This is a genomic window from Pseudomonas sp. S60, assembly GCF_016647865.1.
GTDB classification, from domain to species: Bacteria; Pseudomonadota; Gammaproteobacteria; order Pseudomonadales; family Pseudomonadaceae; genus Aquipseudomonas; species Aquipseudomonas parafulva.
This window is the reverse complement of sequence record NZ_JACVVH010000019.1, coordinates 57672-104224: the sequence shown is the minus strand read 5'-3', so window position 1 is coordinate 104224 and position 46553 is coordinate 57672. Positions and strand designations below refer to the sequence as shown.

At 61.5% G+C, this 46553-nt stretch carries 42 protein-coding genes, 1 other RNA gene and 2 pseudogenes (1 of these 45 only partly in view); 27 read left to right on the top strand and 18 right to left on the bottom strand.

Features of this window, described 5'->3' with window-relative positions; translation table 11 throughout:
* The first annotated feature begins 257 nt into the window (after positions 1-257).
* Positions 258-755, top strand: a complete 498-nt coding sequence (locus IAE33_RS11975; RefSeq protein WP_236406429.1) for a hypothetical protein — start codon at positions 258-260, stop codon at positions 753-755.
* Positions 756-1599: 844 nt separating this feature from the next.
* On the opposite strand, the gene IAE33_RS11970 is transcribed toward IAE33_RS11975, so the two are convergent.
* Positions 1600-2643: a type II toxin-antitoxin system PemK/MazF family toxin gene (locus IAE33_RS11970; RefSeq protein WP_201163657.1), complete on the bottom strand. Its 1044-nt coding sequence runs from the start codon at positions 2641-2643 to the stop codon at positions 1600-1602.
* A gap of 67 nt (positions 2644-2710) precedes the next feature.
* Complete coding sequence (locus IAE33_RS11965; protein WP_236406427.1) at positions 2711-3526, bottom strand: hypothetical protein; 816 nt, start codon at positions 3524-3526, stop codon at positions 2711-2713.
* 329 nt (positions 3527-3855) lie between these two features.
* Between IAE33_RS11965 and IAE33_RS11960 the strand changes: the two genes are divergently transcribed.
* Together IAE33_RS11960 and IAE33_RS11955 are read left to right on the top strand one after the other, a co-directional pair.
* Positions 3856-4218 (top strand): hypothetical protein, encoded by a 363-nt coding sequence (locus tag IAE33_RS11960; protein WP_201163656.1) that lies wholly within the window; start codon positions 3856-3858, stop codon positions 4216-4218.
* Between the two features lie 268 nt (positions 4219-4486).
* The gene (locus IAE33_RS11955) at positions 4487-5341 is read left to right on the top strand and encodes a hypothetical protein (RefSeq protein WP_201163655.1); all 855 of its coding nucleotides are present in this window, start codon (positions 4487-4489) and stop codon (positions 5339-5341) included.
* A 169-nt stretch (positions 5342-5510) separates the two neighbouring features.
* On the opposite strand, the gene IAE33_RS11950 is transcribed toward IAE33_RS11955, so the two are convergent.
* The 3 genes and pseudogenes from IAE33_RS11950 to IAE33_RS11940 form a co-directional block, all read right to left on the bottom strand.
* Entirely contained in the window at positions 5511-6338 is an 828-nt protein-coding gene (locus tag IAE33_RS11950) for a hypothetical protein (RefSeq protein WP_201163654.1), read from the bottom strand.
* 276 nt (positions 6339-6614) lie between these two features.
* Positions 6615-7001, bottom strand: coding sequence for a hypothetical protein (locus tag IAE33_RS11945; RefSeq protein WP_201163653.1), 387 nt, complete (start codon positions 6999-7001; stop codon positions 6615-6617).
* A 56-nt stretch (positions 7002-7057) separates the two neighbouring features.
* Positions 7058-8208: pseudogene (locus IAE33_RS11940) on the bottom strand (IS3 family transposase).
* 342 nt (positions 8209-8550) lie between these two features.
* Here IAE33_RS11940 and hrpB point away from each other — a divergent pair.
* Positions 8551-10596: pseudogene (hrpB, locus tag IAE33_RS11935) on the top strand (ATP-dependent helicase HrpB); the annotation flags it as partial.
* A 79-nt stretch (positions 10597-10675) separates the two neighbouring features.
* On the opposite strand, the gene IAE33_RS11930 reads toward hrpB, so the two are convergent.
* Entirely contained in the window at positions 10676-11167 is a 492-nt protein-coding gene (locus IAE33_RS11930; RefSeq protein ID WP_201163652.1) for a hypothetical protein, read from the bottom strand.
* Between the two features lie 86 nt (positions 11168-11253).
* The gene (locus tag IAE33_RS11925; RefSeq protein WP_201163651.1) at positions 11254-11910 is read right to left on the bottom strand and encodes a YciC family protein; all 657 of its coding nucleotides are present in this window, start codon (positions 11908-11910) and stop codon (positions 11254-11256) included.
* A gap of 165 nt (positions 11911-12075) precedes the next feature.
* Between IAE33_RS11925 and IAE33_RS11920 the strand changes: the two genes are divergently transcribed.
* The 5 genes from IAE33_RS11920 to IAE33_RS11900 all read left to right on the top strand — a co-directional run bounded on the left by IAE33_RS11920 (position 12076) and on the right by IAE33_RS11900 (position 16408).
* A complete protein-coding gene (locus IAE33_RS11920) occupies positions 12076-12843 on the top strand; it encodes a DUF2076 domain-containing protein (RefSeq protein ID WP_201163650.1) in 768 nt (255 codons plus the stop codon).
* Between the two features lie 75 nt (positions 12844-12918).
* Positions 12919-13398, top strand: a complete 480-nt coding sequence (locus IAE33_RS11915) for a LabA-like NYN domain-containing protein (protein WP_028632720.1) — start codon at positions 12919-12921, stop codon at positions 13396-13398.
* A gap of 7 nt (positions 13399-13405) precedes the next feature.
* Complete coding sequence (locus tag IAE33_RS11910; RefSeq protein WP_028632719.1) at positions 13406-14011, top strand: 3'-5' exonuclease; 606 nt, start codon at positions 13406-13408, stop codon at positions 14009-14011.
* A 102-nt stretch (positions 14012-14113) separates the two neighbouring features.
* A complete protein-coding gene (gene yedA, locus IAE33_RS11905; protein WP_201163649.1) occupies positions 14114-15022 on the top strand; it encodes a drug/metabolite exporter YedA in 909 nt (302 codons plus the stop codon).
* A 54-nt stretch (positions 15023-15076) separates the two neighbouring features.
* Positions 15077-16408 (top strand): DEAD/DEAH box helicase, encoded by a 1332-nt coding sequence (locus tag IAE33_RS11900; protein WP_201163648.1) that lies wholly within the window; start codon positions 15077-15079, stop codon positions 16406-16408.
* Between the two features lie 48 nt (positions 16409-16456).
* On the opposite strand, the gene IAE33_RS11895 is transcribed toward IAE33_RS11900, so the two are convergent.
* Positions 16457-17701 (bottom strand): TIGR03862 family flavoprotein, encoded by a 1245-nt coding sequence (locus IAE33_RS11895; RefSeq protein WP_201163647.1) that lies wholly within the window; start codon positions 17699-17701, stop codon positions 16457-16459.
* A 148-nt stretch (positions 17702-17849) separates the two neighbouring features.
* Positions 17850-18764, bottom strand: coding sequence for a histone deacetylase family protein (locus IAE33_RS11890; protein WP_201163646.1), 915 nt, complete (start codon positions 18762-18764; stop codon positions 17850-17852).
* A 154-nt stretch (positions 18765-18918) separates the two neighbouring features.
* On the opposite strand from IAE33_RS11890, the gene IAE33_RS11885 reads away from it, so the two are divergent.
* From IAE33_RS11885 to IAE33_RS11845, 9 genes are all read left to right on the top strand, one after another.
* Positions 18919-19491, top strand: a complete 573-nt coding sequence (locus IAE33_RS11885; protein WP_028632714.1) for a GNAT family N-acetyltransferase — start codon at positions 18919-18921, stop codon at positions 19489-19491.
* Positions 19492-19635: 144 nt separating this feature from the next.
* Entirely contained in the window at positions 19636-20505 is an 870-nt protein-coding gene (gene tesB / locus IAE33_RS11880) for an acyl-CoA thioesterase II (RefSeq protein WP_028632713.1), read from the top strand.
* Positions 20502-21092: an HAD family hydrolase gene (locus IAE33_RS11875; RefSeq protein ID WP_028632712.1), complete on the top strand. Its 591-nt coding sequence runs from the start codon at positions 20502-20504 to the stop codon at positions 21090-21092. Before tesB ends, IAE33_RS11875 begins: the two co-directional genes overlap by 4 nt.
* Positions 21093-21144: 52 nt before the next feature.
* Positions 21145-22155 carry a zinc-dependent alcohol dehydrogenase family protein gene (locus IAE33_RS11870; protein ID WP_201163645.1) on the top strand — a complete coding sequence of 337 codons (1011 nt, stop codon included), beginning with the start codon at positions 21145-21147 and terminating at the stop codon, positions 22153-22155.
* A 129-nt stretch (positions 22156-22284) separates the two neighbouring features.
* A complete protein-coding gene (locus IAE33_RS11865; RefSeq protein WP_201163644.1) occupies positions 22285-23400 on the top strand; it encodes an ABC transporter substrate-binding protein in 1116 nt (371 codons plus the stop codon).
* Positions 23397-24458 carry a FecCD family ABC transporter permease gene (locus IAE33_RS11860; protein ID WP_060481663.1) on the top strand — a complete coding sequence of 354 codons (1062 nt, stop codon included), beginning with the start codon at positions 23397-23399 and terminating at the stop codon, positions 24456-24458. Before IAE33_RS11865 ends, IAE33_RS11860 begins: the two co-directional genes overlap by 4 nt.
* Positions 24455-25216 carry an ABC transporter ATP-binding protein gene (locus IAE33_RS11855; RefSeq protein ID WP_201163643.1) on the top strand — a complete coding sequence of 254 codons (762 nt, stop codon included), beginning with the start codon at positions 24455-24457 and terminating at the stop codon, positions 25214-25216. The genes IAE33_RS11860 and IAE33_RS11855 overlap by 4 nt, the downstream gene beginning before the upstream one ends.
* Positions 25217-25533: 317 nt before the next feature.
* On the top strand, positions 25534-26925 hold the full coding sequence (locus tag IAE33_RS11850; RefSeq protein WP_201163642.1) for an amino acid permease: 1392 nt from the start codon (positions 25534-25536) through the stop codon (positions 26923-26925).
* A 216-nt stretch (positions 26926-27141) separates the two neighbouring features.
* On the top strand, positions 27142-27591 hold the full coding sequence (locus IAE33_RS11845) for a hypothetical protein (protein ID WP_201163641.1): 450 nt from the start codon (positions 27142-27144) through the stop codon (positions 27589-27591).
* Between the two features lie 14 nt (positions 27592-27605).
* Here IAE33_RS11845 and IAE33_RS11840 read toward each other — a convergent pair whose 3' ends face one another.
* Positions 27606-28073, bottom strand: a complete 468-nt coding sequence (locus IAE33_RS11840) for a hypothetical protein (RefSeq protein WP_201163640.1) — start codon at positions 28071-28073, stop codon at positions 27606-27608.
* 292 nt (positions 28074-28365) lie between these two features.
* On the opposite strand from IAE33_RS11840, the gene IAE33_RS11835 reads away from it, so the two are divergent.
* The 8 genes from IAE33_RS11835 (at position 28366) to IAE33_RS11800 (ending at position 38007) form a co-directional block, all read left to right on the top strand.
* Positions 28366-29217: an STAS domain-containing protein gene (locus IAE33_RS11835; protein ID WP_201163639.1), complete on the top strand. Its 852-nt coding sequence runs from the start codon at positions 28366-28368 to the stop codon at positions 29215-29217.
* A gap of 4 nt (positions 29218-29221) precedes the next feature.
* The gene (locus tag IAE33_RS11830; protein ID WP_028632663.1) at positions 29222-29584 is read left to right on the top strand and encodes an STAS domain-containing protein; all 363 of its coding nucleotides are present in this window, start codon (positions 29222-29224) and stop codon (positions 29582-29584) included.
* Positions 29581-29985: an anti-sigma regulatory factor gene (locus IAE33_RS11825; RefSeq protein ID WP_028632662.1), complete on the top strand. Its 405-nt coding sequence runs from the start codon at positions 29581-29583 to the stop codon at positions 29983-29985. The genes IAE33_RS11830 and IAE33_RS11825 overlap by 4 nt, the downstream gene beginning before the upstream one ends.
* The gene (locus IAE33_RS11820) at positions 29976-30995 is read left to right on the top strand and encodes an ATP-binding protein (RefSeq protein WP_201163638.1); all 1020 of its coding nucleotides are present in this window, start codon (positions 29976-29978) and stop codon (positions 30993-30995) included. Before IAE33_RS11825 ends, IAE33_RS11820 begins: the two co-directional genes overlap by 10 nt.
* On the top strand, positions 30988-31836 hold the full coding sequence (locus tag IAE33_RS11815; RefSeq protein WP_201163637.1) for a sensor histidine kinase: 849 nt from the start codon (positions 30988-30990) through the stop codon (positions 31834-31836). The genes IAE33_RS11820 and IAE33_RS11815 overlap by 8 nt, the downstream gene beginning before the upstream one ends.
* Positions 31826-33769, top strand: coding sequence for a response regulator (locus IAE33_RS11810; RefSeq protein WP_201163636.1), 1944 nt, complete (start codon positions 31826-31828; stop codon positions 33767-33769). Before IAE33_RS11815 ends, IAE33_RS11810 begins: the two co-directional genes overlap by 11 nt.
* A gap of 114 nt (positions 33770-33883) precedes the next feature.
* The gene (locus tag IAE33_RS11805; RefSeq protein WP_201163635.1) at positions 33884-36277 is read left to right on the top strand and encodes a TonB-dependent siderophore receptor; all 2394 of its coding nucleotides are present in this window, start codon (positions 33884-33886) and stop codon (positions 36275-36277) included.
* A gap of 128 nt (positions 36278-36405) precedes the next feature.
* Complete coding sequence (locus IAE33_RS11800; RefSeq protein WP_201163634.1) at positions 36406-38007, top strand: argininosuccinate lyase; 1602 nt, start codon at positions 36406-36408, stop codon at positions 38005-38007.
* Between the two features lie 927 nt (positions 38008-38934).
* On the opposite strand, the gene IAE33_RS11795 is transcribed toward IAE33_RS11800, so the two are convergent.
* The 8 genes from IAE33_RS11795 to IAE33_RS11760 all read right to left on the bottom strand — a co-directional run bounded on the left by IAE33_RS11795 (position 38935) and on the right by IAE33_RS11760 (position 45070).
* Positions 38935-39252, bottom strand: a complete 318-nt coding sequence (locus IAE33_RS11795) for a DUF3077 domain-containing protein (protein WP_442967369.1) — start codon at positions 39250-39252, stop codon at positions 38935-38937.
* 367 nt (positions 39253-39619) lie between these two features.
* Positions 39620-40011: a transfer-messenger RNA gene (ssrA, locus tag IAE33_RS11790) on the bottom strand.
* A gap of 98 nt (positions 40012-40109) precedes the next feature.
* Positions 40110-40397, bottom strand: coding sequence for a hypothetical protein (locus tag IAE33_RS11785; RefSeq protein ID WP_201163633.1), 288 nt, complete (start codon positions 40395-40397; stop codon positions 40110-40112).
* A 144-nt stretch (positions 40398-40541) separates the two neighbouring features.
* Positions 40542-40910, bottom strand: coding sequence for an antibiotic biosynthesis monooxygenase family protein (locus IAE33_RS11780; RefSeq protein WP_201163632.1), 369 nt, complete (start codon positions 40908-40910; stop codon positions 40542-40544).
* A gap of 39 nt (positions 40911-40949) precedes the next feature.
* Positions 40950-41651, bottom strand: coding sequence for a glutamine amidotransferase (locus IAE33_RS11775; RefSeq protein ID WP_201163631.1), 702 nt, complete (start codon positions 41649-41651; stop codon positions 40950-40952).
* 36 nt (positions 41652-41687) lie between these two features.
* On the bottom strand, positions 41688-42740 hold the full coding sequence (locus tag IAE33_RS11770) for an iron-sulfur cluster-binding domain-containing protein (protein ID WP_201163630.1): 1053 nt from the start codon (positions 42738-42740) through the stop codon (positions 41688-41690).
* Positions 42737-43699, bottom strand: a complete 963-nt coding sequence (locus tag IAE33_RS11765) for an AurF N-oxygenase family protein (protein ID WP_201163629.1) — start codon at positions 43697-43699, stop codon at positions 42737-42739. The genes IAE33_RS11770 and IAE33_RS11765 overlap by 4 nt, the downstream gene beginning before the upstream one ends.
* Positions 43700-43855: 156 nt before the next feature.
* Entirely contained in the window at positions 43856-45070 is a 1215-nt protein-coding gene (locus IAE33_RS11760) for an MFS transporter (protein ID WP_201163628.1), read from the bottom strand.
* Positions 45071-45330: 260 nt separating this feature from the next.
* On the opposite strand from IAE33_RS11760, the gene IAE33_RS11755 reads away from it, so the two are divergent.
* Positions 45331-46553, top strand: the 5' portion of a protein-coding gene (locus IAE33_RS11755) for a serine hydroxymethyltransferase (protein WP_201163627.1). 76 nt of this gene lie beyond the right edge of the window; the window shows 1223 of its 1299 coding nt (coding positions 1-1223); it begins with the start codon at positions 45331-45333; its stop codon lies beyond the right edge, outside the window.

Sequence of the window (46553 nt, the reverse complement as noted above, 5' to 3'; positions counted from 1 at the left end):
TGTTTTTGTGGTGTTGGTGTTTGGCCCTCGGGGGGCGGGGGCGGCCCGCCCCCTCCTGTAGGACAGTAAAAAAAGTACCCGATCGTATTTTCTAGTTAGCCATCTGTCAAGACTAAAGTCAATTGGGTGCCTTGTATTTTCAAGTTTAACCATCTACTTGGTCGAGGCAGTGGCGAAAGGGGGCAATCAGAACAGTTTGAGAAACTGTGGCAAAATAAAGGCACGCCCGCAGGGGACTGCCACTGGATGAAGATCACTTGACTGCATTGATGCCCCTTGCGCCGCTGTTTGACTACGCGACCCTGGACATAGAGCTCTGCGTTCCGCACCCGGTTACCGGCTTGCTCACCTATGGCTACATCGAATCCTACGCGAGCCGAAACCTTACGGTGCCTGGCGGCGAGATCTACCTGCGGGTAGGTAAGCACCATGGCTTCGGTAAGGGCTTTGGTGTTCGCCATATTTGGGAGGGGCATGGTCACGAGCTGGCCAAGGTTGGCTGCTCTGCGATCGAGGATGTTCCAACCTTTGTGGCCGGTATCTTGTCGCAAGGCGCGCAGATTCTATGTGAGGGATACCAGACCCGTGATGGCTACCGCTTGACGATCGTCCGGGGTGCGAAGGGGGTGGTTATCCTGTCACCGCAGCTGGATGCGGCTGGCGAGAATTTCTACTCTGTGGTGACAGCGTACAGAGTCTTGAAGAAGCAGAGTGCGATGAAAGTGGGCACCCTGAAAGCAAAAAAGACGCCGTAGGCGCCTTTTTAGAGAAGTCATTGAGGGCTGGTAGTCGCAGCGCTTGCTTAGCACGTCCAGGCAAAGCTGCCTGAAAGGGGTCGGAAGCTAACCATTGTGGCCGGTTACCGCTACCGCACAGGTGGCGACCTGCGCAATCCACACTGATCTGTCGATATCGCCATGAGCCAGATCAGCCCTGCTCTTATTGAGCCCTCGGTAATCATTTTTGAGCAACGGGCGACACTATGTCAACCACTTAAAGTGGAAAAACCTCGGCAGCTGCCGGCGTTTTGAGGGGCGGAAGCGTCGTAAAGTGGCTTGACGCCGAGTACGTTTCAGGCCGCTGTAGGCCACGGTTGATAAGGTCTTAAGCCTACTTGGAATGAGCGCCCGCAGCGAAATATGGCACCGTGTAAAACTCCACATATTGTGAAGTCAGCAGTGGTAGATGGCCATCATCTTAGGCGTCGTTCCAGCTCTCCTTGATGATGGAGTGCTCGACCGCCTTGTAGCCAATGCTATGCATGGGTCGCTGCTTCGGACTGGGAGAGGCCGCCTGGGCCGGCAAACAGATCAAGCGAAAGGGCTCCTGTCCTCATGCCGCGATAGGTTTTCGATCCTGGGCGAGGAGGCGCTTGAGGGGAGAAGGGTAGGCAGGGCTGCCCAGGGGGCGGGTCGTGGTGTTAGCCCAGAAAGCAAAAAACCGCCCAAAAGGCGGTTTTCTGTGAAGCGATTTTCTTCTGCAGTATATGCCCGAAGGCCGTCGCGGGGGTCTGGTACTGCTCCAGCATTCCTCGCCAGTGATCAAAATGTTATCGCCCGGGAATCACTATGTCAAACAGATTGGCTGTTCGACTTCCGATTAGGCGGTCATCTTCTGTGGTGAATCCTCTTCAGCCATGGCTTTGTAGAGCTCTCTCAGATCACCGACAGCTGCTTCCAGTTGGCCTTCGCCAAAGCCTTTCCCCCAATCTCTGGCGACCTCTTGGTACAGCAACAGCTCACTGCGTTCGGCCTCGAGGGCAGCGATGCGAGCGATCGCCGTTTCCAAATCGGTTGCTACGGTAGTGAGTGCTTGGAGCTGATCGCGGGTCTCCACCAGCCTCGTTTTGGTCTGCTGGTAGTCCGTGACCCCGATAGTATGAAGCAGTGAATTCTTCAGCAGGGCCTTTTCCGCCTCAGCAAGGCGCAACGTGTAGTGAGTATTACGGCCTCGGCGTGTCTGGCCCCGTACCCGGTACTCAGTCACTGGCGGCAGGATACGGTTGACGGATACCGATTCCACCATTTGGCAGACTGCCCAGCTGTCCTTGCCGCTATTCCCCCATGCCGGCAACTGATCCAGGGTCGCACGCGAAAGCTGGAAGGACGTTTTGTCGCCGATGCCTGGGTCGTTAGAGGTAACCGGGACAACTTGGCAAGCACCCCTGCCAGCCTTTACCACGATCGCAAGGCGGCGCTTGTGCATCTCACCCTTCTGCAGGGTGTCGCAGTAGCGCTTGTTCGTACGGAGCACGCCGTCTTCACGGCCGATGGTCTGGATGAACCCGTAGTCGACCTCAACCACCGTGCCAGGCTGAACCATCCTCGTCAGTGAGCTACCGGTCTTCGTCAGCGTCTGCTGAAGGTACTCCTCGGGCACTGTATTGAAGATCTTGCTGAGGGTCACTGTGAATTGGGCTGGAACAACGCCAGGAGCCGTGAGCTGCTCGACGCTTTCCACAAACCAGCGGTAGTTGGCAACGCCGGTGAATTTCTTGATGCAGAAGACTTTGAAGTCACCGCTCCCAGGCATGAGCGCCTCGGAGATCGAGCTATAGGTCTCTTTGCCCAAGAGAGACACACTGATTGCATCCGTCGCCTGGTCTTTGACCTGCTCTAGATACCTGATGACGATCGTGTCCATGCATTTCCTTGGTGCAAGCGGTGGGGTCGAGGGGGGCAAATATGCCATAACTCAGCGGCCTCCGTAGCTACTGGCCAGACTGCTCAGGCTGAGCAGGGGCGCGAGGTGTAGGCACGTGGGTGGAGGTAGCAACGGACAGCCCTTGGTAACGCACATTGAGGCCCTTGATCAGATAGCGGTTAGTCCGGTTAAAGTCCATGGCATCGTTGCCGCCTGGGTCGCCAGAGCGGAAAGTAATCAGGTTCATTTCCATCAACAGCGTGATCGCCGGGCTTACAGCATGACGGCCTACATCGGTGTACTCGGCGATCTTGTCGTAGCTGATCACGGTCAAGCCATCGTCGTCCGGGTAATCACGGTGACGCATCGCGAGCAACAAGACGTAGATCTTGAGTGCCTGCAGCGAGAGGCGCTTGTTGAGTCCAAAAGCCTTCAGCTTTACCAGCGTCGTCTCTGGGTTCTCAGTCGACTGGTCTTTTTTGGGCCCACGGCCATGGTAGAGCCAGCTTTTAGGGATCTTGGAGAAGCTCTTTTCCTCGAGCCAATTTTCGACGTAGATCAGCGATCCGCCCCTGGGCTTACCAGTATCACGGCGGATGTACCCGCCGTCCTCGAGCACCTGGAGTGAGCGCCCAACCACATTCCGTGCATGGCCTACCAGGTTGCCTAGCTCCTCGTAGGTCGTCTTGGCTATGCCGGTGTGGTAGTTCGCCCGAGTACAGATAGCTAGGTACACCTTCAAAGCTGCCAGTGAGGTGTTCATCGCCACCAGATCTACGTGCTTCTCAGCATTCAGCTCACTGAATTTTTTAAGGCCACCAGAGGTAACCCAGCCTTTGGGCATCTTAGCCCAGCGAAGCTCAGGAATCTCGGATTTACTCATTTACCGTTCCTCAACAAAGCCAAGCTAAGTACCAAAGAAATGCAAAGCGCGAGAACTAGTGGATCGGTCGAGAAAGCTTTCTCGGCAAAAGTAATCAGGTCAGTCATGGGAATAGGCTCCGTTCCTCGATGAAGCCAAAATTACTCGAACCTCGCTGAGGGTATCTAGATATAGGCGTTTTACGCTGAATACCTCAATGCCACAAGCTACGTGGCTTCCAGAGGGATCGCATCGCAGATCATTAGTATTTTGAAGAATCTTGTTTTTCATCAAAATATGAATTTTGATTAGTGTTTTTAGCATTTTGCAATCAAAAGTGAGGGTTTGATATGGCTGATGCCGAATTGCCGATTGTCGATGGGCAGCTGGACTTCCACCTCAAGGTTGCCAAGCGCAAAGTCCGAGCCGTGGCCCGTGAGGGCGGCTTCACTTTGCAGATTGAGCACTCCGACCTAGCGCACACCCTGACCACCCAGCGCGGAAGCCCCAGGGTGTTCAAGAATCTCAGTACCGTGGCCACCTTTCTTAAGGATAGGGGAGTGAAGAGGTTCACCGTGATACTCGAACAGCGGAGCTCTGATGAGAAGGCAGCAAAGAGCAGTGTGAAGGCCACTGCCAAGCCCAATACCGGCACGAAGGCGAAGCGCACATCTAGTCGGCACGGCAGGACGTTGAGCTTCGACCAGGAGTGACTGCCAAGCCCTTGGTTGTCGAGGGAGGTGTCGCCTATTGAATGAACATGTCGCCGCTTCGGGCACGGAGTGGCCGCCTAGCTTTTAACAGCCCAGGTGGACGCGCCTCTTGGTGGTGGCGGGGAAGGCCGCCGCAGTCAAGCAGGGTGATGTCGGAACAGATTGTCTGCGCTGATGGCATTGAGCTATGATCGTGAAATAACTTATCAAATACGCTAGAGCGTCCCTTTGAGGATGTTTAGTACTTTCATTGTCTGAGTTAGTGTAAATGAGTAAGCCGGTGAAATTTCTAAGATTACGTTGGTCGCCCCCGCAGTCTGTCGAGATGCTTATCTGGATGGTTGTGCCATTCCTTTTGTTCTTCCGTCAGACATACGTGTACGGGTACAAAGCTATTGATTATTCTCTTCAAGAAAATTTTGGGTTAATGATTGTAGCTGCGCTATTTATCCTGTTTCCAATATTCTTCAGGCAAATATTCTCTAGCTTTCCTTTGGAGTTTTTGCTGAAAGGTAAGGCTTTCCATCAGGCTTCTGTTAGTCTAGAACATACAGCCCCGCCAAGGGCTGGAGATGGTTCAGACGGTAGCCATGCAAAGCGTTCTCGCTTGGCAAGCGGAACGGATCTCTTGTTTGATCAGGCTGAAAATTCCCGCAATTTGGCCAGAAGCATTTATGGGCGTGCTGGCGTATATCTACTTCTCGGTATATTGGTGGCATTTTCCGGCCTTGCTTTTTTCTATATCCAGACGCCCGTTCTAAATGAGCCGGGTCAGCTGATCGATAAGCTGCTGCTTTTGGCGCCAAAGTTCGGGATACTGTTCTTTATTGAGTTTGTTGCTTTCTTCTTCTTGAGGCAGTATCGATCGGCTATGGATGAGTTTAGGTATTACGAGTCGATTGCAAGAAGGCGCGAGGAAGTCAGTGCGCTGCTCATACTCTCGGCTGAATCCGAACCGAAGATCAATTTGATGGAGCTTCTGAAAAGCGACTGCTATTTCTCGAAGGTTTCCGCACTTGAGAAAGATCAATCTACAGAAATCCTTGAAGCCAGAAAGCTGGAAAAGGGTGAGCTTGAGCTACTAGGGAAAGTCGTTGAATCGGTTGTCAAAGCTAAGGGCTAGGCAAGAGGCTCGGGGGAGAAGTAGGGTTGTCTCGCCAGGCGAATGGGACGCTCTATCTCTACATGGCCGTTTGCGGGGATAGCACCTGCCCCGGCAGATCAGGTGCGTATCCTGTTGCGGAGTCTTCGTAGCAAGCCGACGACCTTCGCAGAAAGGCTCGAGGACGAGCTTAAGCCGCTGCCCTACTGGTCAACCTCGCATCATAGATTGGCAGGGTGGCTCGTTTTAACAGGGCTTGGACACAGAAGTTCAACGAGTTCTTCGAGCACTTTCCCTTGCGACGCTCGAGGTAAAAGTCCCGCGAGGCTCTCCAGGCCAAGGCAGCCATTCCGAAGACTACGGCGCAGTAGATTGCAAGGATGATGCTGGTAACGGTGTAAGCTGTGAGATTGTGAAGGTATGGAGCTGCTTGCGCCTTCAGGCTTTCATTGTTGTCCAATATCCTGAACGTTGCGGTCATCGCGAGCCCGACGAAACCAAGGGTGAAGAAACCGCGAAACAGCTTTATGCTGAAAATGTGGTTAAGGATGCTTTCACCAAGTGTCAGTGAATTTTCTTTAAAGCTTTTGCTTAGATTAATGACTTTTTCGAGGTTCTCTACAATTTCTAAGTAGGAAGCCTCGGAAGCATTAAGGTGCCGCTTCAGCCAAGCACTCTTATAGTCCTCTAGCCTGCTGCGGGAGTAGGTTGTCTCGTTACCCAGGATGCCATGCTTCTTGAGCATAAACTGCCGGTATTCCGGCTCGTATCGGCGTGCCAGTAGGTATAGAGCAACTAGCTCGAACATAGCAGCAATGAGACAAAGGGGTAGGGTGAGCTTTGAGTCTGCGACCTGAGCAGCAAAAGACCCGACCATGAAGACAACGGTTAACAGGATGAAGCCTATGGCAAGCTTATAGGTCTTTGTCTTGGGGCCGGAAGCAATCGTGGATGGGCCGAAGGCAAGGTTGTACTTCATTGCAACTGTTTCGATTTTTTCTAAAGTTAGAATTTCCATTGTTCTCTTGTATTACATCCATTGTTACTGTTGTAATTCTAAATCAAAGCACATAGTAAACAGCCCTGATGAGTGACTGTCCACGCTACCTTACCGCACCTCGGCAGGGCTGTCAGCGCTGTATCCCATGCCTGGTGTAGGTCGCTGCCTCGGGCCCTGGGTGGCCGCCTGGCTCTCAACTGGATGTGATCTGGGGCGATAGGGCGTAGAGTAGGCGAGTGGCCCCTTTCAGCACCTTAAGTGACCTTGAACCCGTGCCCAATTGCCACTTCAATTTTAATGAAGCGCTGAGCGCGCTCGGTCTTCGACAGCTAAATCTTCACTAAAGCTCTCGTCGAGTTCTTCGTCGAGAGCAACAAATTCCTCAGTCGGCATTCCTTCCAGCAGGGCGTCTCTCAGTTCTTTGCGCTTGCGAAGGTAGACCTCCCTAATTTGGTGGTGCCTTACTGACTTTATGGTTTCGTCATACCTTGCTAGGTCGCGGAATGCCCAATTAATGTAGTGCTCAACGGAGCTTGCGTCTATTTGCCCGGTTTCTTGTTTTATCTCTTCGATGAAAGTGTTTATGTCGATCAGGCTTTTGCGGAATTCGTCGTTGTTGCGGATTTGATTTTCATTAAGAAGCTTTAATATTCTTTTGGTAATGAAAGCATGGCGATACATGTGTGGGCAGACTTGATGAGTTATTCCTGCAAGTTCCCTGAATCGCCCCTGGTTTCCTAGACACTCTCCAAGCTCAGGAAATAGCGTTTCTCATACTCTACTGGAGACAGCTGCATAGCACTGCTGTGTCGGCGTTTAGGGTTATAGAACATTTCGATGTAATCGAAAGTATCACTTCGGGCTTCTTCACGGGTTGTGTAGATCTTTCGTCGGATTCGCTCCCGCTTCAAAAGCTGGAAAAAGCTCTCGGCTACGGCATTGTCGTGGCAGTTTCCCCGCCGGCTCATGCTGCTGATTACATTGTTAGCCTTCAAGAAGCTTTGCCAATCTGAGCTACTGAACTGACTACCTTGATCTGAGTGAATCATCACTTGCTGCTGTGGCTTGCGTCGCCACACAGCCATCAACATTGCGTCGATAGCCAGGTCGCTGCACATCCTTGGCTTCATTGACCAACCAATTACTTGGCGTGAGAACAGATCGAGCACTACCGCCAGGTAGAGCCATCCTTCATAGGTGCGGATGTAAGTGATATCTGTCACCCAGACCTTGTTCGGCTCACTGACCTTGAACTGCCGCGCGAGGTGGTTGGGCGAGGCCACTGTTGGTTTTCCACCGTAAAACCCTGGACGCCGCCGATAGCCCGTTTGCGAACGCAGCCCCTCCGCCTGCATCAAGCGCCCGACTCGATTTCGTCCGCATGCCTCTCCCAGCTCACGTAGGTCATCGTGAATTTTGCGTTAGCCGTATACACCTCCACTTTCTAGCCAGGCGTGTTTGATCAAGCCAAGCAGACGTTGATCTTCTTTTGCTCGGGCAGATTGAGGCTCGGCCAGCCAGGCGTAGTAGCCGCTGGGGTGCACCTTGAGGGTTTGGCAACGGCGCCGCACCGGGTAATCGGTCGAGTGCTTCTTGATGAAGGCGTACTTCAGCCGCACTCCTTGGCAAAGTACGCGGCGGCTTTTTTTAAGATGTCTCGCTCTTCCGTCACGCGCTTGAGTTCAGCGCGCAGCTTGCGCAGTTCGGCCTGCTGATCGTCGTCTTGCTGGCGCTGCTCTTGGGGCTTGCTGTAGACCTTGATCCAGGCGTAAAGGCTGTGCACGGACATGCCCAGGCGCTGGGCGACATCGGCGACGGGTTTGCCTTTCTCGGTCACTTGCTTGACCGCTTCGATCTTGAATTCTTCGGGGTAACGCTGACGACTCATGGCACCTCCTATTTGGGCCTCATTATGAGGCTTGGAGGTGTCTAGGAAACCAGGGGCGATTCAGTTATTTTTGACTTCTCGGCCTTCATCGTTCTCGATAACCTTGGTGCGCGATCCGCATTTTGATATGACAGAGACTCTACTAAGCTCGGCACTAAAGGGCTTGGCCCAAACTCCTGTGTCCAAAAAGCTTTCGGTAATCGAGTTAATAAATTTTGAATAGACTTTCGATTTTGACTCGTTTTCGATGCCGTCGTTGGTAGTTCGTACCCAACTTGTGGTGAGGTAGTTGTTAAAAAGCTTGTTAATGCCCATGGGGCAGCCAAAGATCTCTGGCGGATACTTGAGGGGGAGCGCCTGTCTCGGCTGTTGGGCGATGCGCCGGTGGTCAGCAGCCAGGGGCGCATGTACCCCGTGGACATCCGCTAGGGGCGGCCGTTTCAGCCGGGTGAGTTCATCGAGCCTCGGGTCGTCGACAGTGTGCTCAATGCCCTGGCCGACCAGGCCGGCAGCCTGCTGGTCTTTCTGCCGGGGCAGGCGGAGATCCGCCGCGTCCATCAGCGCCTGGAGGAGGCCTTGGCGGATCGCCCCGAGGTTTTGCTGTGCCCGTTGCACGGTGAACTGGACCTCAGTGCCCAGCGGGCAGCGATCAACCCAGCCCCGGACGGGCGACGCAAAGTGGTGCTGGCAACCAATATCGCCGAAACCAGCCTGACCATCGAAGGCGTACGTGTGGTCATTGATGCCGGGCTGTCGCGGGTGCCGCGCTTCGACCCTGGCAGCGGCATGACCCGCCTGGATACCCAGCGCATTTCCCGCGCCAGTGCCACCCAGCGTGCGGGCCGCGCGGGCCGCCTGGAGCCGGGAGTGTGCTACCGCCTGTGGTCCGAGGCCCAGCACGACCAACTGGCCGCCCATGGCAGTGCGGAGAGTCTGCAGGCCGACCTGGCTGGCCTGGCCTTGCAACTGGCCCGTTGGGGGGTGACACCTGGCCAACTGTGCTGGCTCGACCAGCCGCCCACCGCCGCGTTCGCCCAGGCTCAGGACCTGCTGCAACGGCTAGGGGCGTTCAAACCGGGCAGCCAGGGCCACCTGGGTGAGCACGGCCAGGCGATGGCCGAGTTGCCCGCACACCCACGCATCGCTCACCTGCTGCTGCGCGGGCAAGCCCTGGGGTTGTCGCGCATGGCCTGTGACGTGGCCGCGCTGCTGGGGGAGCGGGATATCCAGCGCGGCGGCGGTGCAGACCTGCACAGCCGGCTGGCGCTGGTCGGCGGTGAGCACAACGCCGGCCGTAGTGGCCAGGGCGGCGTTCAACGTGCCCGGCAGCTGTCGCGCCAGTACCGCAACCTCTTGCAAGGTAATCCCCGTCACGCTGTGGCTGACCCCGATCATCCGCGCTGGTTGGGCGCGCTGCTGGCATGCGCCTACCCCGACCGCATTGCCCAACAGCGCCGCGAAGGCAGTGCGGAGTACCGGCTGGCCAGTGGCCGTGCCGCCTTGTTTGCCGAAAGTGACGCGCTGATGAAATGCCCGTGGCTGGTGGTCGCGGACTTGGGCAGCCGCCAAGGCCAGCGGGAGGAACGGATCTACCTGGCTGCCGAGTTCGACCCTGCCCTGCTGGACGATGTGCTGGCCGACCAGGTGCAGCGGGTGGACGTTCTCGATTGGGATGAGCGGGAGCAGGTGTTGCGTGCCGAGCGGCAGGTAAAAGTTGGGGAGCTGATACTCAGCCGCGAACCGCTGCCTGGCCTGGACGACGACGCACGCACTCGGGCATTGCTTGGGCTGGTGCGGCGCAAGGGCTTGAACCTGTTGCCCTGGACCCCTGACCTGCGCCAGTGGCAAGCCCGGGTGGCGTTGTTGCGCCAGCTGGACATGGCCCAGGGCGCGAGCAGCGAATGGCCGGACCTCACCGACCAGGCCTTGCTCGACTGCCTTGAAGACTGGTTACAGCCCTACCTGGGTAAAGTCTCGCGCTTGAGCCATTTTGCTGCCCTGGACTTGCCAGCGCTGCTGCGCAACCTGTTGCCATGGCCGCTGCCGCAACGGCTGGAAGAGCAGGCCCCGGCCCATATGCGTGTACCGTCAGGTTCCAGTATTCGCCTGGACTACAGCGAAAACCCGCCGATTCTGGCCGTACGGCTGCAGGAGCTGTTTGGCCTGGCGGATACCCCACGCATTGCCAATGGCCGCCAGCAGGTGAAGCTGCACCTGCTTTCGCCTGCGCGGCGGCCCGTGCAGGTGACGCAGGACCTGGCCAACTTCTGGCGGACAACCTATGCCGAGGTGAAAAAGGACCTGAAGGGGCGGTACCCCAAGCATTATTGGCCGGACGACCCTTTGGTGGCCGAGGCCACTGCGCGGGCCAAGCCGCGAGGAACGTGAACCGGGAGGGGCCCCCGGGGCGCGCCCCCCCCGCCTCGCCCCGCCCCGGGGGGGCGCCCCCCCCCCCCCCCCCGACCCCTCAACCCTCCTGCCTGAGCAAGAAGTTGTACACATCCCCTTCCTCCACATTCAGCAACGCCACCCAGTCACCGCTGTGATGCGGGTTGTCCTTGATAGCCCCTACGCGATACCCGCGGTGGTCGCGCAAGTGGCAGACAAGCCCTTCGTCAGTCTGGCGCAGCGGTTCGATCTTCCAGGGATCCGTTACTTCGGCATGCCAGTAGAAGCCCAGGTATCCATTACGGCTCACCCCCAGCGTCTTGGTTTGTGGGCGCCCTGGAACAGTGATGTGATAGTGCAGGCGGTCATCGGTAGCTGAAAGGTAATGGAAGTCCATCAGTGGTGAGTCCTGCCGCCCACCGGCTTGCAGCCAGTCATCCTCAGGGGTCACGCCCCAGCTGAACTTGTCTGAACTGCGGCTGAGGCGCAGTGGCACAGTGCTGTTGGCTACACGCATGTACAGCCGGGCGCGAAACGAACGGGCGAAATGTGCCTGAATGGCGCTATCCATAGGGGGTTCCTCGAAAGCCTGTTGGGGATAGGCACGCTAATGCAGCATGCCAAACCCCAGCAGGCCGAAGGCTTTCCCTCGTTGCCTCACGCTGCCTGCTGGCCCTCCAGCAGCATGAACAGCCGGTACAGCACCACGGTGCTGTACAACTGCAGGAAGCCGCTGAGGCTGTCCATGACCAGCTCTGTGCCAGGGGAGGGGTCGGGCAGGGCTAGCAGCATCAGCCCATCAATCAGCCAGATCGGTGCCAGTGCACCGACCATGCACACCAGAATGCGCATGAAATGGCCCGTGGTCATGCGGGCGCTCTCGCGCATGGCCTGCACTGTCGGCAGGCCGCGCAGTACCAGCAGGTATTCGACGAACACCAGGTTCACCATGATCCACACACCCGGAATGACGAACAGGGCCAGGCCCGCCATGATCAACAGCGAGCTGATCAGAATCAGCAGCGCCAGCGGCGGCCACAGTTGCACGGCGCGGGCGAGCAGGTCGCGGTTGGCCACCACTTGGCCGTTGCTGCGGGTGTCGAGAAACAGGATCAGTGCGGCGCTGTACAGCGGGTAGCACAGCAAGCTGATCAGCATGCCGTAGGCCGGTGAAGCCTGGTCGCCCAGCTGGCGATACAGCAGTTGGGTGATCAGGGCTTCCAGCACCACCAGTGGCAAACACAGCGGCAGGATGGCGCCGAGGTGGCGGTAAAAGAAACTCAGGGAGTCGCGCAGGACGCTCAGCGGATTCATCGGTCAACATCGCATGGCAATTGAAACAGGGCGGTAACTTTAGCCCAAAGCACGCCTGGAGCTGTCACTTGCTGAAAAAAGTTTCACGGCGCAGGTGATTGAATCAGGCGCCGTCACGCCCCATCTTTGATGCTGTCCGTTGCCCTGCTACCCACGAGGTCGCCCATGAATACCGAAGAACAAACCCTGATCGATGGCCTGTTTGGCCGCATCAAGCAAGCCGAGGACCCGAACCAGCCTCGCGATGCCCAGGCCATGGCCTGCATCGAAGCGCACCTGCGTCAGCAGCCGGCGGCGCCGTACTACATGGCCCAGGCGATTCTGGTACAAGAGGCTGCCATCAAGCAGCTGGACGAGCAGAACAAGCAGCTGCAGGCCGAGCTCAAGCAAGCGCGCGCCCAGGCCGAGGCTGCGCAGGCAGGCAATGCCGCGCCCAGCTCGGGTGGCGGCGGTTTTCTGTCGAGCATCTTTGGCACGGGCGGGCGCAGTGCAGCCCCGGCTGCGCAGCCGCAACGGCCTGCTGCGGCCCCCGTAGCGCCGTCCGCTGGGGGCTGGCGCGAGCCGTCGGCCCCAGGCTTTTCTCAGCCGCAGGCCCAGCAACCTGGTGTTGGCGCGGCCCCTGCCCCTGCCCGCAGTGGTGCCAGCAGCTTCCTGGGCGGCGCCATGCAGACCGCCGCGGGTGTAGCGGGGGGCGTGTTGCTGGCGCAAGGCATCAGCAGCCTGTTCAACCACAACTCGCAGCCTGAAGAGGTGGTCGAGGTGATCAAGGAAGAGCCGTCACCGGCCAGCGACAATGGTGGCTGGAACGACCAGGGTGGTCAGCAGCAGGTGGCCGACAACGGCGGCTGGGGCAGTGACCAGGGCGGTTACTCCGATGCCGACTACGGCGGCGACGAGGGCGGGTTCTTCGACGACGACGACTCCTACGTCTGACAGGTCTGGCATACTGCTGGCTTTAGGGGGGCGCATGGCGCCCTCCTGTCATTGAGCCAGACCAGAGGTGCCGAGGTGAAGAAGATCGCGCTGTTCGCCGATGTGCAGAACCTCTACTACACCGTGCGCCAGGCCCACGGTTGCCATTTCAACTACACCGCCTTGTGGAACCAGGTCAGCCGTGAAGGCCAGATCGTCGAGGCGTTCGCCTACGCCATCGACCGTGGCGACAGCAAGCAGCAACAGTTCCAGCAGATCTTGCGCAACCTCGGTTTCGAGGTACGTCTGAAGCCCTACATTCAGCGCAGCGACGGCTCGGCCAAGGGTGACTGGGATGTGGGGATCACCCTGGATGTGATCGATGCGGCCAGCCGTGTGGACCAAGTGGTGCTGGCGTCGGGCGATGGGGATTTCGACCTGCTGCTGGAGCGTGTCATCCAGCGCCACGGCGCCGACGCTGTGGTGTATGGTGTGCCCGGGCTGACAGCCTTGTCACTGATCCGCGCCGCCACCCGCTATGTGCCCATCGAGGGCGCGCTGTTGCTCAAACACTAGGTTTTCCATGGAACGTATTGCTGTCATCGACTTTGAAACCACCGGGATATCCCCGGGTACTGGCTGCCGCGCGACCGAAGTGGCGGTGGTAATGCTGGAGCGCGGCCGTATCGTGGCGCGTTATCAAAGCCTGATGAACGCCGGCGTGCCGGTGCCGGCCTTCGTCGCCGGCCTCACGGGCATCACCACGGCCATGGTGCGCCAGGCGCCGCCGGTGGACCTGGTGATGAACGAAGTCGCCGAATTTGTCGGGGCTACGCCGTTGCTGGCCCACAATGCGTCCTTCGACCAGAAATTCTGGGACTACGAGCTGGGCCGCATTGGCCGTAGCCGCAGCCAGTCGTTCGCCTGCTCCCTGTTACTGTCGCGGCGCTTGTTGCCAGCGGCGCCCAACCACAAACTGGGCACCCTGACCCGCTGGGCCGGGCTGCCACAAACCGGCACTGCTCACCGGGCGATGGCCGATGCCGAAATGGCCGCCAACCTGCTGCAACACCTGGCGGGTGTGCTGCGCCAGAGCCATGGTGTGCAACAGCTGTCCCACGACCTGCTGTGCCGCCTGCAGAAAACGCCCGCTGCCAAGGTTCGCGAGGCGTTGGCCAGGTACTGCTGAAAACAGCCAAGTGTGCTGCTGATTTCACCCCGCTCTGTAACGTAGCGCGCCCAGCGGGCGCCGTTACACTGCACCACCCGTAAACGGATTTCGAGTGTGCCCATGCCTGCCCCCCGTCGCTTTCCTCTGGTGCTGATCGGCGCCTTCCTGGCCTTGTACCTGGTGTGGGGATCCACTTACCTGTTCATCCGCATTGGTGTGGAAAGCTGGCCGCCGATGCTCATGGCGGGTGTGCGCTTTGTGATCGCCGGTAGCCTGTTGTATGGCTTCATGCGCTGGCGCGGAGCCCCCGCGCCAACGTGGGTACAGTGGCGGGCAGCGGGCGCCGTCGGCTTTCTGCTGCTCAGCTGTGGCAACGGTGCGGTGACTGTGGCCGAGCATGCCGGGGTGGCGTCCGGGGTGGCCGCGCTGGCGGTGGCAACCGTACCGCTGTTCACCTTGCTGTTCGGCCTGATGTTCGGCTATCGCAACTCCAGGCTGGAATGGGCAGGCATCGCGCTGGGGCTGCTGGGTATCGCACTGTTGAACCTGGGGTCCAACCTGCAGGCCAGCCCGATGGGCGCGGCTTTGCTGATTTTTGCGGCAGCGTCCTGGGCGTTTGGCTCGGTGTGGAGCAAGCGCCTGCCGATGCCCCAGGGGCCTATGGCCAGTGCTGCGCAGATGTTGGTTGGCGGCGCTGTGCTGCTGGTGGTCAGCCTGCTGTCGGGCGAGCGCATGACGCACATGCCTACCGCTGCTGGCTGGGGGGCGCTGGCGTATCTGGTGTTCTTCGGCTCCATTCTGGCGTTCAGCGCCTACCTGTACCTGCTCAAGCATGTACGCCCGGCGGCCGCCACCAGCTATGCCTACGTCAACCCGGCGGTCGCCGTGCTGTTGGGCATCGCCTTTGCCGGGGAGCACATCGGCGCCGAGGAGTGCGTGGCGATGGCCGTGATCATCGGAGCGGTGGTGCTGATCGGCCTGCCGCAGTGGCGCAAGGCGCCTCCGGCTACCGGTGAAACCTGCAAGTAGGCCGGGGTGATGCGGTAGACTTGCCGCCTTCGCTGAACCCCTGATGGTATTGCCATGAATTTCGCCAAACTCGGCCTGATCGAACCGCTGCTGCGCACCCTGCAGCAACTGGACTACACCACCCCCACCCCGGTGCAGGCCAAGGCCATCCCCGCCGTGCTGGCCGGTCGCGACCTGATGGCCGCGGCCCAGACCGGCACCGGCAAGACCGCAGGCTTTGCCCTGCCTCTGCTGCAGCGCCTGGCGCTGGAAGGCGAGAAGGTCGCGCCCAACTCGATTCGTGCCCTGGTACTGGTGCCCACCCGCGAACTGGCTGAGCAGGTGCACAACAACGTGCGCGAATATGCCGAAAACCTGCCCCTGAGTACCTATGCCGTGTACGGCGGGGTCAGTATCAACCCGCAGATGATGCGCCTGCGCCGTGGTGTCGACGTGCTGGTGGCCACCCCTGGCCGGCTGCTCGACCTGTTCCGCCAGAACGCAGTGAAGTTCAACCAGGTACAGACGCTGGTGCTGGACGAAGCGGACCGCATGCTTGACCTGGGGTTTGCCGAAGAACTGCAATCGGTCTACGCCGCACTGCCGCGCAAGCGCCAGACCCTGCTGTTTTCGGCCACGTTCTCGGACCAGATCCGCATGCTGGCGGGCCTCGCCCTTAATGACCCGCTGAGCATCGAGGTAAGCCCGCGCAACGCTACAGCTTCCAGCGTCAAGCAGTGGGTGGTGCCGGTGGACAAGAAGCGCAAGCCGGACCTGTTCTGCCACCTGCTGCGTAAGCAGCGCTGGAAGCAGGTGCTGGTCTTCGCCAAGACCCGTAACGGCGTCGATCAGCTGGTTGAGCGGCTGCTGGCCGAGGGCGTGAATGCCGATGGTATCCACGGTGACCGGCCACAGGCGACGCGCCAGCGTGCGCTGGACAGTTTCAAGGCACGTGAGGTGCAGGTGCTGGTGGCCACTGATGTAGCCGCCCGTGGCCTGGACATCGATGACCTGCCGCTGGTGGTCAACCTGGACTTGCCCATCGTTGCGGAGGATTACGTCCACCGCATTGGCCGTACCGGACGCGCCGGCAACACCGGTGAGGCGATTTCGCTGGTGTGTGCAGACGAGGTGCAACTGCTGGGCGCCATTGAAGTGCTGACCCGGCAAAGCCTGCCGCGTCACGAGGAGCCGGATTTTATCCCCGAGCACCGGGTACCGTTGACCGATGCCAGTGGCCAGGTGATCAAGAAGCCGAAAAAACCCAAAAAGCCCAAGGAAACCAGCGCCAAGCGCGGTTTGGGCCGCTGGATGGACAGTGCCGAGGCGGGCAGTGCGCAACCGGCAGTGAAGGCCGTGCGCAAGGTGCCCAGCTTCAACGGCGGCCCCCGCAAGCGCAAACCCTGACCCTGTAGGCGCGAGCGTAGCTCGCGATGCGCCGCTGCGCGGCGCCCATTACCCTCGCAGGGCGGCCAACCAGTGCGCGGCTGCGCGCCCTGCGCGCAGCCCGCTGGCAAAGCACGCGGTCAGCAGGTAGCCGCCGGTCGGTGCCTCCCAGTCGAGCATCTCGCCGGCACAGAACACCCCCGGCATGCCCTTGACCATCAACCCATCGTCCAGCCCTTCGAACCGCACGCCGCCCGCGCTGCTGATGGCTTCATCCAGGGGGCGGGTGCGCACCAGGGTGATTGGCAAGGCCTTGATCGCCCGGGCCAATGCATCGGGGTTGGCAAACGTAGCCTGATCGGTCAGCTCGCGCAGCAAGGCTGCCTTGACCCCATCGATACCCAGCTGACCTTGCAGATGCCTGGCCATGGAGCGCGAGCCGCGGGGCCTGGCCAGGGCCTGGGCAATTTTGTCCACAGGCTTGTCCGGCAGCAGGTCCAGCAACAACTGCCCCTGGCCGGTACGGTTGATGGCTTCGCGTACGGCTGCCGACCAGGCATACACCAGGCTGCCTTCCACGCCTTGGGCCGTGAGAATGAACTCGCCCTTGCGTGGGGGGCTGCCCGGCACGCTCAGGGCAATGTTCTTCAGCGGTGCACCGGCAAACTTCTGCTGCAGCAGTGCGCTCCAGCCCTCAACCTCGAAGCCGCAGTTGCTTGGCTGCAACGGGGCGATATCCACAGCCCGCTGCGCCAGCAATGCCTGCCAACTGCCATCAGAGCCCAGGCGCGCCCAGCTGCCACCGCCCAGCGCCAGCACCACCACAGCCGCTTCGACCCGCCGTTCGCCCTGTGGATAAGCAAGCCGCAGCGCGCCCTCGGGGCTCCAGCCCAGCCAGCGATGTCGGGTGTGGATATCTACCCCGGTGTCGCGCAGGCGCTTGAGCCAGGCACGCAGCAAAGGGGCGGCTTTCATGTCGCTGGGGAAAACCCGGCCTGAGGTGCCCACAAACGTTTCGATGCCCAAGCCGTGTATCCACTGGCGCAGTGCGTCGGCATCGAAGCCACGCAGCAGAGCGTCGATCTCAGGCTGGCGCTCGGCATAACGGCTCACGAACGCCGGGTAAGCCTCGGAATGGGTGATGTTCATGCCCCCCACGCCCGCCAGCAGGAACTTGCGCCCTACCGAGGGCATGGCGTCGAACACCTCCACAGCCAAGCCCGCCTGGGCCAGGGCTTCGGCTGCCATCAGGCCGGCAGGGCCTGCGCCGATGACGACGGCGGGAGGGGATGGGGGGCAGGTACGGTCAGGCATGGTAGGCAACAGGCTGTGGAAAAGTGGCGCATTCTAGCGCAACCACACCCCTGAGCGTACTGCTCAAAAAATGATCATGTCTCTGCAGGCTTTGATTGGCAAGGCCTGCAGCGTCTTTCGCGCAGGTTATCCACAAGCGGTTCCACAGTCATTGTGAACAACTCAAAACCTGCGCGGCACTGCGGTGCAGAATACCGTGGCGCCGGGCCAGGGCCTCCCGGTCCTTGCTGTAGCCACCCCCTATAACGGCTGCCACCGGAATGTCCCTGCCCAGGCAATGCCGCAGTACCGCTTTATCACGTGCAGCAACGCCTGCGTCTGTCAGTTGCAGGTAGCCCAGTGCATCGTCCTTGTGCACATCCACACCGGCGTCATACAGCACCAGGTCGGGTTGATAGAGCGGCAGCAGGTAGTTCAAGGCATCGTCCACCACCTTCAGGTAGGCTTCATCGCCCATGCCCCGAGGCAGGGGGATATCCCAGTCACTGTGGGCCTTGCGTGCCGGGAAGTTCTGCTCGCAGTGCAGCGACACGGTGATGGCTTCCGGGGTGTCCTGCAGGATACGTGCGGTGCCGTCGCCCTGGTGCACATCGCAGTCGAAGATCAGCACCCGATGCACACGGCCTGCTTCCAGCAAGTAGCGGCTGATCACGGCCAGGTCGTTGAAGATGCAGAAGCCCGCCGGGTGGTCGTAATGGGCGTGGTGGGTGCCGCCCGCCAGGTGGCAGGCAACGCCGTGCTGCAAAGCCATTTCTGCGGTGAGCAGCGAGCCGCCGACTGCCCGCACGGTACGCCTGGCCAGCGCCTCGCTCCAGGGCAGGCCAAGGCGCCGCTGGTCTTCGCGGGGCAGTTCACCTTGCATGTAGCGCTGGATGTACTGGCGGTCGTGGGCCAGGGCCAGAATGTCGACCGGGCAGATCTCTGGCCGTAACAGCGCCTGGTCGGTCGTCAGGCCGGTGTCGACCAGGTGATCGTGCAGCAGGCGGAATTTTTCCATCGGGAAGCGATGGTCTGCCGGAAACTCCGGGCTGTAGTCTTCGTGATAGATCAGCGGCAACGGCATGGGGCGCTCACATTCCGGGGGCAGTGGTGATCTTGCCATTATCGAGGGTGCACTTTCTCGGGCAATCGGGCATCTCATACCAGGCGTGTGGCACCCCCTGATCGCTGCCAGCGCTAAACTTGCCTCAAGCATGCCGTGACCGGAGCAACCCGCAATGACCCCCATCCTGCAACTGGAAAGCGCCCGCCTGGTATTGCGCCAATGGCATGACGATGACCTGCGCGAGTTTGCTGCGTTGTGCGCAGACCCGCAGGTGATGCGTTACTTTCCGGCGCCGCTGACCCGGCTGGAGGCCGCCGGGCTGATTGGCCGCCTGCGGGGCCACTTCAATGAATACGGCTTCGGCCTGTGGGCGCTGGAGCGCAAGGACAGCGGGGCATTCATTGGCATGGCCGGCCTGCTCAAGGTCAACTTCGACGCGCCCTTTGCCCCGGCGGTGGAAATAGGCTGGCGGCTTGCCCGCCGCCACTGGGGCCTGGGGTTTGCCAGTGAGGCGGCCTGGACGTGCCTGCGTTGCGCCTTCGCCCAGTTGCGGTTGAACGAGGTGGTGTCGTTCACCAGCCAGCTGAACCTGCCCTCGCAAAAGGTCATGCAGGCCATCGGCATGCAGCAGGACGAGGCAGGCAGTTTCGAGCACCCTCGCATTGCTGCCGGCCACCCCTTGCGGCCGCACGTGCTTTACCGTATCGACCGCGCCCGCTGGGAGCAGACCCTGCGCACCGACTGAACCGCCAGGGGTGGCAGTGCTGTCAAACCCTGTATTATTTCCCGCATTGGAAGGGGCTGGCCGTTGCCGGTACAGCGCCGTTGAATCATGTGTCGCCTGCTGGCGCACCGCGAGCCAGGCTCGCCAAGAAGGAGAACCCCACCGATGAGCCATGTGTTGGACGACCTGGTCGACCTGTTGAGCCTCGAACCCATCGAAGAAAACCTGTTCCGCGGGCGCAGCCAGGACCTGGGCTTCCGCCAGCTCTACGGTGGCCAGGTGCTGGGGCAGTCGCTGTCGGCCGCCAGCCAGACTGTGGAAGACGCCCGCCACGTGCATTCGTTGCATGGCTACTTCCTGCGCCCGGGCGACGCCAGCTTGCCAGTGGTGTATTCAGTGGACCGCGTGCGCGATGGCGGCAGTTTCAGCACCCGGCGCGTGACGGCGATCCAGAAGGGCCAGACTATTTTCACCTGCAGCGCCTCGTTCCAGTATGACGAGGAGAGCTTCACCCACCAGGCACCAATGCCCGATGTGGTCGGCCCGGAAAACCTGCCTACCGAGGTGGAGCTGGCCAGTGCCATGGCCGAGCAGCTGCCTGAGCGCATCCGTGACAAGGTGCTGTGCGCCAAGCCCATCGAGATCCGCCCGGTGACCGAGCGTGACCCGTTCAACCCCAAGCCCGGCGACCCGGTGAAGTACGCCTGGTTCCGCGCCGACGGCAAACTGCCAGACATCCCCGCCCTGCACAAATACCTGCTGGCCTACGCCTCGGACTTCGGCCTGCTGACCACTTCGCTGCTGCCCCATGGCAAGTCGGTGTGGCAGCGTGACATGCAAATCGCCAGCCTGGACCATTCGCTGTGGTTCCACGGCAACCTGCGTGCGGACGAGTGGCTGCTGTATGCCACTGACAGCCCGTGGGCGGGCAACGCCCGTGGCTTCTGCCGCGGCAGCATCTTCAACCAGGCCGGGCAACTGGTGGCTTCTTCCAGCCAGGAAGGGTTAATCCGCCACCGCAAGGACTGGGCATGAACCTGGGCGGGGTTCGCCACTGGGTGTTCGACATGGACGGCACCCTGACGGTGGCGGTGCATGACTTTGCAGCCATCCGCGTGGCGCTCGATATCCCGCCTGCAGCCGACATTCTCACCCACTTGGCCGCCCTGCCCGAAGACGAAGCAGCCGCCAAGCATGCCTGGCTGCTGGCGCACGAACGTGAGCTGGCCCATGCCTCGACGGCTGCCGATGGCGCAGTGGACCTGGTGCGTGAGCTTGCGGGCCGCGGCTGCCGCCTGGGTATTCTTACCCGTAATGCCCGTGAGCTGGCGCACGTGACCCTCGAGGCCATCGGCCTGGCAGACTATTTTGCGGTATCACAGATTCTTGGGCGTGACGAAGCCGCGCCCAAGCCGAGCCCCGACGGGTTGCTGAAAATTGCCAGCGCCTGGGGCGTTGCCCCCAGCGAACTGGTGATGGTAGGCGATCACCGCTTCGACCTGGCGTGTGGGCGAGCAGCCGGCGCCGGGACGGTGCTGGTGAACCTGCCGGAAAACCCCTGGCCCGGGCTTGCCGACCGCCACGCTGCCGATTGCCACGCCTTGAGGGCGATGCTGGGTTGACCAGCCCGTCTATGCTCACCCGCACCCTTTCCCCTGAATGGAGCAACCATCCATGATCAGCAAGGCCATCTACGTTCAGCCGGGCGGCGGCTACGACAAGGTCGAAGTCGGCACCAGCGAGGCAGCGGCACCAGGCGCAGACGAGATTACCGTGCGCCTGCACGCCAGCTCGCTCAACTACCATGATTTTGCCGTGGTCAGCGGCATGTGGGGCCCCAGTGAGCGGCGCATCCCCATGGCCGATGGTGCCGGTGAAGTGGTGGCAGTGGGCAGTGGGGTGACCGAGTTTCAGGCAGGCGACAGCGTGGTCAGCACCTTCTTCCCTGACTGGCTGGATGGCCAGGCCAACGTCGAAGGCTTTGCCAGGGTGCCTGGCGATGGCCTGGACGGCTATGCCCGCGGGCAGGTAACGGCGCCTGCCACGGCGTTCACCCGGGCCCCGAAGGGCTTTAGCCATGCCGAGGCCGCCACTCTCACCACCGCAGGCCTGACGGCGTGGCGGGCGTTGATGAGCGACGACCGCCTCAAGCCAGGCGACACGGTACTGGTGCAAGGCACGGGCGGCGTGTCTGTCTTCGCCCTGCAGTTCGCCAAACTGGCTGGTGCCACGGTTATCGCCACCTCGTCCAGCGATGCCAAGCTCGAGCGCCTGAAGGCGCTGGGCGCCGACCATCTCATTAATTACACCTCGACCCCGGCCTGGGGCGATAAGGTGCGGGCATTGACCGACAACCGCGGTGTTGACCATGTAATAGAGGTGGGCGGGCCGGCCACCTTGGAACAGTCCATGATTGCCGCGCGCATCGGCGGGCACGTATCGCTGATCGGCATTCTGACCGGCGTGGCCGGGCAACTGCCGCTGGTGCAGGCACTGGTGAGGCAGATTCGCCTGCAGGGGGTGCTGGTAGGCAGCCGCGCGCAGCAACAGGCGATGGTGCGGGCGATCGATGCCAATGGCTTGCGCCCAGTGGTGGACAAGCATTTTGAGCTGGAGCAGATCGTCGAGGCGTTCCGCTATCAGGAGAGCAACCGCCATTTCGGCAAGATCTGCCTGACGTGGTAGCAGGCGATTGGGGTAATGGAATGTAATGGCGCGGCTGCGCGCCAATACATTCGCGCACATCGGCAGCGCAGGTGGCTGGCTAGAATGGCCGGCTCCGTTGCGACTGATTCTCTTCCAGAGGATGCCCCGATGTGCCTGTTCCTCCGTTTTTGGCAGCGTGTGCTGCCTGCCTTGCTGCTGTTGGCAGCCTGCCTCGGCTTCACTCAACCGGCCAGTGCCCTGCAAGTCACCGACGTGCTTGGGCGCAGTGTAAAGCTGGACCACACACCGCAACGCATCGTGTTGGGCGAGGGGCGGTTGTTTTTCGCCCTGGCGCTGCTGGACCGTGACGACCCGTTCCAGCGGGTGGTCGGTTGGCAGAACGACATGCGCCTGCTGGACCCGCATACCTACCAGGTGTATGCGCAGAAATACCCGCAAATCGCCAAGCTGCCGCTGATTGGCCAGGCCTCCGAGCAAAGCGTCAGCGCCGAGCAGATATTGGGCCTGAAGCCGGACCTGGCGATCTTCAGCATCGCCGGTGAAGGGCCCACCCAGCACAGCCCCGTGGCTGACCTGCTGGAGCAGGCTGGCGTGCCGGTGCTGTTCATCGATTTCCGCGTGCACCCTATCAAGAACACGCGGGTCAGCATGGAGGCGCTCGGCACTGTGCTGGGCCGCGAGCAGGAAGCTGCCGAGTACCTGAGCCTGTACGATCGCCACCTGAAGCGGGTGACCGATGCGGTGGCCGGGCTCAAGGAGAGTGAACGGCCCAAGGTGTTTCTGGAACTGCTGGCAGGGGTATGGCAGGCGCCTGGCCACACCACCGGCAAAAGCGGCCTGGGCAGCGTGGTCCAGGCCGTGGGCGGGCATAACATTGGCGCTGACGTGGTACCCGGTGCGCTGGGTGATGTGAGCGTGGAGTACGTGCTGCAGGCCGACCCGGATGTGTACATCGCCACCGGTAACCGCGCGCCCGGCGTGCTGCTGGGCGCTGGCGTATCTACCGAGACCGCGCGCCAGAGCCTGGCCAAGATCACCGCTCGCCCCGAATTCGCGCCGCTGCGGCCGATCAAGGCGGGCCAGGCCCATGGCCTGTGGCATGACTTCTATAATTCGCCGTTCAATATTCTGGCTATCGAAGCCATGGCACGCTGGGTGCACCCCGAGCGCTTCAAGGACCTCGACCCGCAGGCGACCATGGCTGAAATCAACCGCATGCTCAAGGTAGGCCTGGACGGCCAGTACTGGGTCGACGCCAAGTGACCGCGCAGGCTCTGCCCGGCGCCCAGCAGGCTGCCTGGCACTACCGCCGGGTGCTGTGGCGGCGCACCTGGCTGGTGGGCGCCCTGGCATTGCTGCTGTTGGTTTCGGTGCTGTGCGACCTGGCCAGCGGTGCGTCGGGCATGAGCCTGGGGCGCCTGGTGCAGGGGGTGTTCGACCCGGCCACCCTCAGTGCCACCGAGCGGGTGATCATCTGGAACGTGCGGCTGCCGTACGCGCTGATGGCGGTGCTGGTGGGGGCAGCGTTGTCGCTGGCGGGCGCAGAAATGCAGGCGATCCTCGACAACCCGCTGGCCAGCCCCTTTACCTTGGGGGTGTCATCGTCTGCCGCGCTGGGCGCGTCGCTGGCCATCGCCTACCCGCTGGGCATCGCCTGGATGGCGCCGGGGGTACAGGTCACGGTGATGGCGTTCGTGTTCGCCTGCCTGTCAGTGGTGCTGCTGCAGGCCATGTCGCGCTTGCGTGGCGCTGGCGTGGAAAGCCTGGTGCTGTTTGGCATTGCCCTGGTGTTCAGCTGCAACGCATTGGTGTCACTGCTGCAACTGCTGGCTACCGAGGATGTACTGCAGCAACTGGTGTTCTGGACCTTGGGCAGCCTGGCCCGGGCCAACTGGGACAAGCTCGCCATTCTGGCGCTGGTGCTGGCGGTACTGCTGCCGTTCTCGTTGCGCGCCGCGCCGGCCATGACCCTGCTGCGCATGGGCGAGGACCGCGCCCGTAGCTTTGGTGTGGACACCCGCCGCCTGCGTTTCGCCTCCCTGCTGCGCATCAGCCTGCTGTCGGCAACTGCGGTGGCTTTCGTTGGCACCATCGGCTTCGTCGGCCTGGTGGGCCCGCATATCGCCCGTTTGCTGGTGGGCGAGGATCAGCGTTTCCTGTTGCCCGCCAGTGCGCTGGTGGGGGCGCTGATGCTGTCGCTGTCATCCATTGCCAGCAAGGCGATCATGCCCGGCGTAATTGTGCCGGTGGGTATCGTCACTGCTTTGGTCGGGGTGCCGATCTTCGTGGTGCTGGTGTTCCGCCGGGGGAGAAAACTGTGAGCCTGTTGATCGAAGGTGTATCGGTGGCCTACGGGGCACGGCAGATTCTGCACGAGGTGAGCATGCCGGCGTTCCCGGCCGGCAGCCTGGTGGCCCTTGTGGGGCCCAACGGCGCAGGCAAGTCCACCCTGCTGCGTGCGTTGGCGGGGTTGGAGCGCATGCGCGGGGGCCTTAGCCTGGACGGCCAGGACGTCACCCGGCTGGGCTTTGCCGAGCGCTCGCGGCGCCTGGCCTACATGCCCCAGCAACTGCCCCCCGGCATTGCCCTGGGCGTGCTCGAAAGCATCGTTGCCGCCCTGCGCGTGGGCAGTAGCGACAACCTGTTGGGCCATGCTTTCGAAGCCTTGCGCCAGTTGGGTATCGAAGGGCTGGCCGAGCGCTCGCTGGACAGCCTGTCGGGCGGCCAGCGCCAGCTGGTGGCCCTGGCCCAGTTGCTGGCGCGCAACCCTCAGGTACTGCTGCTGGACGAGCCCACCAGTGCACTGGACCTGCATTACCAGTTGCGGGTGATGGACGCCGTGCGTGAGCGCGTGCAGGCGCACCGGTTGCTGGCCGTGGCAGTACTGCATGACATCAACCTGGCGGCGAGCCACGCCGACTGGCTGGTGGTGCTGCGCGAGGGCAGGGTAATCGCCTGCGGCGCCCCGGCTGACGTACTCAAGCCGGACCTGCTGGCAGACGTCTATGGCGTGCAGGCACGCGTGGAACGCTGCTCCCAGGGGCGGTTGCAGGTACTGGTGGACCGGGCGCTGGCCTGAGGCGCCCTGCTGCACATTCAAATGAAAAACAAAAGCTTCGCCTGGCCCGGTGGCGCGATCGGATATGCCAATCGCGACATTTGGCGTTGCTGGAAAAGCGCTGTCGTGATCGAACAGTTCCGAGGCGTTCTCGTGTAATTTCCCACATGCTTGCGGGGCTTAAATGAAGCCCGAACCGCACCGGCACGTTGCATTTGATGCGCTGCACACATCAACAACAGAGCGCTAGCAACCTGCCTTCACCCCGAATCCCAAGGAGCTTTTTTCGCCTACGCCTGCCCGTCCATCCTTGTGTCAGCAAAAAGAGAACAACATCAATGAACACCGTGGGATCTGATGGCAACCTTGCACAAGGTTTCAAGCCACGTCATGTAACGATGCTGTCCATCGCGGGCATTATCGGCGCCGGACTCTTCGTCGGCTCGGGTCACGCCATCGCGGCGGCCGGGCCAGCAACCATAGTTTCCTATTTTGTGGCCGGAACCCTGGTGGTACTGGTCATGCGCATGCTCGGCGAAATGGCCGTAGCGCACCCCGACACCGGTTCTTTCTCCACCTATGCCGAACAGGCCATTGGCCGTTGGGCCGGCTATACCATCGGTTGGCTGTACTGGTGGTTCTGGGTACTGGTGATTCCCATCGAAGCCCTGGCCGCTGGGCACGTGCTCAATGCCTGGTTCCCTCAGGTAGACAGCTGGATCTTTGCCCTGGCCTCGGTCCTGTTGCTGGCCGGCACCAACCTGTTCAGCGTGGCCAAGTACGGCGAGTTCGAATTCTGGTTCGCCATCCTCAAGGTCACGGCCATCCTGGGCTTTATCGGCCTGGGTTTCGCAGCGCTGATGGGCTGGTTGCCCAACCGTGAAGTCAGTGGCCTCAGCGGGCTGATCAATGAGCACGGCGGCTTTGCCCCCAAAGGCTGGGCGGCTGTGGTCGGTGCCTTCATCACCGTGATGTTCAGCTTCATTGGTACCGAGGCGGTGACCATCGCGGCGTCCGAGTCCAGCGACCCTTCGCGCAACATCGCCAAGGCCACCCGCTCGGTGATCTGGCGTATCAGCACCTTCTACATCCTGTCGATCTTCGTGATCATCTCGGTAGTGCCCTGGAATGACCCGCAACTGGCAGTAGTGGGTTCGTACCAGCGTGCGCTGGAAATCATGAATATCCCCAACGCTGCATTCATGGTCGACCTGGTGGTGCTGGTGGCAGTCACCAGTTGCATGAACTCCTCCATCTACATCGCCTCGCGCATGATGTACTCGCTGGCCAAGCGCGGTGATGCACCAGCCATGCTGAAAAATACCTCCAGGGTCGGTGTACCACGGGCTGCGGTGTTCGGCAGCACGCTGATCGGTGCCGCCATTGCGGTGCTCAACTACTTCGCACCCAAGGGCGTGTTCGAGTTTCTGCTGGCCAGTTCCGGCGCCATCGCGCTGCTGGTTTACATGGTGATCGCCATCTCCCAGCTACGGATGCGCCGCCGGCTGGAGCGCGAGAACACCGAGCTGAAATTCCGCATGTGGCTGTTCCCGTGGCTGACCTGGGCAGTGATCATCTTCATCGCTGCAGCGCTGGCGGTGATGATGTACACGCCTGAACACCGGGTTGAAGTGAGTTCGACCTTGGGGTTGGCGATCGTGATTTCCTTCCTGGGTATTGTGACCACACGGGGTCAGGCGCAACCTGTTGGCGCGCGTACCGTGGGGTGAGCGCCTCTACTTGGCGGGATAATCGGGATTGACTGGGGCCGCTTTGCGGCCCTGCTTTTTTATAAGGGCTGAGTTTGTCGGCGGGGCTATTGGTTGGAAGCTATGCAACGTCGCCTGCCATACAGCGTGAGCGTGCAGAGCAACCCATTCAAGTGCAAGATGCGCGCTGCAGGCAGTTGTCCTGCCCGTAGTCCATACCCGTCCAAGGAGGCCCCCATGCAAGACAGCTTTAGCCCTACTGAATCGCCCGCCAGTGCCGAGGAGTTGCCAAAGGGCGTGTTTGCGCCGATGCCAGGCTACACGCACGCCGATTTCCTGGCACTGGCCGACACCCATGCGCTTGCGTTGCTGGAAGCGCAGGAAGTAGACCCAGGGCTGATTCGTGAAACCTTGATCGCGCTGGCTACTCACCTGTATCAAGCACTCGAAGAGGCAGCGATGGAGTACCTGATCTCCACGTGCCACCAGCAGCCCTGTGATGAGTCCCTGCATGCCAGTAACATGCTGAATCTGGCTGAAGAAACCGGTGCTATTGGCGTCAATGCCGCGGCAGATTCACTCAGTGGCTCGCCCATCTTGATGCTGGGCAAAACATTCTATGCAAGTTTTATCGGTCAGGTGGGCGATGCCCTGTGTGAACATGTTCTCGGACTGCGCAGGGACTGAGTCGCCCTCGGTGCTTAGCGTTTGTTATTAGCGCAACTGATAACAGCGCTGCCACCCTCCGCCCGCAAGCTCAGGTCGTGCTTACCGACTTCTTTCGTGTAGTGGCCTAGATCGTCCTGAGCGATATTCCCCAGCTTGGCGACGGTCTGCAGGCTTTCGCCACTGAACTGGCCCGTGTATTCATTGAAGTCACCCTCGCCGTCACCTGCGTCGTGCACCGACAGCCGTGTGATCGGGCGGCCAAAAACCTCGACAGGCTTGGGGACGGTGTATTCGGCGTCCGACAATTCGGAGGCCTGCACCACAGCCTTACCCTTGGCTGCCGTGACCAGCTCGGCGAACTGGCCGGGTGACACAGCGCGTTTGCAGGTCAGCACCTGGCCTATTTGCGCAATGGCTGCGTCCTGATCAAGGTTCTCAGCGAGTACGGTATTGCTTGCCAGGCTAATGAGCAGTGGCAAGAGCATACGTGCGGTTTTCATGTGTCAGTTCCTTCTGACCGTATTCTCATCGAATAGCAGTTATTAAAAAAACATTTTTAATAGGCGTTGGATGAAATGTACACCCCATAACTGGCTTTTGTACTGCCCCCCTGAGCTGAGCGTTAAAGCGTTGCAGGCTTTTTTTTTCAGCTCGCTGCCCTGGGGGCTACCCACGGCTGGCGTAATGCAATTAAATGCGCCGCAAATACAACTATTTCGGCCGGTAAATGTCATTCACAAAACACCGGTCATCACGTGAAGGCGACGGCTTTCGCTACAGGAGCTCAGGTACATGGCAGCACTGCAAGGCAGTACGTTGGACGCGATCAACAGCAACCAGGAGCAGTTGCTTGAGCAATGGATTGCGAGCCTGGAAGCCAACGGTGCTACGCGCAACCTCAAGGAGCAGGCGCTGAAGCAGGAGACCCGCGAGTTCCTGCAACTGCTCAGCGAAGGCCTGCAGAGCGGTAGCGGCAACAACCTGGCTGGTGCGGGTTGGGAGGGTGTACGCCGCTTCCTGGAAAAGCTCTCGTCCACCCGCGCGCAACTGGGCCATGACTCACACCAGACGGTGTATTTCATCTTTGCGCTGAAGGGGCCGCTGTTTGCCCTGTTGCAGGCTCATTACCGGGACGACCCGGCGACCCTGGCCGAGCAGCTGTGGCTGATCTCCGAGCTGCTCGACAGCATGGGCATGCACACCATCCGTACCTATCAGGCTTCCCGTGAAACCGTGATCCGTCGCCAGCAGGAAGAACTGCTTGAGTTGTCTACCCCGGTGGTAAAGCTGTGGGATGGCGTACTGGCGCTGCCCCTGATCGGCACGCTGGATTCACAACGCAGCCAGACGGTGATGGAGTCGCTGCTGCAGCGTATCGTCGACACCGGTTCGGAAATTGCCATCATCGACATCACCGGTGTGCCGACCGTCGACACGCTGGTGGCGCAACACCTGCTCAAGACCGTGACCGCCATCCGCCTGATGGGCGCTGACTGCATCATCAGTGGCATCCGCCCACAAATCGCCCAGACCATCGTGCACCTGGGCCTGGACCTTGGCACCCTGACCACCAAAGCCAACCTGTCCGATGCCCTTAAACTGGCCTTGACCCGCGTGGGCGGCGATCTCGGCCCGCGGGTATAGGCCCATGGAACGTATACCGATCCTGCAGATGGGCGAGTTTCTGCTGGTCACCATCCAGGTGGACATGCACGACCAGTTGGCACTGACGCTGCAAGAAGACCTTACCGAGCGGATCAGCCGTATCTCGGCGCGGGGTGTATTGATCGACATCTCGGCGCTGGACATGGTCGACTCTTTCATCGGGCGCATGATTGCCAGCATCTCCGGGCTCTCGCGCATTCTGGATGCCGAAACCATGGTGGTGGGCATGCAGCCGGCGGTTGCCATCACGCTGGTGGAACTGGGGCTGACCCTACCGGGCGTCAGCACGGCGTTGAACGTGGAGCGCGGCATGCAGGTGCTGCGTCAACGTCTGGAGCGCACATGAACGTGCGCGACAGCGGCAGCCTGCCGGTGCGTATCGAACAGGATGTGGTGCTCGCACGCCAGCTGGCGCGCAAGCTGGCCGGGGAGTGCGGCATGCGCCTTGTCGACCTGACCAAGCTGGTGACTGCTGTCAGCGAACTGGCGCGCAACACCGTGGTGTATGGCGGCGGTGGCGACATGGACTGGCAGATTCTGGACAACTATGGGCGTACCGGCCTGCGTTTGCTGTTCCGCGATGAAGGCCCGGGGATCCCCGACATCAACCTGGCGTTGACCGATGGCTGGACATCCGGGGGCGGCCTGGGCCTTGGCCTGACCGGCGCCAGGCGTCTGGTCGACGAGTTCGAGCTGGACACAGCCCCTGGCCAGGGCACGCGCGTGACGATCACTCGATGGGCTTGAGCATCGCTGCCACTATGACGCGGGTGGTGCCATTGGCCGACCCGAGTGATGTCGGCCATGCCCGTCGCATAGCGCAGAAACTGGGCGAGGACCACGGCTTCGATGAACAGGACGCCGGGCGTGTTGCACTGGTAACCACCGAGCTGTGCAGCAACGTGCTCAAACATGCAGGCCACGGCGAGCTGCACCTGCGGGTATTGCCGCGTGAAGGTGGCCGCTACGGTATTGAAGTGCTCACCGTGGACCGCGCCCAGGGCTTCGACGCCCAGGCGTGCCTGGCCGACGGCTACTCGTCTGCAGGCACCCAAGGCATCGGCATGGGCGCTGTTGCGCGCCTGGCTCAAGTGTTCGATGTGCATGCCGATACACGCGGTGCGGTGGTGCTTGCCCGTCTGTATGGCAAGCACGACGCGGCTGCCGACCAACGCTGGGGGGCAACCCAGCATGCGCTGCATGACGACCCGGCCTGTGGCGACACCTGGTACCTGGCCGCCGATGGCCAGCAGGTCAGCGCGCTGGTGATCGACGGCCTGGGCCACGGCCGTGAAGCCGAGGCAGCGGCCCTGACCGGCGCTACGGTGTTTGCCAGCGCGCCTTTTGCCGAGCCGTTGCAACAGCTGCAGGCCCTGCACCAGGCCATGTCCGGGACACGGGGTGGCGCCGTGGCGGTGGCTCAATACAACGGCGCCTCCAACCGCCTTGCGTTCACGGGTATCGGCAATATCGGTGCATGCCTGGTAGCCGGTACGCAGCAACGCGGCCTGGCGTCGCTGCCCGGGATCGTGGGCGGGCAATTCAGAAAAACCCAAGTATTCGACTACGCTGATCTGAACGGAAATGTGTTGATCATGTACAGCGACGGCCTGCAGTCCCGTTGGAACCTTCAGAATTACCCTGGCCTGGTGCATCGCCACCCGGCGGTGATCGCGGCTGTGCTGCACCGCGACTTCTGCCGTGGCCGGGATGATGTGACCGTGCTGGTGATCGACCTGGAGGCTGTGCATGTCTGACCCAACCCTGGTCGCCCGGCTGCAGGCCGAAAACGACGCGCTGCGTAGCGAGCTGGATGAAACCAACCAGGGCGTGCTGGCGCTGTATGCCGAGCTGGACGTTCAGGCCGAGCAGCTGCGCCAGGCCTCTGACCTGAAAAGCCGCTTCCTGGCCTACATGAGCCATGAGTTCCGCACGCCGCTGGGGTCCATTCTGAGCATTACCGGCTTGCTGACCGACGAGCTGGATGGGCCGCTGTCGGCAGAGCAGCACCGCCAGGTGGCCTTCATCAGCAACGCCACGCGCGAGTTGTCCGACATGGTTGACGACCTGCTGGACCTGGCCAAGATCGAAGCAGGCCGCATCAGCATCTCGCCTGCGTGGTTCGACATGTTCGACCTGTTCTCCGCCCTGCGTGGCATGTTCCGGCCCATTGTCGATGGGTCGGCGGTGGACCTGATATTCGAAGAACCGGTGGGCTTGCCGCAGCTGTATACCGACGACAAGAAACTTGCCCAGATTTTGCGCAACTTCATTTCCAACGCATTGAAATTTACCTCCAATGGCGAGGTACGGGTTTCAGCGAGCCTGCACGGCGAAGGCAGTGTATGCTTTTCCGTGACCGATACCGGCATTGGTATCGCGCCGGAGTTGCTGGACACGCTGTTCGAAGACTTCGCCCAGCTTGATTCGCCGCTGCAGAAACGCCTGCGCGGCACCGGCTTGGGCCTGTCGTTGTGCAAACGCTTTGCCATGCTGCTGGGCGGTCAGGTGAGTGTGCACAGTGAGCCGGGCAAAGGCTCGTGCTTCTCTGTGGTTATCCCGCTGGCCCTGGCCCAGGAGAACCTGGATGAATGCTGATGTGCGCCTGCTGATCGTCGATGACAACGTTGCCACCCGCTACGCACTGCGCAGGCGCCTGGCGGTGCACGGCTATGAGGTACTCGAGGCGGGCACTGGTGCACAAGGGCTGGCGTTGATTGGCGAAGGCCACATCGATGCGCTGATTCTGGATGTGAACCTGCCGGACATGAGCGGCTTCGACATTGTCCGGCTGCTGCGCCAGGACGTGCGCACCGCCTTGTTGCCTGTGATTCATGTGTCTGCGGCGTCCATTCAGAGCGGCGACATCATTACCGGGCTGAATGCGGGTGCCGATGCCTACCTCACCCACCCGGTAGACCCGGACGTGCTGCTGGCCACCTTGCGTACCCTGCTGCGGGTACGCGATGCCGAACGTGCCCTGCGCCAGAGCGAGGCACGCTTTCGCGAGATATTCACCGGCGTGTCGGCGCCTATCGCGGTAATGGACGCCGACCTGAAAGTGCACGAGTGCAACCAGGCGTTCATTCACCTCACCCAGGACAACCACGACCCGGTGCAACTGCGCGAGTGCTTTGCCGACGGGCAGGAGGCGGCCCTGGCCAGCCTGCGCGAACACTTGCTGGCCGGCGAACGCTGGAAAGGCACCTTGAGCATGCAGCTGCATGGCCATGTACGCGAAACCGAATGGCAGCTGTCGCCCTACCAGGCGCCGGGGCTGTGCCTGGTGTTCGTCGAGGACATCACCGAACACCGCCACCGTGAGCGTTCGCACCTGGCCCAGCTGGACGATGCCACCAGCCAGCTCGCACGTGAGGTGGCAGTGCGCGAGCGTACCGAGGCGCAATTGCTGCAGCTGCAAAAGATGGACGCCTTGGGCAGCCTTACCGGGGGTATCGCCCATGATTTCAACAACTTGCTGACCGGCATCATCACCAGCCTTGAACTGATCTGCAAACGCGTGGCCGAGAACCGGCCTGAAAAGGTCACCCGCTACGCCGAGGCAGCGCTGAGTTCCGCCACCAGTGCTGCGTCGCTCACCCATCGCCTGCTGGCTTTCGCCCGCCAGCAGCCGCTCGACACCCGGCCAATAGACGTCAACCGCCACGTACGTTCGCTGGAAGAGTTGATTACCCGCACGGTCGGCGAGCGCATCACCCTCACGCTCAACCTTTCCAACCAGCCTGCAATTGCCCTGGTTGACCCGGTGCAGCTGGAAAGCGCGGTGCTCAATCTGGTCATCAACGCCCGTGACGCGCTGCCCAAGGGCGGGCACATTTGGGTCAACACCTGTGCCCGCTGGTCCCAAGGCAACCCCAACCTGGTGGACGGCCCCTATGTGGCGGTTAGCGTGCGGGACAACGGCACCGGTATCGACGCCGAACTGCTGGAAAAGGTCTTCGACCCGTTCTTCACCACCAAGCCGCTGGGCCAGGGCACCGGCCTGGGGCTGTCGACCATTTACGGCTTCGCCAGGCAATCCGGTGGCCACGTGGTGCTGAGCAGCGTGGTGGGGCAGGGCACCGAGGTCACCTTGATGTTGCCCGCCAGTGCACAGGCGGCCGTGCATGTGCAGCGTGAGGCTGCCCAGGACCAGCCGGGCAGTGGTGAGCATGTGCTGATTGTCGAAGACATGACGGCCGTGCGCCTGTCGGTGGCCGAGGCGCTGGGGGATGCGGGCTACCGTTGCACGCTGGCCGCCAGCATCGAGGAGGCCTTGGCCCATTTGCAGTCCGATGCCCACCTGGACCTGATGCTGACGGATGTCGGCCTGCCCACCCTGAGCGGGCGTGAGCTGGCAGACCTTGCCCGAGGCTACCGGCCCGAGTTGCCCGTGCTGTTCATGACCGGTTACGCCGACGCCGCGCTGGACCGTCAGGCGTTTCTGGGCGATGGCATGGACATGTTGCTCAAGCCCTTCAAGATGAGCGAGTTGCTGGGCAAGGTGCGGCAGGCGGTTAGCAAGGCCTGACAGCAGGCGGTTTATTTTTTTTGAAAATAAATGAGGTGTTTTCTCATTCTCGTTCGGCAGGTAGGGAAGGCCGGAATACAGGCCAGCCCGCCGACCCCGTAACGGAGCGAGAAAATGAGTTCTACCCTGGTTTCACCGCGCCATCCCTTGAACCGCGCCCTGAAGGCTGCCCTGCTGGGCATGGTGGTCAGCAGCTACGCATTACCATCGTGGGCTCAACCCGCTGCGGCTGACCAGAACAGCCCCCTCAAACAATGGAGCATCCCTGCCGGCCCACTGGCCCCCGCCTTGGACCGTTTCGCCCGCGAGGCCGGCGTGAGCGTTTCGTTCGATGCCCAGGCCCTTGCCGACCGCAACACCCAGGGCGTGCAGGGTGCGCTGGGTACAGCGGCAGCGTTGTCTTCGCTGTTGCAGGGCACCGACCTGCAGCCGGAGCAGCAGGGCCCCACTGCTTATCGAATCATCCCGCAGGCCCGGCCTGCCGGCCCACTGGAGATCGGCGCGACCGAGGATTATCGCCTGGCGCCTGTCATCATCAACGCCAAGGTCAAAGCCAGCGCCGATGACGATACCAACTCGGTGGTGGCCAAGGAGCTGTGGGTGGGTGGCAAGGTTGCGACCAGCATCCTCAACACGCCGGCGTCCGTTTCGGTGGTGACCCGCAAGGAGATGGAGCAGCGCAGCGTCAGCACCACGGAAGAAGCGCTGCTGTACACACCGGGTGTCATCAGCGATTTCTACGGCTCCGACGACCGCAACGACTACTTCCAGATCCGCGGCTTCCAGGCCACCACGTATCGCGATGGCCTGACGCTGAGCTCCATGCGCGGTGTGCGTGAAGACCCTTATGCCTACGAGCGCATCGAGATCTTGCGTGGTGCGAACTCCACCTTGTTCGGCCCGGCAGACCCCGGGGGCTCGGTGAACTTCGTCACCAAGCAGCCCCGTTTCGAGCAGTTTGGCCAGGGTTATGTCACCTACGGTTCCTATGACCATGCCGAAACCGGCATCGATGTGGGTGATGTGCTCAATGAAGGCGGCACCGTCGCCGGCCGCTTCACGGCCAAGCTGCAGAACAGTGACCGCGAATATGACCATTCGCAGGACGACAGCCGCTTCGTCATGGGCGGGCTAACCTGGGCGCCCACGGACTTCACGTCGGCCACCGTGGTGCTGGATTACCTGAAAACCAACAGCTCCCCCAACAGCGGTGGTTACCCGCTGGACAAGCAATACGACCGCAGCAAGTTCTTCGGCGAACCAAGCTACAACTTCCATGACGTCGAGCGCACCAGCCTCAGCGGCAACATCACCCATGACTTCGACAACGGCTTCACCTTGCGCGGCAACCTGCGCTACAGCGAGCTGAGTGACGATTTCGGTTATGCCTATCTCAGCGACAGCGCGTCGCGGGTGGGCACCACCATCCCACGCTATGTATTCGGCACCGACAGCGACGCCGACCAGCTCAACGGCAACCTGATGCTGCAGTACGATGCGCAGTTCGAGCACATCGACAGCAGCAGCCTGGTAGGGGTGGAGTATCTCGATTCTTCCACGAAGCAAAGTTCGATCTACAGCCTGGCCACCCCCATCGATATCGCCAACCCGGTATTCACTGGCGTGCCTCGCAACATCGCCCCTTACAGCCGCAAGAAGCAGGACGTGACCACCAAGGCCGTGTTCATGCAGCAGAACCTGTCGTTCTACGACCGTTTGATCGCCACAGCGGGTGTGCGCAACGATGCCATGGACGTGTCCAGCACCGAGTACGTGGGCGGTGCCGTCAAGCAAAGTGACAACTTGTCGGAAACCTCGTATCGCGCCGCGCTGACGTATATCGTCAACGACGAGGTGTCCACCTATGTCAGCATGGTGGAGTCGGTCTCACCGCCCCAGGTTGGCGTGACCCCGCAAACCGGCAAGCAGTACGAAGTGGGCGTGAAGTATTCGCCGATTGGCATGGACGCGATGTTCTCCGCTGCGGTATACGACCTGACTCAGGAAAACGTCACCATCGCCGTGGTGCTGCCCAGCGGCATCATCGAGCAGCAAACCGTTGGCGAGTCCCACGCACGTGGCCTGGACCTTGAAGCCAAGGCCCAGGTGACGGCCGATATCAGCGTGATTGGCGCCTATTCGTACATGGACACCGACGTGAAGCGCGGCTCGCTGTACGACGGCACATCGCTGAAGGGCAACGCTTTCGCCACGGCGCCGAAGCATTCGGCCTCGCTCTGGACCTACTACGACATCCCGGACACCGACGTGAGTGTCGGGCTGGGTGCGCGATACGTGGGGGCTTACTACATGGACGCGGCCAATACCAAGAAGACCGATGGCACCACGTTGTTCGATGCGGCGCTGAAGTACCGCATCGCCAAGGGCACTGACCTGGCATTGAACGTGAGCAACCTGTTCGATGAGCAGCATGTCGTAGGGTCGGGGACGGCGGACTATTACAACCCGGGGCGAGAGGTTACCGCGCGGGTGAGTTATAGCTGGTAAGCCCTGCGCACGCCGGCGATGCCGGTGAGTGAGCGGAGGTTGCCTGGGGCAGCTATCGGGACCAAGGCTTTCAAGCGCCGCAACTGCCCGTTAGCATCAGGCAACCTCCATACTCAGCAGAGCCCACCATGAAAACAACAAGAACACTGCTTAGCGTCGCCATTGCCTGTGCCTGGCTCTCCTTCCCGTCCGTCTACGCCGCCAACACGGCAGACACCCCGTGCAAGACCACTGCCGAATGCGCCGAGCAGGCGCGCAAGATCGGGGCTTTTGTAGAAAAGGCACCCGCGCAGGGGCGCAAGGGCGAAAGCCAGTTCGATTACCTCAACCGCATCAACAAGGCCTCGTTGGTGATGCTCAAAGAGTCTGGCATCGTCACCGCCGAGCAAGCCGCCTCCATAGCCGGTGGCGTGCGTTATGCCATCGAGCAAGGCGAGCAGCCCGATGGCAAGCGCCCAAGCGACGTCCTGCAACTGGAGCAGATCCTCACCGACAAGGTGGGCCCTGAGGCTTCGCTGATTCATTCCGGCCGCAGCCGCCAGGACATGTATGCCACCTACCGCCTGGCCTCACTGCGCACGCACATGCTCGCCTACGGCGATGCCCTGAACGCCACGCGCCAGCGTTTGCTCAAGCTCGCCGCCGAGCACATCGATACCCTGGTGCCGGCTTATACCAACGGCGTGCAAGCCATGCCGATCAGCTATGCCCACTACCTGCTGGCCTACGAGGCATCGTTTGAACGCGATGCGCAGCGCCTGCATGAGTTGTACGCACGGCTGAACCTGAGCCCCTTGGGCACTGCGGTGCTAGCCAACTCCGGTTACCCGATCAACCGTGAGCGGCTGGCAGCGCTGCTGGGCTTTGACGGTGTGCGGGAGAACTCGCTGGACGCCAGCCAGGTGTCCACCTATGACATTCCGTTGGAAGCCTCTGGTCTGGTGTCATCCTCGGCGATTCGTATCGGCGCGTTCATTGGCGATATCCACACCCAGTATCACCAGACCCGGCCGTGGATCTTGCTGGATGAGGCCTCGACCTACACCAGCAGTGCCATGCCGCAAAAGCGCAACCCTGGCCTCCTGATGCGCACCCGGGAGGCGGCGTCCGATGTGGTCGGGCTGGCCAATGCCACCACCGTGCGCGCGCACAACGTCACCACCGGCATGACCGATTACAAGGCCGCGTTTGACGACCTGGGGCTGTTCACCTCCAGCGGCGAAATGTTCAAGCGCCTGGACCAGGTGCTGGATGCGCTGAAAATCAATGCAGCCCGGGCTGAAGAGGAGCTGGATGCTGACTGGACCACCTCGATGGAGTTGGCCGACACCCTGGAGCGCAAGCACCATGTGCCGTTCCGCATCGGCCACAGCTTTGCTTCGCTGATCGTCGAGAAGGCCCGTGCTGAAGGCACGCTGCCCAAGAACTTTGCCTACGCGGACGCGCAGGCGCTGTATACCCAGGCGGCGGACAAACACCAGTGGAAGGACAACACATTGCCCCTGAGCGAAGCGGATTTCCGCGCCAGCCTGTCGCCCCGCGCGATGGTGCAAAGCCGTAAAGGCACCGGCGGCCCGCAGCCGGAGGAAGTGCGGCGTATGCTGGCTGAGGCCAGGCAGCGCTTGCAGGATGACCAGGGGTGGATGCAGCAGCGGCGGCAGAAGCTGGCGGATGCCGGGCAGGTGCTTGATAAGGCGTTTGAGGGGTTGATGGGTAGGAGCGACCGATAGCATCGTCGGCGTTTGGTCATAGATCCCGGGGGCGCTCCGCACCCCATCGCGAGCTGCGCTAGCTCCTACCGTGGCAGCCCTGCAACCGCCCCCGTAGGAGCGACCGCAGGTCGCGATGGGCTGCAACGCAGCCCCAACTACGGTGGCAGCCCTGCAACCGCCCCCGTAGGAGCGACCGCAGGTCGCGATGGGCTGCAACGCAGCCCCAACGCCATCAGCGTTCGATCACGGATTACCGGGAGCGCGCTGCATCATGCATGATGGCCTCTTCCAGGGAGTGGGGGAACTGAGGTGGATCAGGTACGATTTTCAGCATGATGTGGTCCTCGATGGAGCGACCAGCACTCGCTGTCAAACAAGTGGTGGCAGCTGTGTGTAGGTTGACAGACCGGTGAAGACCAAACCGGCGCACACGAGGTGCCCCACACACAGCTGCCATAGGCAAAACCGCATGTTTGGTCGTCATCGGCCTGTCAAAGCCGGTCGTTGATATGCAACGACCCACCGAGACTAAAACCCCGAAAAACCGACCGCAACGGAAAACAGGCCCACGGAGTATCTTTGGGAAACGGCCTACACGAAAGGGCCAAAGTCTGATTTTTCTGCTTCGGCAAGCCCAATTGCCAGGCATAAAAAAGACGCCCGGGGCTGAAGCCAGGCAGCGCTTGCAGGATGACCAGGCGTGGATGCAGCAGCGGCGGCAGAAGCTGGCGGATGCTGGGCGGGTGCTTGAGAAGGCGTTTGAGGGGTTGATGGGTAGGAGCGACCGATAGCACCGTCGGCGTTTGGTCATAGATCGCCGGGGGCGCTCCGCACCCCATCGCGAGCTGCGCTAGCTCCTACCGTGGCAGCCCTGCAACCGCACCCGTAGGAGCGACCGCAGGTCGCGATGGGCTGCAACGCAGCCCCAACGCTATCAGCGTTCGATCACGGATTACCGGGAGCGCGCTGCATCATGCCCAATTCAGCATCGTCCAGCAGCGCCTTGCCCAGCGCGCAGAGATAATGCGCTGCCCAGATCAGCTTGGGTTTGTCTTCCATCAGCCCGTCGATGGTCAGGTCACGGGCGTAGCCCATCAGTTCGGAGGCCTGTTCACGGGCGCTCTGGCAGGGGATGCCAGGCTCTATGCGGAACAGGGCGTGGGTGTGGTTCTCACCTTGGTAGAAGATGGTTTTACCCACTGTGCGCAAGCTGTCATCGTTGGCCAATGAGCGGTGATGTGGCGGATCGGGGACTATTTTCATCAAGATTGCTTCCGTTTGCACGGCCGTCACCGGCTGCTGTCAAACAGAGGGTGGCAGCTGTACGTGGGTTGACAGACCGGCGGAAACAACAAGTTCCGGCGCACGCAAGCGTGCCCGCACGTACAGCTGCCATAAGGGCGGCTGTTTTGTTGATTACCGTCGCGACCTGTCAAAGTCGTATCGTTGAGATGCAACGACCCACAGAGACTAAAACCCCGAAAAAACGACCGCAACGGAAAACAGGCCCACGGAGTATCTTTGGGAAACGGCCTACACGAAAGGGCCAAAATCTGATTTTTCTGCTTCGGCAAGCCCAATCGCCAGGCACAAAAAAAGACGCCCGAGGGCGTCTTCTTTTTTTGGATTTTGGTGGAGCCGGGGGGATTTGAACCCCCGTCCGCCAGTACTCCGCTGTCGGTACTACATGCTTAGCCGTGTCTATTGAGTTAATCCGCAGCCGCCCGACGGGCAGGGTGCTTTGGACGAGTTGGGTAAGTTTTAGTCGCTTTGCCCCCAACGTGCTACACGACGATCCTGTTCTGTATGACAATCACTTCGGGTTTACAGGCATCCCCTGGTGATTGCTGGAGCCGAAGCTACCAGGAGAGCGGGCTCAGCTGCTTACGCAGCGAGAGCGTAGCCCTCGTAGTTTTCGTCATTGGCAACTATAGAAAGTTGCAACAGTGGATTTACGAGTTCTGTTACCAACTCGGCATGCACCTAGAGTTTCGCTACCGGCGTCGAATCCTAATCGGCCCCACACTAGCTCTAGCTAACGTACCTTACGGCACGTGGAATCGAGTATACGGCATTGCGCGGGCGCCGTCGACCACCAGACCGGTCACCCGCACGCTGCATCAGGCGCCGCCGCTGCTCGAGCCGCTGCCTTTGTCGGTTTTGTTCAGGCGTTCAACCACTTTACTGGTGATCTCGATGCATTTCTTGGTATCACCGGAGGCCTGGGCTTGCTTGGCTTCGTCGACACGCTCGGTGACGGCCTTGTCCAGGCCTTCAGAGGTGGCGCCGGCGGTTGCCATGCTGTCATTGATCTTTTGCAGGTTGATGGCGCACAGGTCTTCTGCGAAGACTGGCGAGGCCAGCAGGGTAGCGGCCGCGAACAGGGCCGAAAGCGCGGTACCTTTCATGGGAGTCTCCTCTGTGGCCTCTGGTAGGTGGGCCTGTAAAGGTGGACTGTGGCCATTCGCCAACAGTTCAATCCTGTTGGCGGTGTGCTTGAGTGGCCAAAGGAAGCGACCGTCCTACCTGCGCTCTACTTACCTACCAGCCATTCAAGCCACCGGGCAGGCCGAGGCACGTTCGCCGTCGACGACGACGTTGTAGGGTGCCTGCTCGCGATCGCGCAGGCCGTAGTCCCGGATCACCGAGGTGACGCGCACGCGGTAGTCGTCGAAGATCTTGTCGCGGCCGGCGCGTTGGGCCGACAGGTGGGCGGTGACGTTGCGCCATTGCACCACGGCTTCTTCATCGCGCCAGGTGGTTACCGACATCACCTTCTTGGGGTTCAGTGTGCTCTGGAAGCACTCCACCGAAATAAAGCCCTCCATCGGCTGCAGCAACGGGGTGAGCTTGTTGACCAGGTCTACGTAGGTTTCACCCTGGCCTGGCAATGCCTGCAATTCGAACAGTACGACGATCATCTTCAGTTCCTCATCCTTGACGGTTTTTTGTAATGGGTTTCAGCGAGTAGGCAGGTTGCTCAGCCACGCCTGCATCACGCGGCCTGCAGCAAGGCTCAGGCGGCCTTCCAGGCCCTTGGCGGCCGCGCGCAGCGCAACCGGGTCGATGCCGGCCTGGCCCAGCTCACTGGCGTGCCCCACCAGCCACTGGTCGATGCGGGTGGTATCGGCCTCCAGGTGGAACTGCAGGCCCAGAATGGTATTGCCCACGGCAAACGCCTGGTGTGCGCCAACCGGGGTGCTGGCCAGCAACTGCGCGCCTTCCGGCACGTCGAACTGGTCGCCATGCCAGTGCAGCACGGGGGTGCCCTGCAGGGCGGCGAGGGGAGAATCCTGGCCGGCTGCGGTCAGGGTCAACGGCGAAAAACCGATTTCCTTGACGCCCATGGGGTACACCTTGGCGTGCATGGCGCGGGCGATCAACTGCGCACCCAGGCAGATGCCGAGCATGGGCTTGCCGCACTCGATGCGCTGGCGTACCAGCTTCAGTTCGTCATGCAGGAAGGGGTACAGCTGTTCGTCGTAGGCCCCGATAGGGCCGCCGAGCACGATCAGCAGGTCGGCCTTCACCAGCTGCTCGCCGTCGAGGGTATCGACGGTTGGGTCCAGGTAGGTGAGGGCGTAGCCTGCGTCGGCCAGCACCGTATCCAGGGTGCCAACATCTTCGAAATGGATGTGGCGCAGTGCAATTGCAGTTTTCATGGGAAATCCTGTGGTTGAAGGAGCTGCGGTGGCAATTTAGGCCGAGGCGTTAAGGTCGACTTTGAGGGTGCCAGACGTGGGGAAGGTGCAGCAGGCCAGCGCCCAGCCTTCATCCTTGTCTTTGTCGGTCAGGCAGAAATCGGGCTCCAGGGTGTATTCCCCTTCCGACACCTTCAGCCGGCAATGGCCGCAGATGCCCGCCCGGCAGACACTGCGCACCTCGATGCCGCTGGTCTCCAGCATCTCCAGCAGGCTTTTGCCGGCCGGCGGCTCCAGCACCTGGCCGTTGTGCTTCAGGTGAAGGCGCAGGGTATCGCTGGCCTCGCTACCCGGTGTAGCCGCCACGGGTGCTGCCGGTGCGCTGAACGATTCGATCAGCAGCCGGCTGGCAGGCAGCTCGGCTTGCAGGTGCTCACGCATGCCCTGGGCAAAGCCATGGCTGCCACAGATCACCACGCTGTCTGGGTTACCCAGCCGCTTCAGGTCGTTGGCTTGTGGGCGGCCTGCGCTGAAGTGGCCTTTGCCAGTGATGGCTTCGCGGGTGACGAACACCTGCAGGGCGAACCATGGCTGGGTCAGCTCCAGTGCCAGCAGTTCGGGCAAAAAAGGCAGCTCGGCGGTGGATGGCACGCACAGCAGCAGGCTGACCTGCGGTACGGGTAGACCTTCTTGTGCCCGTTGCGCAAACCCGCGCAGCAGGGCAAGCGGCAGGGTGATACCGATACCGCCGGCAAGCATGCCGACCTGCCGGCACCCGACCAGGGATGCCACGGTGATGTCCCCCTCCACGCACTGCAACGACGTGCTTGACCCAGCCTGCAGCGCCGCGTGCAGATGGTCTGAAACCCCACCATGCCCTTCGCGCCTTACCGCAATTTCGAACCGGTCGTCCGCCGACTTGCGGGTAATCGAGTACAGGCGCTGCTGGGGCGTGCCAGCCATGTCTGCAGCTTGCAGGGCCACGTGCCTGCCCGGCTCCAGGCGTGCAAGGAAGTCGCGGGGGGCGTCGAGTACGCGCAGGCTGAACACCTTTACCTGGGCCGTTTCGCTGTGCACCTGCTCGCACAGCGCCTTGAAGGTCGGGTTCATGCGCTGGCCCTTTCGTTCAACTGCTCCACTGCCAGCTCTGCACTGCCCAGGCCATTGCCGGCCAGGCCGATGCGATCGACCAGCGCCTGCAGCGAATCGGTGTACACACTGATTTCGTTGTTGTCGCCCACGTCATGCAGAATCTCGTTGGCATGCGGGAAATCGAGCATGGAGAACACCTTGGACCAGGCGCCCATTTCGTTGTTGGCGAACATTTGCACCGTGCGCAGGATGACCGAGCGCAAGTACTGGCGTTCAGTACGGCTCAGGCCGTGGACGATGTCGGACGCGACAAAACTGAACACGCTCGAATGGCTCCACTCGTCCATGGCGTGGGTGCGGGTGACTTCGTGGCAGACCGCCTGGATGCTGGCGTCTTCTGCCATGGTCTTGAGGTAATCGGTAATCAGCGTTTCGCTGGCACAGGCGATGCCGAAGCGGGTCAGGCGGCGCTCCCACTCGGACGTGCAATTGGCCAGCAGGGCTTCGCGCCAAGTCACCAGATTGAAGGCGCTGAAGTCCAGCGGCGCCAGTTTGCGCATGTCATAAATATAATTGCAGGCCATGATGGACATGCGCGTGTGCAATGCTTCGTCGAGCATGGCCTGGGACATGACATCTTGCAGCAAGGTGCGGTTATTACTGTGTGGCGGGGTTTTTATAATGTCTTCGCAGGCGGGCACCACTACATTGCATTCGATATAAATGGTTTTGAGGTTGTAGATGCCCCACGCATAGGACAGGCATTTGGATTTCAATGCTTCAGGCGCTTCATGCCACGCCTGGTGCTGCCGGAATGGCAGCAACGACAGGCTGAAGTCGTTCTTTGTGGGGTCGAATGCCAGGCCCCAGTAGTCCGGCTGCGGCTGGTTCACAGCTGCGCGGGTTTTCCAGAGCGTGGCCAGTTTGGACAACATATTGCCCACGGCGTCGTCGGTGGTGTAACTCTTAACTTCCATGTTTAAGCTCCAGGCGTTTCGGTTGTGTGTATTATTGTGGAACGTGCCGTTACAACACATTGACGGGCACACGAAAACAGCGTGCTACAACGCAATGTATGCAGGGTGGCGCCCTTCAAGTTTGCGGTAAAAACAGTGTGCGCTTTTTGATATGAATCATTTATAAGTGAGTTGTAGCACGCTTGTTTTTCTGTTGTTGGCCAGGGCTCGCTCCTGCAGTAACGTCACTGCAACAGTCAGGCCCATGAAGGCTGCGCTGCCCCAGAAAATCCCTGTGGGGTGGCCCTGGTCCAGCAGCCATCCAAACCCGACCGGCCCGAGTGTGCCGCCGATATTGAAACCGGTCGAAACGATGCCGAAGGTTTTACCTTCGGCACCTTTTGGGGCGGCAGCGCGTACCAGCATGTCACGCGAGGGGGCTATCACCCCGGTCAGGAACCCCGTCACCCCCAGCACAGCCAGCAGTGCCGGCTCGTTCAGGCGCGTGGTGGCGACCAGCATCATCAGCAGGGTCGCCAGGGCAAATGCACTGGCTGCCACCACGCCGTGGCGTTGGGTTCGGTCGGCCAGCGTGCCCCCGGCCAGCACGCCGAAAGCGCTGGCGAAGAGGAAAGCGGTGAGTGCCGAGTTGGCCCAGTTCAGGGCGACGCCCTGGCCTTGCATCAAGGCGGCGACAGAAAATTTTTCGATCGCGCCGGTGCTCAGGTTCAGCAATACGAATAACACGGTGAGGCTAACCACCATCGGTGACAGCAGTGCCAGGCGGCCTACCGCAGGCTGGCCTGCAGGCGTGGCCGATTGCACGTGGGTGGCCTGCGGCAGCGCCGAGCCTTGCACCCACAGCACCGCCAAGGTTGCAAACCCCACCAGTGCTGCCGCCGCGAACGCCATGGCCGGGGAGCTGGCCACGGCAACGCTCAACAGGAACACCGGGGCCACAGCGGCGCCCAGGAAACCTGCGAAGGTGTGCACCGAAAACGCTTTGCCGATATGGGCCGGGTCGATATGACGCGACAGCAAGGCATAGTCGGCGGGGTGGTAGATGGCGTTGGCAACCCCGGCCAGGGCCATGCCAAGCAACAGGCAGAAGTAGCTGGGCGCCACTGCGATCAGCAGTAGGCTGCTGCTGCCCAGCGCCAGAGCGGCCCGCAACAGGCGCATCGCACCAAAGCGGTCCACGGCAAACCCCATGGGGGCTTGTACCAGTGCCGTCACGATGTTGAACAGGCTCAAGGCCAGGCCCAGTTTCACATAGTCCACCTGGAAGAACGCCGGCAACAGCGGGAACAGCGCTGCCAGCACCATGATGTGCAGGTGGCTGACGAAGTGAGCAGCGGCGACTTGAGGTAATAACCCGATACGAAGCGTCATGGCGAAACCTGTGTGGTAAGCAGGGCAAAACCGGCGCAGAGCTTAAAGAGTCAACGGTCTTGCGCGGTAGTCCATTACTGCGACTCAAACCAGACCACTTGAGCTGGCCGCATGGCGCCCGCGCCACCCCCTGGCTAGACGTGTGGCAGCAGTACCCTGGGCGGTGGTCTGCAACACCGGCCCGAACTGGTAGGGGCGCAGGCACCCTGAGCCGCTAGGGTAGGGCGGCGAGTTTTTGGGCGTTTACACAAGGAGTGAGCATGCCGCGTTTCGCTTATCGGGAGGGCTTGGCACTGCCCGGCGTCAGTGGTGCTGCGCTGCCCCAGGTAGACGGTGAAGTCTGGCAGGCCATTGATGCCGAGCGTCAGCGCCAGTTGCAGTCTATCGAGCTGATCGCCGCCGAGAACGTGGTCAGCCGCGCGGTGCTGGAGGCCCAGGGTTCGGTGCTCACCAACAAATATGCCGAGGGTTACCCCGGGCGGCGCTATTACGCCAGTTGCGGCAATGCCGACGCCATTGAAACCCTGGCCATCGAGCGGGCCAGGCTGTTGTTCGAGTGCGCCCACGCCAACCTGCAACCCCATTCAGGCAGCCAGGCCAACCAGGCTGTATTCCTGGCATTGCTGGCGCCGGAAGACAAGATATTGGGCCTGGACCTGAAGGCCGGCGGCCATTTGTCCCACGGCGCCGCATTCAATGTCTCCGGGCGCTGGTTCAATGCCATCAGCTACGGGGTAAGCCCGGTTACCCACAGGGTCGACATGGACGAAGTGGAGCAAATCGCCCGGGAGCACTGCCCGCGACTGATCATTGCGGGCGCCGCGGCGTATTCACGGGCGCTGGACTTTGCGCGGTTTCGCGCCATTGCCGACGACGTGGGGGCGTACCTGATGGCCGACATCGCCCACGTGGCCGGGCTGGTTGCCGGTGGCGCCTACCCGTCGCCTGTGCCCCATGCCCATGTCACCACCCTGAGCACCCACGCCACCTTGCGCGGGCCCCGTGGCGGCATGATTCTGTGCAGCGATCAGGCCCTGGCGCGCAAGATCGATGCGGCGGTGTTCCCGGGTTTGCAGGGGGCAGCCCAGATGCACACGGTGGCGGCCAAGGCGGTGGCGCTGGGCGAGGCGTTGCAGCCGGGCTTCGGCCCCTATGCCCATGCCGTGGTGGCCAATGCCCAGGCCCTGTGCGGGCGGCTGGCCGAGGGCGGGCTTTTGGTGGTGTCAGGCGGCACGGATACCCACCTGGGGGTGGTCGACCTGCGGCCGTGGGGCCTGGCGGGCAACGTGGCCGAGGCTGCGCTGGAGGCCATCGGCATTACCGTGAACCGCAACGTGGTGCCCGGCGATGCCGGCACGCCCAGGGTTACCTCCGGCATTCGCCTGGGCAGCGCTGCGTGCACGTCACGGGGCATGGGCGTTGACGAGTTTCGCGAAATCGGCGACATGATCCTGGCCATGCTGGGCGGCGTGCGCAGTGGCTC

Coding starts and splice junctions, on each gene's coding strand:
- IAE33_RS11865 (WP_201163644.1), top strand. CDS start 22,285: ATGTGCCTGTTCCTCCGTTTTTGGCAGCGTGTGCTGCCTGCCTTGCTG.
- IAE33_RS11785 (WP_201163633.1), bottom strand. CDS start 40,397: ATGAAAGGTACCGCGCTTTCGGCCCTGTTCGCGGCCGCTACCCTGCTG.
- IAE33_RS11835 (WP_201163639.1), top strand. CDS start 28,366: ATGGCAGCACTGCAAGGCAGTACGTTGGACGCGATCAACAGCAACCAG.
- IAE33_RS11910 (WP_028632719.1), top strand. CDS start 13,406: ATGGAACGTATTGCTGTCATCGACTTTGAAACCACCGGGATATCCCCG.
- IAE33_RS11890 (WP_201163646.1), bottom strand. CDS start 18,764: ATGCCGTTGCCGCTGATCTATCACGAAGACTACAGCCCGGAGTTTCCG.
- IAE33_RS11850 (WP_201163642.1), top strand. CDS start 25,534: ATGAACACCGTGGGATCTGATGGCAACCTTGCACAAGGTTTCAAGCCA.
- IAE33_RS11885 (WP_028632714.1), top strand. CDS start 18,919: ATGACCCCCATCCTGCAACTGGAAAGCGCCCGCCTGGTATTGCGCCAA.
- yedA (WP_201163649.1), top strand. CDS start 14,114: ATGCCTGCCCCCCGTCGCTTTCCTCTGGTGCTGATCGGCGCCTTCCTG.
- IAE33_RS11875 (WP_028632712.1), top strand. CDS start 20,502: ATGAACCTGGGCGGGGTTCGCCACTGGGTGTTCGACATGGACGGCACC.
- IAE33_RS11815 (WP_201163637.1), top strand. CDS start 30,988: ATGTCTGACCCAACCCTGGTCGCCCGGCTGCAGGCCGAAAACGACGCG.
- IAE33_RS11775 (WP_201163631.1), bottom strand. CDS start 41,651: ATGAAAACTGCAATTGCACTGCGCCACATCCATTTCGAAGATGTTGGC.
- IAE33_RS11895 (WP_201163647.1), bottom strand. CDS start 17,701: ATGCCTGACCGTACCTGCCCCCCATCCCCTCCCGCCGTCGTCATCGGC.
- IAE33_RS11945 (WP_201163653.1), bottom strand. CDS start 7,001: ATGTATCGCCATGCTTTCATTACCAAAAGAATATTAAAGCTTCTTAAT.
- IAE33_RS11810 (WP_201163636.1), top strand. CDS start 31,826: ATGAATGCTGATGTGCGCCTGCTGATCGTCGATGACAACGTTGCCACC.
- IAE33_RS11780 (WP_201163632.1), bottom strand. CDS start 40,910: ATGATCGTCGTACTGTTCGAATTGCAGGCATTGCCAGGCCAGGGTGAA.
- tesB (WP_028632713.1), top strand. CDS start 19,636: ATGAGCCATGTGTTGGACGACCTGGTCGACCTGTTGAGCCTCGAACCC.
- IAE33_RS11800 (WP_201163634.1), top strand. CDS start 36,406: ATGAAAACAACAAGAACACTGCTTAGCGTCGCCATTGCCTGTGCCTGG.
- IAE33_RS11965 (WP_236406427.1), bottom strand. CDS start 3,526: ATGAGTAAATCCGAGATTCCTGAGCTTCGCTGGGCTAAGATGCCCAAA.
- IAE33_RS11900 (WP_201163648.1), top strand. CDS start 15,077: ATGAATTTCGCCAAACTCGGCCTGATCGAACCGCTGCTGCGCACCCTG.
- IAE33_RS11830 (WP_028632663.1), top strand. CDS start 29,222: ATGGAACGTATACCGATCCTGCAGATGGGCGAGTTTCTGCTGGTCACC.
- IAE33_RS11925 (WP_201163651.1), bottom strand. CDS start 11,910: ATGAATCCGCTGAGCGTCCTGCGCGACTCCCTGAGTTTCTTTTACCGC.
- IAE33_RS11840 (WP_201163640.1), bottom strand. CDS start 28,073: ATGAAAACCGCACGTATGCTCTTGCCACTGCTCATTAGCCTGGCAAGC.
- IAE33_RS11770 (WP_201163630.1), bottom strand. CDS start 42,740: ATGAACCCGACCTTCAAGGCGCTGTGCGAGCAGGTGCACAGCGAAACG.
- IAE33_RS11960 (WP_201163656.1), top strand. CDS start 3,856: ATGGCTGATGCCGAATTGCCGATTGTCGATGGGCAGCTGGACTTCCAC.
- IAE33_RS11825 (WP_028632662.1), top strand. CDS start 29,581: ATGAACGTGCGCGACAGCGGCAGCCTGCCGGTGCGTATCGAACAGGAT.
- IAE33_RS11805 (WP_201163635.1), top strand. CDS start 33,884: ATGAGTTCTACCCTGGTTTCACCGCGCCATCCCTTGAACCGCGCCCTG.
- IAE33_RS11870 (WP_201163645.1), top strand. CDS start 21,145: ATGATCAGCAAGGCCATCTACGTTCAGCCGGGCGGCGGCTACGACAAG.
- IAE33_RS11930 (WP_201163652.1), bottom strand. CDS start 11,167: ATGGATAGCGCCATTCAGGCACATTTCGCCCGTTCGTTTCGCGCCCGG.
- IAE33_RS11760 (WP_201163628.1), bottom strand. CDS start 45,070: ATGACGCTTCGTATCGGGTTATTACCTCAAGTCGCCGCTGCTCACTTC.
- IAE33_RS11765 (WP_201163629.1), bottom strand. CDS start 43,699: ATGGAAGTTAAGAGTTACACCACCGACGACGCCGTGGGCAATATGTTG.
- IAE33_RS11845 (WP_201163641.1), top strand. CDS start 27,142: ATGCAAGACAGCTTTAGCCCTACTGAATCGCCCGCCAGTGCCGAGGAG.
- IAE33_RS11950 (WP_201163654.1), bottom strand. CDS start 6,338: ATGGAAATTCTAACTTTAGAAAAAATCGAAACAGTTGCAATGAAGTAC.
- IAE33_RS11970 (WP_201163657.1), bottom strand. CDS start 2,643: ATGGACACGATCGTCATCAGGTATCTAGAGCAGGTCAAAGACCAGGCG.
- IAE33_RS11955 (WP_201163655.1), top strand. CDS start 4,487: ATGAGTAAGCCGGTGAAATTTCTAAGATTACGTTGGTCGCCCCCGCAG.
- IAE33_RS11795 (WP_442967369.1), bottom strand. CDS start 39,252: ATGAAAATAGTCCCCGATCCGCCACATCACCGCTCATTGGCCAACGAT.
- IAE33_RS11820 (WP_201163638.1), top strand. CDS start 29,976: ATGGGCTTGAGCATCGCTGCCACTATGACGCGGGTGGTGCCATTGGCC.
- IAE33_RS11920 (WP_201163650.1), top strand. CDS start 12,076: ATGAATACCGAAGAACAAACCCTGATCGATGGCCTGTTTGGCCGCATC.